Genomic DNA, 56,564 nt, shown 5'->3' with positions numbered 1-56,564 from the left:
AATGGCACTTGGCATCCACCCAGCCAATGACACGCCATACGCAGGAACACATAGTCCGAGCCGCTGCCACTCGCCCAGATCAGCAAGCGTGTCGGTTTATCCTGCTCAAGCCGCTGCCTTAGCGCTCGCCACACAGCAAAGCTGTCATCGGGATCACTCCCCATCTCGCCAAATGCCGGGTACCACACTTGCCCAATCTCCTCTCCGTAGCATTCTTGCTGGAGGGCATGCCAAAAACGCATTCGTTCATGGCCATCGTCAAGCGGTCCAAGGTCGAAGGAATCCCCCACGCAAAACACGGTGCCTGTTATGAGACGCCGCTTGATCGCTTGTTGAAGCCCCCCAGCAGCACTGGGCGATGTAACCAAATGCAAATCCATAATGCGTTCCTAACCAACCAACTTTGTCGACATCACATTAACCGCCTTTCAACTTCACCCACCACGCATCAAAGGCTTTTTGCACATTGCTGTCCCATGCAGTGAGCTGGCGCAAACTCTTAGCTGCAGCAGGAGATGGAAAAATAGCCTGGCTGCTACGTAACTCTTGCCGTACATAAGATTTGGCAGCCTCGTTAGGGTTGCCCGATCCGATTTCGTTCGTCAGCGCTGCCGAGTTTTTGCCGTCGAGCATGAAGTTGATGAACTGATGAGCCAGTTCCTGGTTCGCCGACTTGCGGTGGATCACCAGATTGTCCACACCCAATACGTTACCTTCCTGCTGATAACGGTATTCGATCTTGATATGGCGTCGCGCTGCCTTGGGGTTGGACTGAGCAATGAAGAAATCACTGGAGAAGCCCAACGCAATCCAGATATTGCCCAACGCGAGCTCTTCGCCAAAGGTCTGGTTGGCCAAAGGGCTGCTGAAGCTCATACCAGCCCAATAAGGCTTGGCCAACTCAATGCTGGCTTTGGCGGCGGTAAGCTCTGCAGGATCAGTACTGTTCGGTGAAAAACCGTTGTAAACCAGCGCCGCAGCAATTACCTCACGCGAATCGTTGATGACGAATACCCTGCCCATCAACTTTGCAAGGGATTCCGGATCAAACAGCGCTTTGTAGCTACTGGTATCGATCCCCAGCTCACGCATCTTGTCTACGTTGTAACCAAGCAAAGTCGACGTAAACGCATAAGGTACGCTGTAGCGATTGTTCGGGTCGTAGGCTGGATTGGCGAAGGCTTTCGCTACATTATTCATGCGGGTGATCTTGCTGCGATCCAGCGGCTGCAATAATCCCTTTTTCGCCAGGGAGGCAACGGCGTAATTCGATGGCACCATCACATCGAAAACCTTGCCCTTTTCAGCAACATTCTCCAGCATCTCGTCCATGGTGCCGTAGGTGGTTTGAACCACTCGACAGCTACACTGAGCTTCGAAACGCTTGATTGCTTCCTGGGACAAATAATCCCCCCAGTTATAGAGTTGCAGATCAGCAGCAAAGCAAGGGGTAAGCACAGCTGCCAACAGAACCATAGCCAAACCTCGGCGTGCAAAGAAACGCATATCAACTCCTGGTTATTATGATCACAAAGGTAAGACTATCCTGCCCTGCCACTTGGCTTTCCTCATAAAGCCGCAAAGGCTTACCCAGAGCCATGCCTGGGGCTGAGAAAGGGTCTAGCAGACGCGATGCACGTCCCCAATGTCAACAGCATCCGATAGGGCCGTGGCTATTCGCCAACATGCCTTTGCCATTTTCCCTATACCCAGCAAGACATGACAACGCTTGGAACCTGTTTCAAGTCTCGCGAACCAGGGCAAGACACGGCGAAAGCAATTGAGAAAGCAGCGTTTACAGGTAGTGAATGAGCATTCCGATGGTGTCTTCAACGCCGTATTGCTGACGCCTGCTCGTGACAGTTCTTGAACAGATTCTTAGAATAGGGGCCTATCAAGAAGGATTTCGCATGATCAGCCCGCAAGCCAAGAACCCCAGCCATGGCGTCACGCTGGAAAAGATGCTCACCACGTTGGTAGAGTTTTATGGCTGGAAGGAATTGGGCCAACGCATCGAGATTCGCTGCTTCCAAGCCGACCCGACCATCAAGTCCAGCCTGACATTTCTGCGTCGCACGCCATGGGCCCGCGAGAAAGTGGAGGGCTTGTATGGAAAATGCCTGCGCGATATGGCCAAGCAAGCCAAGAACAAACCCGATGATGTAACCAATTAAGTACGTCCAGCCTTAGAAGCTGTCCAAAGTCTGCTGCGCATCGGCAATACAGCATTGAAAACATCCTCGGAGTGCTCATTTACCACTTTTTAACTCTGCTTTCCCGGCTGTTTTCGCCTTATCTTGCCCTAGCTCGCGAGGCTGTAGACAGGTGCTTAGGTTGGATAGCTGCCCGGCAGCAATATCCCACGATCCACCTTGCGAATGTCGGTGCGGCCGCAAAATGCCATGCTCAAATCCAGCTCACGCGCGATGACTTCGAGGGTGTGTGTTACACCGGCTTCCCCCATTGCGCCCAGGCCATATAGGAAGGCACGACCTATCATCGTGCCTTTCGCCCCCAGCGCCATGGCTTTGAGCACATCCTGACCAGACCGAATACCGCTATCGAGCCATACCTCGACATCCTTACCGACCGCGTTAACAATCGCAGGCAATGCGCTGATGCTTGATGGGGCGCCATCAAGTTGTCTGCCGCCATGGTTCGAAACAATCAAAGCATCCACTCCGCAGCGGGCCGCCAGGCGGGCGTCTTCAACATCCATAATGCCTTTGAGAATAAGCTTGCCACCCCAACGCTGCTTGATCCACTCTACGTCGGCCCAACTCAGGCCAGGGTCGAACTGCTCGGCAGTCCAGACACTCAACGAGGACAAATCACCCACGCCTTTTGCATGGCCAACGATATTGCCGAAACCGTAACGCCGTGTACCCAGCATGCCCATGCACCAACGCGGCTTGGACATCAGGTTGAGGATGTTCCTCACGGTTGGTTTGGGCGGCGCGGAGAGCCCATTCTTAAGGTCTTTGTGCCGCTGCCCAAGTATCTGCAAATCCATCGTCAGCACCAAAGCGCTGCACCCAGCCGCACCAGCCCGTTCGATCAAGGCCTCGATAAAAGCACGGTCCCGCATCACATAGAGTTGAAACCAGAATGGCGCTGTTGTATGCGCCGCCACATCTTCCAGGGAACAGATACTCATGGTTGAAAGGGTGAAGGGCACGCCAAATTTCTCGGCTGCCTTTGCCGCCAATATCTCACCATCGGCATGTTGCATACCCGCTAACCCAGTAGGGGCCAGCGCCACTGGCATCGCGACATCCATGCCAACCATTTTTGTGCGTAAGTTGCGATTACGCATATCAACCGCCACCCGCTGGCGTAGTTTGATGGCCTGAAAGTCACCCTGATTCGCCCGATAGGTACTTTCTGTCCACGAGCCTGAATCGGCATAGTCATAGAACATGCGTGGCACACGTTTTTCGGCCAGGACGCGCAGGTCTTCTATACAGGTGATCATGGGCAGCTCCTTATTCAAAGGTAGGCCAGATTCTGCGGGCCCCAGGGGACAATCACAACCGAGGTAAATCCCCTAGGACAGTTGACTGGTACCGCCACCCATACGTCAGACAAACAAAAGGACGCCAAAGCGCCCTTTTGTTTGTACACAGCAAACTGTCAAACGTTTAACCGTTTTGTTGAATCCCTGCCACAACCCAACCTGCCTTGCCATCATTGTTACGGCTCAAGTGCCAAGTCTCGTCAAAGCGTTCAGCGCTGGCATCCTTGGACTCGCGAATCAAACCTTGGAAACGCACACTGGCGATATCGCGACGGCCTTCCTGCGCGTAATCAACCACTTCCGCATCAACTTGCACCACATCGGTATCGTTGGCGGCGCCTTTGCGTTCACCAAGTTGCAACTTGATTTCGGCAAACATCTCGGGCGAAGTGAACTCACGGATATCGTCAATGTCAGCTTTATCGTAAGCAGCCTGCAAACGCATGAAGTTCAGTTTGGCGACCCGGACAAAAGCATCCGCATCAAACCCAGCCGGGAACTGAGCCGGAGCGGGTGTGGTATTCACCGGCGCTGCGCTGAAGCTCGAATTCGGCGTATCGTTCACCGAACCATACGGCTGTTGCTGCTGCGAATGGAACTGGACGGGCTCGTTAACACCACCTGCAAGCTGCGCCTTAGGTGCAGCAGGCGTAGACCGCATGCGACGCATGATGAAACCGATAACTGCGAAAGCCGCCACCGCCAGCAAGGCCATCATGATGAAATTGGAAAAGCCTGCGCCCATACCGAGGTGCGAAAACAAGGCCGCCAGCCCCAAACCTGCAGCCAGGCCCGCGAGCGGGCCCATCCAGTTGCGCTTCGGCGTGGCAGGGGCCGCAGCCGGTTGGGCTTGGTTTGGCCGCTGCGGCGTAGCGTCACGCTGGGGTGCGCTGCGCTGCATACCGGAAGATTTACCACCGCCAAAACGCTTGGCTTCGGCATCCACGGCCATGAAGCTCACGCTCAGAAAGACTGCAAACAAGGTAAATAGAAGCTGTTTCATACCTGGATATCCCTTAATTTAATTAACTACTGACCGCATTCTAACGACGCGCGACTTGGTAAGACCACAAACTCACCTAGGAGTTTCTCCAGGCTTGATACTTATTTCGTAGGCGACAAGCCAGCCCGTCTGCGATACAAAACACAGTGCGCACGTCTCAGGAGAAATATATTGTCTCGCTTACTCAAGGTAGGACTTGTCGGCTACGGTTATTCCGGCCGCACATTCCATGCTCCACTCATCACGGCAACACCTGGCCTGGCATTAACAGCCGTTGCCAGCAGCCAGGTTGATCTTGTCGCTACCGACTATCCAGCGGCCCAGCTGTGTGAAACACCGGAAATCCTGTTCGCACGCGCAGACATCGACCTGGTCGTACTGGCTACGCCCAATGCCAGCCATTATCCCCTCGCCCGGGCCGCCCTGCGCGCCGGCAAGCATCTGGTTGTCGATAAACCCTTTACCTTAAATGTGGCCGAAGCAGAAGCTTTACAAGCGGCAGCAAGTCAAACCGATCGATTATTGTCCGCCTTTCACAATCGACGTTGGGATAGCGACTTCCTGCTGCTTAAACAATTGCTGGTCGATGGCGCACTGGGGCACATCACGCAGTTTGAGTCGCGCTATGACCGCTTTCGCCCCTTGGTGCGTAAACGCTGGCGCGAGTCTGCCGTACCGGGCTCAGGCAATTGGTTTGACCTCGGCCCACACCTGATTGACCAAGCGCTGCAACTATTCGGCCACCCCGAAGCCATCACCGCCGATATCCACGCCCGCCGTGATGGTGCTGAGGCTGCGGACGATGCATTCGCTGTGCTGCACTATCCTGACAAGCGCGTTGTCCTTGGGGCAAGCTGTCTCATGGCAGGCGGCTCACCACGCTTCCTGGCTGCAGGCACAGCAGGCAGCCTATTGATAAAGGGACTGGATGTGCAGGAAGACCAGCTCAAGGCGGGTATAAGGCCTGGCGAGACAGGCTGGGCGGTCGACCCGCGCCAAGCCACGCTGTTTACGGAAACCGGCCAACGTAACCTCAACCTGCCTGATGGCCAATACACTGCCTACTACACTGCCATCCGCGACGCCCTGCTGGGCCACGGTAAAAACCCGGTTCCACCAAGCGAAGCATTGGCCGTCATGCGAGTCATTGAAGCGGGTATCGCCAGCAGCACCCAAGGCGTGCGTATTCGGCTAGGCTGAATACTTGGTTCCAGTAGACGAGCACCTTATGGATAAGCCCCACTCTCCCGCTTGCGAGCGCAACCGTGAACCCATCCTGGCCATACTGCGCAAACGGTTTGCTGCCTGCCATCGCATCCTGGAAATAGGCAGTGGCACAGGCCAACACGCCATACACTTTGCCGCAGCCATGCCATATCTGACTTGGCAAACGGCAGACCGGGCCGACAACCTGCCCGGTATCCGGCTTTGGCTGGCCGAGGCAAAACTGCCCAACACACCACAACCGCTAACCTTTGATGTCAACGACGCTTGGCCTGAAATCCAATTTGATGGCGTATTCAGCGCCAATACCCTGCACATCATGCATTGGCCGGAAGTCGAAAAGTTGTTCGCGGCGTTGCCCACGCTCTTAATGCCCAATGCCACCGTGGTGATTTATGGCCCCTTCAATTACCAGGGCAAATACACCAGCACCAGCAACGCCGCATTCGATGCCTCGCTCATGGCGCGGGACCCTGGCATGGGTATTCGTGATTTTGAAGCTGTGTTTGAACTGGCGGCAGCGGCAGGCTTGGTCCTGCTGGAGGACCATGCTATGCCTGCGAACAACCGATGTCTGGTTTGGCAGTTAAAAAGGCTAGATTAATGATCTCACTTGATAAACAAATCAAAAAATAGACGTTGTAATGAGGCGCTAATGAGGATATACAACCTGACTTTACCAATAAAATTAACATCTAATTAAAACGGATAAGGTAAATATCATTTGGAAATTTTTTTATTTTTATAAAGACAATACATGTCGATTTCATTCTTAAAAAGCAGATTCAAATCGTCAGTTACAAACCCACCAAGCTTACCTCCACAATCATCAATGAACGTATCTAAATCTTTTCTAATCGCCATGACCCACGAATTATTTCCTATCGTTTTTAAGTAATTTTTATACCCTTGGTTTTCAGAAAAAGAAAAGAAGAACTGATTAGAATCAAATGCATAGCGCAAATCGACGTGCATATCACCCAGTCTTTCTGTCAAGCCTTCATAGTGGTTTTTATTGCCCGGCGACTTTATATGTTTTGCCAAAGTTTTAATGTTATGCGTTTTTATTTTCCTGAGTAACTCTGCAGGAGTATCGTTCAAACGACTAAGAATTACATCGCATTTCAATATACATTCGCACCCCATTAGCAAGTCAACAAAAGACTTTATGCGTCCCGTCTTGCTCGATAGACTTGCAGCTTCCCATAGTAAGTCAAAGCGTACAGAAAATTGGACTGCATCATTATAATAATCTCTTGCAAGCATGTGTAGGGGCGAAACAGACTGATAGTTTTCCATAGCCACCCTTATTTATATGCATAGCGTAATAACTGTTAATTCAAAGCCAAACTTACTCCGTCTGCACTGTATAATTTTACTTATTTCACACTCATGACTACAAATTAGAGACTGTATTTTAGCTCAATATATTCGCACAAATAGACATTCAGCATCATTCATCTGACTTAAGCTCTTATAATTTTGAAGATTATAGGTGAGTGCGACGGCAAAATTTCGTAAATTGCCAAAATAACCACAACTATATTCTGGACAGAAAATCTAAACTCAGCACTTCTGAACATAGCGATAAACCTACAACCATCGAAGTATAAAATGCCAACACCTTCATTTCTTCAGCCTGCATTGATTCGTCAGCAATGCCACATCAACTACAATGGTTTTACTGCGCTCAGCCTCGCTGATGAATTCCGCGCCATGGCGGACTGGTGCGCCCAGCATGACCTGAAGCGCGATAGCTACGGCAGTGGCGCGCTGATTGCCGACTTTGAAACCAAGATCGCCACCTTGCTGGGCAAACCAGCCGGTTTGTTTTTGCCCAGTGGGATCATGGCGCAACTGATTGCTGTCCAGTTGTGGTCCGACCGGACGGGTGTGCGGCGTATCGGCATGCACCCGTTATCTCATTTGCTATTGGTGGAAGAAGAAGCCTATCAAGCCCTGCTGCAACTGCATGGCGTACCCATTGGCAGCCGCCTGCGCCCGCTGCTGGCCAGCGATCTGGATACCTGTACGCAACCGTTGGCTTGCCTCATCGCAGAACTACCCGTTCGCTATGCTGGCGGCCAGCTGCCAAGCTGGGATGAATTGGAAACGCTCAAGGCAGCAGCACACGCACGCAAGATTCCACTGCATATGGACGGCGCGCGGTTGTGGGAGAGCCAACCCTTCTACGGTCGCAGTCATGCCGAGATTTGCGCCGGTTTCGATTCGGTTTATGTCTCGATGTACAAGGGCATAGGCGGCATAGCCGGTGCAGTATTGGTGGGTGAAACCGACTTTATCGAGCAAGCACGACTGTGGCGGCGGCGCTTTGGTGGCACGCTGTCCCAGCAAAGCCCCATGATTGCCTCAGCCGCCATGCATTTTGATACGCGCCTGGAACAGTTGCCCGCTTGCTACCGGCGTACAGTTGCACTGGCGGAAGGGCTTGCCGGCATCGAGGGGTTGCGCATCAACCCTGCCGTACCCCAAACCAATATGTGTCATCTGTATTTCGATGCCCCAGCTGAAGCCGTGATGCAGGCGCGCGACCAGATTGCCGCTAGCGACCGGCATTGGATCATCGACATGGTCCAACCGGCCGTCGTGCCCGGCTGGAGTTCCACCGAGCTAACCGTGGGCAATAGCCTGCTTGGCTTAGGCAACCATGAGGTAGTACCGCGTTTTGCCCGGTTGCTGGAATTGGCACGCGCCAATACCCCTGCCTGACGCCCCCATGCCTATCGCAAGTAGCCAAGGGAACGCCAGGCTGCCTGCGGTAGCGCCTAATTTTCTTTACGAAGATGAATTAGCCTCAAAGTCCAAGGCCATGCTTGCTAAAATAGCGCCCTGAAAAATCAGGACATTATCGTGAGCAATATCCCGGAAATCCGGCCCGGTCAGTCGATCGAGCTACTGAAAGAACTGCACATCCTCACGCGTGACGGCAAGCTCAACCAAGATAGCCGACGCAAGCTTAAGCAGGTCTACCATCTGGTTCAGTTCATTGAGCCATTGTTGGAAGAAGTGCTGGCCGACAAAGGTGATGTCAGCTTGGCCGACCACGGCGCAGGCAAATCCTACCTGGGCTTCATCCTCTACGACTTGGTGCTGAAAGCGCACCAAGCAGGCCGCGTCTTTGGCATTGAGTGGCGCGAAGACCTCGTGGGCAAGTCACGCGACTTGGCCCTGCGGTTGGGGTTTGATCGCATGGCCTTTTTAAATCAGTCGGTCGCCGAATCAACCAGCAATAGCGATCTGCCCGCGCAAATCGACATGGTCACCGCGCTGCACGCCTGCGATACTGCCACCGACGATGCGATTCGCTTCGGCCTGGAAAAACAAGCCCGCTTTATGGTGTTGGTGCCCTGCTGCCAAGCCGAGGTCGCAGCCGTGCTGCGCAAACACAAAAATGAATCCTTTAGAAAAACACCGCTGTCCGAAATTTGGCGGCACCCCCTCCACACCCGTGAATTCGGTAGCCAACTCACCAATGTACTGCGCTGCCTGCAGCTAGAAAGCCGTGGCTATCAGGTTACAGTGACGGAGCTGGTGGGATGGGAGCACTCGATGAAAAATGAGCTGATCATCGCCCGCTACACCAATGCACCGCGCAAAAATGCACTGGGCCGATTAGAACAAATCTTGCAGGAGCTGAACCTGGAAGACATGCAGCAACGATTTGTCTACTAATGCTTGCTAGTAGGCCTCAACACCATGAAAAAGCCGACGCTACTGCGTCGGCTTTTTGGGGCTAGCTGCTGAAAATATCAGAACTGACCAAGATAATCGCGCTTGCCAATATCTACGCCGTTATGCCGCAAGATGGCGTAAGTCGTAGTGATATGGAAAAAGAAATTCGGAAAGACATAGGTCAGCAAATACGGCTGGCCCTGGAATACGGTTTCCTTGTCACGCCGCTTCAGCGTGATGGTGCGCGCTTCACTGCCATTAATCTTCTCGGCGGGTACGCTCTGGATGAAATCAATGGTCTTGGTGATACGCGCCTGCAATTCGGCAAAGGTTGTTTCCGTATCGGGGTAACTGGGCACGTCAATGCCAGCCAACATAGCGGTACAGGTTTTAGCTGCATCCGCCGCAATTTGCACTTGGCGAGCCAGGGGGAACATGTCGGGGGCCAAGCGAGCGTTGATGAACACGCTAGGGTCGATTTTGCGTACTTCAGCACTGGCTGCGGCTTTCTCCAACACGCTGGAGAGATTACCGAGCAGACGAACAAAAACTGGGACAGAAGCTTGATACATGGAAAGCGACATGACAGTTCCTCAGTTGGTTAGGAAAATCGGAAAACCCACCCTGTAATATGGGCCTGATCAGGCTGGCCACAAGGGTGGTTCTTCCAATTTGGGCAATCTGTTCACGCCGTTCCATAATATTTCATAGGGAGCGATGCCTTTAAGCGCCTTACGCATAAATGCAAAATTGTGGGCAGCAACAAAGTCTGCAAGATGCAGACGCAGTTGAGCGTGACCTATTGCCGATCCAAACCATCAATTGCCCCGGAACGGGCGTTTGTCAAACTAACGCATTGTCTTTGAAAAACTGCCTCGCTTCATTTGATGAAGCATTTTTTAAACTATCTTTTTCTACAATAGTGTCTGCTGCATAGACAACATGACGTCCACAATCATTACCGTTGAGTAACCCTTGATGACCGAGATAAGTTGTTACAACGCTGAATTCTTTTGCAACTTTCCCTTCCAACCCATTACAACCAAGACCATCACTGCCAAGAATTAAGTCTTTTAATTTTTCCTTGCCATTATAAAAATGGTCGATAAGCCCACCTTTAGAATCTATTAACTCCGCCGAGATAATCTTTCCATTTTCTATTTTAACATCAAATAAAGTAAAATGCCCCCGCGGCCCAAAGCATCCAAGATCGTTTCCTTGCGCAACAGGTAGCAATGCTCGGACATCCCCTACTGGATAAGCGTTGCAAATATCGAGAAGTACTTTAGGAACTGAAAGAGACCCCCCTCTTTGAAATACAGAACCACTTTCAGGCAAGTCATGACATGATGAAGATACGACGTATCGAGTATTTTCTAGTGACTTACTTCGAAAATCGGGCAAGCCATTTCCGTTTCTGCTCTCGGAACACTTCCAGTCATCAGCCTGCGAAAATATACGGTCTAATGCCATATTCATTTGATGTGACGACATCTTTGATCCATAAGATCCCGTGAGGGTCTGGGCAATGCGTATAATCATGTCCACTAAATAAGCAGTAATGCCTTTACTATCACTTTCTTTTTTAGAAATTTCATTTAACGACAATACTTCTGAATCAAAAGCACTTATTGTTTCAAAATACAGATCCAATCCATTATTCGATACTGTATTCAATGCTGGATTGCTGCTGCTCATATCCAGTTTCGATTCGATCTTCATAATTTATTACTCCTGATTTAGGATAATGTCCTACATTGAGTATTTTCATTCTATCAAATCTCTACCTTATTTTTGAAATAGGGTTTCATATTTTCTACAATTAGAGATGAATTCCTAAAATCACGTAACAATCTTGGCACTTCCACCAATCTCGTTTCTAACCAGCATCCCGTAGCCTGCTGCCGCATCCTGGACATTCGTCCATCTACTCAAACAAGCCACAAGGGTGGTTCTTCCATCTGGGCGATTTGCTCGCGTAACTCCAGAATCTTCTGTTCCCAGTAGTGTGGGGTGCCAAACCAGGAAAAAGCCTGTGGAAAAGCAGGATCGCCCCACCGCCGGGCCAACCAAGCACTGTAGTGGATCAGTCGCAAGGTGCGCAGCGCTTCGATGAGATGAAGTTCGCGATGGTTGAACTCGCAAAAATCCTCATAGCCGGCCAGGATATCCGCCATCTGGCGTATCTGGTCGCTACGATCACCCGAAAGCAGCATCCACAAGTCTTGCATCGCTGGCCCCATGCGACTATCGTCGAAGTCGACAAAATGCGGGCCGGCGTCTGTCCACAGCACGTTGCTGGCGTGGCAGTCGCCATGCAGACGGATCTGCTCAACTTGGCCCGCGCGGACGAAACACGCACGTACGCCAGCCAGCGCCTGCTCGGCTACCTGCCGGTAGCTATCCCGTAAATTGGACGGAATAAAGTCGCTGTCCAGCAGCCAGGCTATAGGCTCTTCGCCGAAGGTAGCGATATCCAGCGTCGGGCGATGCACATAGGGCCGAGCACGCCCAACCGCATGTATCCGCCCCAGAAAGCGGCCTAGCCATTCCAATACGGCAGGGTCGTCCAATTCCGGTGTACGGCCACCGCGGCGGGGAAAGACCGAAAATGCGAAACCCGCGCGGTGATGCAGGGTCTGCTCATCAATGGTCAACGCACCCACTACCGGGATCTCCAGCGCGGCAAGTTCTGCTACAAAGGTGTGCTCCTCCAGAATTTGCAGGTCGCTCCAGCGCGCTGGACGATAGAACTTGGCAATAATGGGCAATTCATCATCAATGCCCACCTGGTAAACACGGTTTTCATAGCTATTGAGCGCCAACAAGCTGCCACTGGTGCGTATGCCCAGGCTGTCGATGGCATCAAGCAGGCAGTCTGGCGTCAATAATTCATAAGGCGGATGGGTAGTCATGCCGCTATTGTACGGAGCCTGCCCACCACGGCGCGGCTTTTCGTCAATCAGCCCTAGGGCTACTATCGCAACCTGGTCCTTCTAAGCAGCCCCATCGTGCCCCTACGTTCTCTACCCTTGCTTCTTGTGTTTGGCAGCCTATTGGTTGGCTGCGCCAGCACCACTTCCAGCCCAAATAACGCCCCCATCGAAATCGGCACGCCCAGCCCAATACCTCCTGCCGAAACGCCGGCAGAAGCGGTGAATGAGCCACCGATACCTGTCGATACAACAATGGTACCCACCCCGGCAGCCGAATCACCCAAATCCACTTCACCGGTTGCGACAGGCTATCGTGATGCCCAGGCAGGCCGGGCCCTGCTGAATCAATTGTTACCCGCCAAGGTCAACGACCGGCCGGGCTGGGCACAGGATATTTTCGGTGCCTTCGAGGGGCTGAAAATCCCCTACACCAAGGAATATTTCTGCGCCGCCATCGCCACGATCGAGCAGGAGTCAAGCTGGCAGGCCGACCCCGTCGTACCAGGGTTGAATCGCATGGTGTGGGAACAAATCGGCAACCGGGCTGACAAGTACGGTGTACCGTTGCCCATCGTCAAAGCGGCATTGGGCAGAGCATCAAGCAATGGTCGTAGTTACCGTGAGCGCATCGACAAACTGCGTACCGAAACCCAGATGAACCTGCTGTTTGAAGACATGGCTGCCGAGGCAGACCGGCTTGGGCTGCCACTGAATATGCAGAACCCCATTCGTACCGGCGGGCCAATGCAGGTCAGCGTGGACTTCGCCTTAGGGCACACAAAGGTCTGGCCCTACCCCTATACCTACAAGGGCAGCCTGCGCCATGAAGTCTTTACCCGTCGTGGCGGCACTTACTTCGGCGTAGCCAATCTGCTGCACTATCGTGCGCCCTATACCGACATGGCTTACCGTTTTGCCGATTACAACGCCGGGCGATTCTCCAGCCGCAATGCCGCATTCCAGGCGGCCGTAGCCAAGCTGGGTAAGACCAAGCTGGATAGGGATGGCGACTTATTGCGCTACGAGGCAGGCAAGCCCAGCAAAACCCCCAGCAGCACCTTGTTGGCGTTACGCGCATTGGCGATACGGTTGAAGGTCAGCCCCGCCGAGATTGAACGCGACCTGTTGCTGGAAAAGGAAAATGCCTTTGAACAGACGCCGCTCTATAAACGGGTGTTCGACCAGGCGGAAGCGCCTACAGGCAAGCCGCTGCCCCGGGCCATCTTCCCGCAGATTCGCCTCAGTAGCCCCAAGATTACCCGCAAGCTGACAACCGAATGGTTTGCCAAACGGGTGTATGGACGCTACCAAAACTGCTTGGCGCGAGGGAACAGCTAGACTCAATTCAATACAGCCTTAATGCCCACAGGATATCCGCCATGACCGAACCCTTGCTGATTGCCAAAACCGGCGATAAGACCCTGACCCTGTTACCTGCCCTGGCCAACCGCCATGGCTTGATTACCGGCGCGACGGGCACCGGCAAGACCGTTACTCTGCAACGGATGGCAGAGGCTTTCTCGCAAATCGGCGTGCCGGTATTCTTGGCCGATGTAAAGGGGGACCTATCGGGGATTGGCGCGGCCGGCGCCGATTCACCCAAGCTGAACGCCCGCCTAGCTGAATTGGGCCTGACACTGGATTACGCCGCCAGCCCCGCGGCCTTTTGGGATGTCTATGGCCAGGCAGGGCACCCGGTTCGCGCCACCATTTCGGACATGGGGCCACTGCTGTTGGGCCGTTTGCTCAACTTAAACGATGTGCAGGCCGGAGTATTGCAACTGGTGTTCAAGATTGCTGACGACAACAACCTGCTCCTGCTCGATCTCAAAGACCTGCGCGCCATGGTGCAGCATGTGGGAGACAATGCCAAGCAGTTCACCACCGAATACGGCAATATCTCCACCGCCAGCATTGGCGCTATCCAGCGTGGATTGCTGGGTTTGGAAAGCCAGGGAAGCGACCAGTTTTTTGGCGAGCCTATGCTCGATATCGCCGACCTGATGCAAACCGATGCCAATAGCCACGGTGTCGTCAATGTGCTGGCGGCAGACAAGCTCTACAACAATCCCAAGCTCTATGCCACCTTCCTGCTTTGGCTGCTGTCTGAGTTGTTCGAGCAACTTCCCGAAGCGGGTGACCTGGATAAACCCAAGCTGGTGTTCTTCTTCGACGAAGCCCACCTGTTGTTCAACGATGCGCCAGATGCCTTGGTGGAGAAAGTTGAACAAGTAGTACGGTTGATTCGCTCCAAAGGCGTCGGCGTCTATTTTGTCACTCAGAACCCGCTCGATATTCCCGAAGCCATCCTCGGCCAGCTGGGCAACCGGGTGCAGCATGCCCTGCGTGCCTTCACCCCGCGTGACCAGAAAGCCGTCAAGGTAGCGGCCGAAACCCTGCGCGCCAACCCGGCCTTCAATGCCGAAACTGCCATCATGGAACTGGGCGTAGGCGAAGCGTTGATTTCCTTCCTCGACGCCAAGGGCAGCCCTACGGTTGTCGAACGTGCTTTTATCACCCCACCTGCCTGCCGGCTTGGCCCGCTGACACCCGCCGAACGTGCCGCGTTAATTCAACAGTCGTTGGTATACGGCCATTACGAAAAAGCGGAAGACCGCGAGTCGGCCTACGAGAAATTGCGTGGCAATACCGTGACGGCGACATCGAGCGATACCACCACGCCGCAAACCGCCCAACCGGGAAACGAAGAGGGCGGCTTCTTTGGCGGCGCATTGGGGCAAATCCTGTTCGGCAGCACCGGCCCGCGTGGCGGCCAGCATGATGGCGTAGTACAAACCGCCGCCAAGAGCATGGCCCGCACCATGGCCAATGAAGTGGGCAGGCAGATTCTGCGCGGGGTGCTGGGGTCCATCATGGGCGCGCGCAAACGCTGACAACCGAGCCTGAAAGGTTCAAGGTTAATCCGAACCAGCAATTGCCAGGACTAAACAGTTAGAACCAGTCTAAAGTCTCGCGAGCTAAGTCAAGATAAGGCGGAAACAGCCGAGGAAGCGGCGTTTACGAATGGTAAATGAGCATTCCGAGGGTGTTTTCAACGCCATATTGCCGATGCACAGCAGACTAATTAGACAGGTTCTAAAACAGCATGCCCAGCATGGACGCCTTAATGGCAGCCTCGGTTTTGTTGGCTGAATTGAGCTTACGCATGGCGTTCACCAAATGAAATTTGACGGTGCGCCCATCAATGGCAAGGATGAGGCCGATCTCAGTGTAGGTCTTGCCGGTTGATGTCCACTTGAGCACTTCACGCTCCCGCGTGGTCAGTTCCGCCTCGCATTCCGGCATCAATTGCGGCGCTAGTTGTTGGCTCATTGCGCCATGCACCAGCCGCGTCAGCCAGGTCATACGCAGTTCCTTCTCATCTCGCTCGACCGGTGTGATGGCATCGGCAGAACGCACCAGCGACAACAAACCAATCAGGCCATATTTACCTTGGGCAGGCATGCACCAACCATGGCGCAGCTTATGCAGCCGGGCCTCTTCCCAAAATTCAGCCTGAGAGGCTGGCTGGTCGGCAGACCATAGCAATGGAGTGGTTTCCGTCAGCCCGTGCAAAACGGTCGGGTCGATATCGAAGTAGTTGTTTTCCACGTAGCGCTGAACCCAATGTTCAGGGTAATCAGACATCATGAAAAAACGCTGGTTGCTTACAGGTAGTGGCAATCGCATGCCATAAGCACAGTGTTCAAACCCAAGTTCCCGTGCAATACGTTGCATTTGGTTGAACACTTCTGTTTCGGACTTTGCGGACGCAAATTGATCGATATAGACTTCGCGCCAATCATCCATCACCTGTTACTCCAATACCGCCAGCATGCCCGTATGGGCAGTGTGAGGCGGTTGCGCATGTGCTTAGAACCTGTCTACGATCTTACTGTGCAGTCATGATCAGGGCTCATGTGCTGCTCAAAATCCTCATGTACAAAAGTACATTCCTGTTTCTGCGCTGCGCTTCACCCTGCTGACGACTGCTCGCGACAGATCGTAAACAGGTTCTTAGGATAAATACGTAGTCCCGATAACTGCCGGCAAAATGAAAGAAGAACGCGAGTGCTGCTGCATCACAGATAAGCGCCGAACTCCCGACAATGCCGAGCCCTATGGAATACCAATGCTAGCGTTAGCACCTGACGGTTTGATAAGACTCACCTTTGCCGACTTATGCAGCACGCCGATAAAGCAGCTTATGGTCTGGCAGGACACAGACTTACTGAATGAATTGAAAGACTGGGGCATCAAACCCAGCATCGCTGGATTCTGCGAGTGGGTGAGCGAAACAACCGCCCCTCAAATCAGTATCGGCTGGGCCTGGTTCCTACCAAGCACCACAGAGCGGCCGATTCTAGCGCCCGGTGGGGTCAGCAGCAATGTGATGCTCCGTACCCAAACAGGGTATGACTTGGGCTCCCAGAAGACCGCCGAATTACTGCTGGCATGGGTTACCGGCCTGGAGTGGCAAGGCCTTATCGCTCGTCACTAACTTGTCCCACGGGTGCTGCACCACACAAAACCAATGCAATAATTTACTCAAATTCTGTTATTTCACTTTGCTTATTGGGATGTTTTGTTGCACAAAACATCCACTTTGCTCCCCTACACCCCGATTTCCAGATCGTGTTCCGCGCCATAAGCCGGTCCCCGGGAACATAAAGTTGGGGCAATTCAGGGAAAAATAGGCATGTTGACAGGGGCATCCTGTCCCTCTTGGTGACGGCGCAGCCGGGCTTTCGCCCCTATTTGCGGCGCCTACCGCAAATAACGACGGCATAGTAGGGAAAAACTTCAAACCTGCCCGAAGGGGCAGCTACTGTGCGCCAGGCCAGTCACGTCTAATCAATGTCTTCGTAAGTCCAAGAATGAAAGCAACATGCTTCAGATGGTTTCGGGTACCCGGGAGGAACTTCGGGTAGAAGTAGAGGTATCGCTGGCAAAATTTCGCCATCGTGTGTTTGTTCAAGAACTAGGGTGGCCTTTACCCACCGAGAACACACAAGAGCGGGATGTCTTTGATCGTGACGACACCGTTTATGTGATTGCACGCGATGCATCGGGTGAAATCTGCGGTTGCGGCCGCCTCCTCCCCACTACACACCCTTACCTCTTGAGCGAAGTATTCCCCGAATTGGTGGGCGAGATGCCCCTCCCGCATGTAAGGGATATTTGGGAGCTGTCGCGTTTTGCGATCAGTGCGCCAAACGGGGCGCGTTTAAGCAGTACCGAGGCTTGGCAAAACACCTGCGCATTGATGGCGAACATCGTGGATACCGCCGCCAGGCAAGGCGCAGTCCGCCTGATTGCTTTTTCTGCCGTCGGCAACGAACGGCTGTTACGAAGAATGGGGGTCAACGTCCATCGGATTTCGGTGCCCCGATTAATTGATGGAAAGCCAGTGTTGGCGTTCTGGATCGAAATCGATGATCAAACCCAATCTGCACTGGGTATCAAAACCAATAAAACCCGTGAGCAAACACCCATATCGGGCCTCCCGGCCAGATTCGCCGAATGACGTAACGGGCATGCACTTGTATTGACTTCGGGCACTCGGCACCACAGCCCAAAGTAGCTTTCCGCTTTTTGTATACATACCTTTTAACTCAAGACATTGGGCCAAGATACCATCATGGAAACAACTAATGCATTAGCATTGGATTACCTCCGCTCGTTGCGCATCCGCCTTGACCGAGGCGACCGTCGCATTCTTATCGATTACCCGCTCCAGTTCACCAAGGGCACACTACAGCAGACGCAATGCGAGCTTTTCGTCGACCAACCATTGCGTGACCGGGTGGCAAACTGGACTGAACAACTCGGTGGCTTTGCCAGTTTCATCTCGCGCTACCAGGACTTCGACCCACGGATGGTTGACCAGAGCTGGCCTGCCCACTTCCCGGTGCATGTCCTCAGCGCAAAAGGCCAGATTGTTGAAGGCCGCAATATCTTCATGTTCTTCCCCGAAGTGCTGGGCCTTTCGACTGGCCAGCACAATGACTATTTTGGCCTTGAGCTGATCGACATCTGGGATGCGGTGTTTGATCAGGTAATAACACCGTGCGTACAACGCATGTTCGACGCTCAGACCCAGTTCGACTATTTCGAGTCTTTCTGTACACAACGGCGCGAACTCATTTATCTAGCATCAGTCTTCCACGAAATCGGTCATCGCGTCGGGCCATGGAAAGTCTCGCCCTGCAAGGATGAAAACATCCACTTGTCCAAGATGCAGGTAGATATCATGGGTGAGTTGAGCACTGATACATACTTAGTGAAGTTCCTACCTGAATTCCCGGAACTGGCCAGTTTCGTGCTGTACCAACGGCTGTTCTGGTTTGGCCGTATGCATTACGAGCAGGACAGCGTACATGGCGCACTCAACACCGATAACGATGCCTGGATCGGCGCTTATCTGTGGCAAATCGCCGAACGCGTTGGTTGCCTGAGCCACGATTCAACCTCCGGCCTGTGGCGTATTGCCCGGGACCGGATCGCCAGCATATTCGATGTCGTATTCGACGAACTACAAGCCATTGGCGCCCAATTGCTCAATGAACCGGATCAAATCGATGCACTACAGCGCTGGATCGACGAGCGTGTGCCAAAAGATGAGGCAGGCCAATTCATCTACCCGGACTCAATGGCACAAGCGCTGCGCCGTTGCGCCGATGTGCCTACTCGTGTCCGTATAAACCAACCCATCAAGGTATAGCGCTATGTTTGGCCTTTCTCAGTGCCTTGCCATTGTTGCCGTAGCGGTATGGGCCATCTTGCCCATACTCATTAAGCACAGTGCCTTCGATTCCAATATCGCGTTGTTCCTGGTCGTTCGCTTTACCTTATCGACCCTATTGTTGGCGTCGATTATGAGCAGCATCGTGCGCAAACTCGCTGCCTTGCGGCCGATTGAATGGCTGGCGTTTCTGCTGCTGAATGGAGTGATCTATTTCCTACAGACACTGGCGCTACAGGCAATGCCCGCCACGCTTTATATCGTGGTGTTCTCGCTCACCCCCATTCTCTGCCTGGTGACCCTTCGTATCCGTTTGAACGTCTGGGGCTGGCTATGTGTGGGTATCACGCTGTTGTCATGCATCTGGTTCGCCCAGTCCGGCCACAAAACCGGGGGCGGCAGTAATCTAAGCTGGATGGCGATGTTGGCAATGTTGGGTGGGATGGTCAGCTGGGCACTGTATAGCGCATTCATCATCCGCTTTCAGACTACCTTCAGCGACATAGAAATTGCTGGCTTGAGCAGCCTGTTCGGGCTAATGGCTGCCTTTCCTGTATGGGCACTGGCCGGCTTCAGCACAGCAGGCATCAGCTTGCCGAGTCTGGGAGGGGCCGCGCTGGTTGGGCTTATCGTCCCTATTGGCTATTACACCTATTCTTTCGCACTGCGTAAAACCCCGGTGTTTGCCGTTACTTCGCAGTATTTCGAGCCGATTTTGGCGTTGGGCGTTGCCGTGGCACTCACCGCAGAGACCATTACCGCCCAACAAGCTGTCGCTGCCCTGATCTGTATCTCGGCAGCCGCACTGGCAGAACGCGCAGGAAAGCAGCATGCGGCAGGATAGATTGGCTATTCGCATAGACAGAGACGACATCGGTTTCGCTGCGGCGCATTTCACAATCTTCTCGGCCACCGAACGCGAGGGCCTGCACGGCCACAACTTCACCGTAGGGATGGAGGTTGTCGCCAGGGGCGAAGAGAACGGCATGATCTTTGACTACCGCCTCTTGAAGTCCCGTCTGCGCGCACTCTGCGCGGAACTGGACGAGCGCATGTTGCTGCCCGCTCGCTCCGCCCATTTGCAAATCAGCCGCATCGGTAACGATATCGAATGCCGATTTGCCGATGACAAATTCACCTTTCCCTACCGTGATGTGGTGATGCTTGAACTGCCAAATATCACGCTGGAAGCATTGGCTGAATGGTTTCTTGGGCGCTTGCTGGTAACAACCGATCTGCCACGTGAGTATCTGGCCGAGATGAGTGTCAGTGTCGCGTCTTCCCGAGGCCAGCAAGCTCGTCGCCAGGCGATTTTGTCATGAGAACGGCAATTGTCACCGGCGGCAGCTCCGGTATCGGTGCAGCCATCTGCCAGCGTTTTTTGGATGAAGGTTGGCGCGTTATCAGCGTATCGCGGCGACACCCTGAATTGGCGGGCGTGCACCATGTGGCCATTGACCTGGCGCAGCCGGACTGGTGCGCATCACGATTGGAAACCTGTTTGGGAGACCATAGCGGCCCGCTGACGCTGGTGCATAACGCTGCAGCGTTTAGCCATGACAAGGCGGATGCCGTCGATGCAGCTTATCTGGAATCGGCTTTTCGCCTGATGGTCGCCAGCCCGGCAAAACTCAACCAGCTGCTGGCTCCGCGCCTTGTACCCGACTCTTCCATTCTTTATCTGGGCTCGACGCTTGCAGACATCGCCGTGCCGGGGGCTTTCTCCTACAGCGCCCTGAAGCACGCCACTATCGGCATGATGCGCGCCACGCAACAGGACTTCAGTGGCCGGTCGGTACACAGCTGCTGTATCTGCCCCGGTGTTACCGCCACGCCAATGGTGGTTGCCAACACGGCAATCGACGAAACCTTCCTGCGCGAGCGTGTCTCGTTCGGCCGTTTGGTTGAACCCACCGAAATTGCATCCCTGGCCTATTTTTGCGCGGTGTCGCCCAGCCTGAATGGCGCAGTGCTACATGCCAACCTTGGCCAGATCAATCGCTGACAGCCTAACCAAACCAATAGGAGCGCATTCATGCGTAAGAAAATCATCGTACTGGAAACCTCAGATGTCGGCGCACGCTACACCGGTCTCGCCATTCGCCAACTGGGTTTCGAGCCTTTGTTCCTGCTCAGCAGCCTGAACCAGTATCAAGCCGATACCCGACGCCAGCTGATGGAATTCGAAGTACTGGAATGCGGTAACACGAATGACTCGACCATCATCGACCAAGCCCTGGCTGATTTGCCATCCGACACCATCGAAGCCGTGGTGACGCTATTGGATTCACGCATCGCCGTGGCGCAGCAGGCGGCAACCAAGCTGGGCGTGCGCGGGTTGGACCCAGCCTTGGCACGCATCAGTGAAAAAGCCGGCGTGGCTGCACTGATACCTGAGTACAGCCCCCGGTCGATCACCATGGTGGCCGGCGACGATCTGTCGTCCGCCCTGTCCGCGCTAGCCGATGTCCACCAGCTGATCGTCAAACCATCACGCGGGGCGGGTGCGCTCGGTTATGCCGAGTTCAGCCCACAGCAAAACCATGTCGACCTGATCCAGCAACACATTACCGAACAAGCCGCAGCGCTGGGCGTAGACACATTCCTGATTCAGGAAAAACTGAACGGTAAGTTGGTCAGCCTTGAAGGCTATGTTACCGAAGGCATCTGCCATTTCCTTGGCTTTAGTCTGCGCAAGAAAATCCGCAAAACCGAGTCTGCCAATCTCTTCCCTGGCGACAGACATTTGTCGCAGACCGCCCGTGATACAGCCAAAGAAGCGGTCACAACGTTGGTTGCACGCTCTGGCTTTCGCCAAGGCTACTTCCACAGCGAATTTCTGGTCGATGAACATAGCACCCGCCTGATCGACGCCAACGTTGGCCGCATCGCCGGCGCAGCCGTCTCCGAACAAATGGCCATCGCTTTAGGCATCGACCCCGTCACGCTATTTGCCCACGTAATCGGGATCGGCTGCCTGGGTGTAACGCAACCTCTGCCGGCGCAGACACCGCAAGAAACGCTATCCATCTTCTACGGCGTGGCACGCAAGGAAAAGTTCGAAGGCATCGTTCTGCCCAAGGCTTGGAGCCTGCGCCATACCCAGCTTCTGGACGAGCAGACCGAAATCCCGGCGATGGGTGGCGATAACTGGGCATGGCTCGGGTTGGCATCAGGCACCTCGCAGCAGGTGCTTGAACAAATCGACCAAATCCAGGTGATAACTCAGCAAGGCACCACTTCGCCACATTATCTGGAAGCCGGCCAAACACTGACAGATTGGTAAGCATGTAGCTCCAGTAGAGGTAGACCATTTCGACAGTTCCTGTTTTTGGGGGCTGTCGAATACATTGGCATCCCTAAGCACCTGTCTAAAGTCTCGCGAGCTAAGGCAAGAGAAGGCGGAAACAGCCGAGGAAGCGGGGTTTAAAAGTGGTAAATGAGCATTCCGAGGGTGTTTTCAACGCCATATTGCCGACGCGCAGCAGACTTTAGACAGGTTCTAAGAACCTGTTGACGATTTTACTGCACAGCCGTGATCAGGCTCTACGCCAACAGTGGCAAAGCCTATTTCCCGCTACGCACCAAGCGCACACCCAGTGCAAATCCCTTGGTATGGCCGTCTACCTCGCCGCTGAGGAAATCGACGTAATACACCAGCGGCGACATCCCCTTGACGGTAGTGAGGCTCCAATAAGGTGCGCCCTCTCCCAAGCTCCTGATATTCGGAAACACCACCGCATTGACCGCTGGATTGCTGCATTGGTGTTCCACAATGCCATAGAGCTCTTCAACCGTTGGTACACGCCAGCCTTTGCCTAACTTCTGAGCATACTTCTTCGCCTCATCCAGCTGCATTGGCTTCACATCACCGACGCACGCTCCACCTTTCCAAGTGGCGCCCACACTGCATCGGGCCCAAGTCAGCTTTGTTTTCGGGTCGAATGCCTCCCCTTCTTTGAGCACAAAGTGAGATGTGGGGGTACTGGCAGGTTTGTTTTTATCGCAAACCGCCACGGCAATGTCCGCATGACAGCTGGCGGCAGCGATAAGACTAGCAACGTATTTTTTCATAGGAGGATTTGGGGTAAGCAGCAAGGTGACGTCCGAAAAAGGACGCACGATAAGACAGTGAATTGGTTCTATAGGCAGAGGACAGGTTACGGCCGAGGGGCCCAATAACCTGCCTCCTACCTGCGGTATCTCAAGTAAAAAATCAACCTCCCGCCTCGACAACCAGTGAAGCATCGCCTTAGTTAGAACGATTCAGGAAAGGTTCAGCCCGGCTACGCATAATCGCTCCCAACGTCACAGCAACACTTATCGCAATACTCGAAAAAGAAGGAGCAACAAATGAACAAATCGATGCTGACCGGCATTGCAATTGGTGGCGCGGCAGCGCTTTCGCTAGGCGCTGTTGCTGGCTACCAAGCCCTCAAGGGCCCGGAATACGCTGAAGTACTGCAAGTAGTCGCGGTAAAAGAAACCATCAAGACACCGGAAAAGGTTTGCCACGACATTCAAGTCACCCACAAGCGTGCGGTAAAAGATGAAAACCGGATTGCCGGTACCGTAGTGGGCGGTTTGCTGGGCGGCGTACTGGGCAATCAAGTTGGTGGCGGCAATGGTAAGAAGCTGGCCACCGTAGCAGGTGCAGCTGGCGGTGCCTACGCAGGCAACCAAGTCCAGAAGAATATGCAGGATGGCGATACCTACACCAGCACCAAGCAACGCTGCGTAACGGAAACCAAGTCGCACGAAAAAACCGTTGGTTACGACGTGCAATATCGCCTTGATGGCAAGACCGCCATGATCCGGATGGATGCACCACCCGCCAGCGACCGCATTCCGGTCAAGGATGGCCAGCTGCAACTGGCGAACGCGGCAGTGACACCCAAGTTCGCAAACTGATTAAACACTTCCCTGTAATGCTGTAGCTCCCTGTTTGGGCACCTTCGGGTGCCCACTTTTCATTTTGCCCAGGTTGGCTTGGAACCCGTGCAAACTCTCGCTAGCCAGCGCGAGGCAAGACGGAAACAACAGAGGAAGCAAAGTTTACAAAGGGTAAGTGAGTATTCGAATGGCGTTTTCAACGCCACATCGCCGACGCAAAGCAGACATTGAACAGGTTCTTACAAAGGATCGTCCGCCAACAACGCCATCAAATCACCGGCCGGCGGTAACCAGAAAGAGAAACTGGCCCCTTGCCCAGGCTGACTCTCAGCCATGATGCTGCCATGATGGCGTAGTACGATGCGCTGTGCGATGGCAAGGCCGGTGCCACTACCTGTAAACCCGCCCTGGCTATTCAGTGTTTGAAAGGGGGCGAACAAACGCTCAATTGATTCAGAATCAAACCCCCGGCCATTGTCCTGTACAACAATCTCACGCCGGCCATCGCGCTGGCGTTCCATCAGTTGGATATGAGGTGTTTCCGCCTGCTCGATGAACTGCCAGGCATTTCGTAGCAGGCAATCAAGCAGTATGCGCATGAGCCCAGGGTCGGCATGGACAATCAGCTGTGGCGGTACATCAAACCGCAGGTTTTTATAGGGCTGACGATCTTGCAAATCAGCCACGATCTCCGCTGCTAACTCAACCAGATTGACTTTACCTACCGCCAGAGGACGCAAGGAAATCTTCGATAAACTGACCAGATCATCGAGTAATCGCCCCATCCGCTCAGCAGCGCTCAGGGCTCGATCCAGATAATTACATCCTGTGTTATCGAGCACAGCGAGGTAGTCCTCGCGCAAAATGCTGCAAAAACCATGTATGGCGCGCAACGGCGCGTTCAGGTCGTGCGATACCGAATAGGTAAAGGCTTCCAGCTCTCGCATGGTGCGGCGCAATTCATCGGTACGTATCGATACCTGTGATTCCAGGCTGGCATTGAGCTGGGTTATTTCGGCTTCTCGCTGCAGGCGTTCCAACTCTGCACCGGCACGCCCGGCGAACACCTCCAACACGGTGCGTGTCTGGCTGATATCTGTATTGGGCCTATCATCCAGTACTTCGAGCAGACCCAGCACGGTGCCATCGACCGCACGTAAAGGCACACCGAAATAACTCTCGGCCTTCATATCAACCAACAGCAAATCATTAGGGAAATGTTGCTGCACACCCTCGGGATAAAATGAAACCCCGTCTTTGAGCACATTGGCACAAGGTGTACCTGCCAGCTCATATACCAAGGCTTCACCCAGTTTGCCATCCACACTCAATGCAATCGTGCGGGCATGGGTTGGCTGATCACGCGGGTAAACCTCGGCTACCAAGGCATAACGCACGCCCAGCGCACCGCCCAGGGCTATAACCAACGATTCGAAATAACGCTGGCTGACCAGATCGGACGTACCAGTTCTAATATCACCAACCAAGGCATTAAAACCTTCCGAACGGGTAATGTCCTGATTAATCCCCGTCATACGGCTTGGATTGCCCGAACTATCCCACTCTACCCAGGCACTAGCCTTGATATAGCGCCAGCCGCCCGCTACATCGCTTACCCGGAACACTGAGTCATAGGGTTTTTCACCGCGTAGGGCGGCCTCTATCTCCTTATCTACGCGCAATACATCCTCGGGATGCAATTTCACCAGCCATTTTGCGGCTGCACTTTGCGTGTCACTCGGTTCCACGCTGTAAATTTCATACATGGCTTCATTCCAGATCACTTTCTGGTGACCCAGATCCCAGACAAACACCCCCAGCCCGGCTGAATGTGCCGCCCGCAGCAAGGCGTCCGCAATCTCACCAGGATCTTGCAGATCGGTGGTAGAAGAGATGGTTAGCCGGGAAAAATCAATCAGCGACATGGGCTTGGCAACGAAGAGCACAATCCAGTCTAGGGTATGTCCTGCCGCATTTCACGCAACTTACACGTACGCATTGACAATGCGATTCAATTTACCTAATCCGAATCAGCCTGCTATAGCTGGTAATCCGCGTATAACCTATTCTTAACGCCAACTCACTATGGGCACCGCACTGCTGAAGGGATAGAAATCTTTACACTTGGGGGCCCATCCGTTTACGCCGTCACCAACCATATTACTCAGGACGAAAGACGCATACTGCCCCTATGCATTTCGCCAGGTGCCAGATGAATACTGGCAACGCCAATATTGCCGCGCTCCACACATACATACCCAGGCCAATGCGCACCGATGTCCGCCACCGATTCAGCAGCAGCGCCCGGATTCCAAACCACTGCGCTGCGCATATGGCTCGCGTCGATATGGATGCAGCGCTCGCCATCCCTTAGCAGCAATGGCCCCTCTGCACTTTCAAAACTGGCATCGATGGGCTTATCCAGCAGAATTGCCCCCTGCTGCGGGGTCGTGACATGGGCAACCTCTCGGCGCAAGCGGCCATCCAGGCCTTCGACTAGGCAGCGATGCAGATCGGTAACGGCAAAATAGCTGTGCAAGGCATAACTGAAACTGATCGGCCGGGTATCGCGGTTCTCCACCAGCAGATCAAACTGCAGTGCACTATCCAGCGTTATTGTCAACTCCATACGAAACGCAAAAGGCCATAGACTGCGGGTTTCGGCATTGTCATTTAACTCGAATACAGCCCTGCCCGGCTGCTGCTCGCACAAAGTCCATATCTGATTGCGCGCGAAGCCATGTGCCGGCAAACCGTCGGGATGCTTGCCGAACCAAGGAAAGCAAATCGGTACACCACCACGTACGGCCTTGCCCGGTTCGGTACTCGCAAGGGGCGATAGCCAGAGCAAGGGCTTGCCATGCAATTCAGCATTCAGCACCTGCGCCCCCTGCAAATTGATGCGGGCGCTCCCATGGGTGGAAACAAGTTCGATTGGAGTCATCATTGGGTTGCCACTCGGGTGAAATGTAGTTCTGACTGTAGCCCGGGCATGGGCCTGAATGCTACCGAAGAAGCGTGGCGCCCACCGTTGACCTACTTGCTATTGGTCAACCAAACCCCGCCCACAACACCCAAGCCACCCAGAAATGTAGCCAACGATAGTGACTCCCCCAGTAGTACGATGCTAGAGAGCACGGCAAACACTGGCACCAGATTGGTAAAAACGATGGTCTTAGCAGCACCCAATACCTTAATGCCATCGCTATACCAAACAAAGGCGGCTGCCGTCCCCAGCGCTCCAAGGTAAAACACGCCGCCCCATTCCGCTGGCGACAGCAACAAGGGCGAACTCAACTCCCCCCGCAGAGCAGCAGTCAGCCCCAGTAACACGCAACCAATCAATGCGGCCCAGGCCGTGGCTTGCAAGCTGCTGAAATGTTGCATTGCGTTACGCCCAATCAGCGTATAGACCACCCAGCTGATGCAACACCCCAGTATCAGTAACTCTCCCTGGCCAATGCCTTCACGCCAAAGGCTGGCAAAGTCGCCATGAGAGATCACCGTTACTGCACCCAATAAGGAACACACAACCCCGATCCAGCGGCGCGCACCCAATGCCTGTCGCAGCAATAATGCCCCGACCAACGCCACCATGATGGGATTGAGTGCAACCAATAGTGCTGCACGACTGGCAGGAATCCTCGCTAAACCGAAGAAGAAAAATACGTTGTAGGCAAACACGCCGGACAGCCCCAAAGCCAATGCCCACAGCCATTGATTACGATCAGGCATTTGCACACTCGCTGGCGAGCGCCATAAAAGGAAAAACAGGCAAAGTGTTGCCACGACAAAGCGCCAGAACGCCACCGATAATGGCGGCAGCGCTTGTGCAAGAATCCGGCCCACAATAAAGGTGCCACCCCAAATAGCCATGCTGACCAGCAGCTTGAAGTAAAGCGTACGAAGCAGTGTCTGTTCAGACATATCACACCCGACTGAAGCGATAGCAGAGATCAGCATCCTGCTGACGCCGCAGTATGCCGGCGTGCCAGAGGTGGTTGAGATGGGCGATGCACTCGGCAAGCGCAAACATGGTCTGGTAGAGATCAAACACACGGCCAAACAATACTGGCAGCAATTCAAAAGCCGTCATGGGACGTTGAATGGCCGCAATCAATGCCCCAAGGCGTTCCTGATGGTGTGCATGCAAGGCTGCGACCCGAGGCTGGATGCCCCGAAAAGGCCGGCCGTGCGAAGGCAGAACTAACGTATCCTCGGGCAGGTCAAGAAAGCGATCAAGCGAAGCCAGGAAAGGCTTGAGTGCGTCAGCATCCGGGTCGGTAGCCCACGTACCCACATTGGTGGAAATCTTGGGCAGCAACATATCGCCAGCGATCAAACACTGCTTCTCTTTGCTATAGAGCGCCATATGCTCGGGCGAATGACCATAGCCAGGAATGGTCACCCAATCTACGCCGCCCATAGCCAAGGTATCGCCTGCCAAAATACGGTTGAAGCTGACCGGCAGACTTTTAACACCAAATCGATAGCTATTGCCCCGTTCCCGATACTGGATGGCTTTGCTCGCTGGCAGGCCATGCCGGCCAAAGTGTGCATTCAACGCCACCACATCAAAGCCCGGTAATCCATGCCATGCCGCATGAGCCGAGGCAAACTCACCCAAACTGCAATAGAAAGGCGCGGTAAAACGCTGCGCCAGCCAATCTGCCAGTCCTATGTGATCTGGATGGTAATGGGTCACCACCACACGCTGTATCGGCAAGCCTGCCATCGCACCGGAGAAAAGCTGTTCCCACAACGCACGGCTGTCCTCCGCATCAAAACCGGTATCCACAACGGTCCAGCCGCGCTCTTCACGCAACAGCCACAAGTTGATGTGGTTTAAGGCGAAGGGCAGCGGCATTTTCAACCAGTGCACGCCGGGAACAACCTCAATGGTCTGCCCTGGATCGAGCAACTGGTCATGCAGGGGGTAGCTAAGACGATTCGGCATAAAGCACTTCTGAAAAAACGGTCAATGTAGGCAGGTTAAACCAATGGGGAAACCCTCACATCCATCTCAAAACATTTCAGCCCCATGCAAAAAAAGAAAAGATAAAATGCATATATTGTTTTGATATCTAAGGATATTTTTCCAAAAATTCAGGACCAACCGCAGCAATGACAGTCGGTTTTTCGACCGCTCTACAGATAAGTCCTGATTATGACAGCCCCCCCACCCTCTGCTATCTTCGCGGCACATAAAAATCATTCAAAGTTTTCTGATACCCATGCCTGATAACCGCATCTATACCATTACCGAGTTAGCGCGCGAATTCGCCCTTACCCCTCGCGCTATTCGCCATTATGAACACGAGGGCCTGCTGGCCCCCGGCCGGCAGGGACGTAACCGCGTCTTCACGCGTGCCGACCGAACCCGCCTTAAATTAATCCTGCGCGGCAAACGGCTAGGGTTTTCGTTACAGGAAACCTGCGAGTTGTTCTCGCTTTACGACGCAGCACGTGACGAACGACCGCAACTGGTAAAGCTGCTGGAGTTTCTGCGGCCCAAGCGCGAGGCACTGATGCAACAACGCGCCGATATCGATGCCATCCTTGCAGAAATGGATGACTTGGAACAAGAAGCCGAAGCCCTGCTACGCGAGTAGCAAGGGCTTTTTTCCATTGCAAAATTGACGTTTACGTAAACGTAAAATAAAGTATCGAGCAATTGCTCGGCCAAGTTGATGCCATCAACCCAATACCCGGTTCGATTGACGCGAATTCTCTGCAACCCATGTCAAACAACCAGCACAGCGGCCGAAGTACTCGCTATCAACGCCGTTTTGGAGAACCCCTAATGCACATCCCCGCTCTCAACTTTGGCTTAGGCGAAGACATCGACATGCTGCGTGAGGCCGTACAAAACTTTGTAGCCAGCGAACTGGCACCCAACGCCGCCAAGATAGACGAAGAAAACCTCTTCCCTGCCCCAATGTGGCGCAAGTTTGGCGAGATGGGCTTGTTGGGCCTTACCGTAGAGGAAGAGTACGGCGGTACCAATATGGGTTACCTCGCCCATATCGTCGCCATGGAAGAAATTTCGCGTGGATCGGCCTCTGTAGGTCTTTCCTACGGTGCGCACTCCAATCTGTGCGTGAATCAAATCGCCAAAAACGGCAACAAGGCACAAAAGCAGAAGTACCTGCCCAAACTGATTTCTGGTGAATATGTCGGTGCATTGGCTATGAGCGAACCCAATGCCGGTTCTGACGTCGTGAGCATGAAGCTGCGCGCCGATATAAAGGGCGATGCTTATGTGCTTAATGGATCGAAGATGTGGATCACCAACGGTGGCGACGCCGATGTGTCAGTGGTGTACGCCAAGACCGATGTGAACGCCGGCCCCAAGGGCATGACGGCCTTTCTGGTCGAAAAAGGCATGAAAGGCTTCAGTTGTGGCAGCAAGCTCGACAAGCTTGGCATGCGTGGTTCCAATACCTACCCCTTGTTCTTTGACGACGTGGAAGTACCGGTTGAAAATGTCCTAGGCCAAGTGGGCAAGGGCGTAAATGTGTTGATGAGTGGGCTCGACTACGAGCGCGCCGTCTTGGCTGGCGGCCCGCTGGGCATCATGGCAGCCGCGATGGATGCCGTCGTGCCTTTTGTGCATGAACGGACACAGTTTGGCCAAGCCATAGGTGAATTTGAATTGATGCAGGGCAAGCTGGCCGATATGTACGCCACCTGGAGCGCTTGCCGGGCCTACGTCTACACCGTGGGCCGGGCTCTCGACCGAGGAGAGACTACTCGCAAGGACGCCGCAGGGGCCATTCTCTATGCCGCAGAAAAAGCCACCTGGATGGCAGGTGAGGCCATTCAGACACTAGGCGGGAATGGCTATATCAACGAATATCCGGTCGCCCGCCTGTGGCGCGATGCCAAATTGTATGAAATCGGCGCCGGCACCAGCGAAATCCGCCGCATGCTGATCGGCCGCGAACTGTTCAACGAGACCAAATAAAGCGCCCTACTGTCCCAAGCCGGCAACAAAGCAAGCCCCCGCGTGCCGATAAATTGACAGCACGTCGCAAGAACAAGAGGCTCCGTCTTTGTCCTTTGAGAGGAGACACGCCATGACGCAGGTCAGTTACGTGCACGGCGCGGTCGACCAACCGCTGCTGGGCCAGACCATTGGTGACTTTTTCGACGGCGCCGCCCAACGCTGGGCCAAGCAGGAAGCCCTGGTGGTGTGCCATCAACAGATTCGCTGGTGTTACGCCGAGTTGCACGCCAAAGTCCAAGCCTGCGCAGCGCACTTGCTCGCGCTGGGTTTGGAGCCGGGCGATCGTATCGGTATTTGGGCCCCCAACTGCGCTGAGTGGGTGGTAATGCAACTGGCGACAGCCAAGGCCGGTTTGGTGCTCGTCAATATCAATCCGGCCTATCGGCTGGCTGAGCTCGAATACTCCCTCAACAAAGTGGCTTGCCGTGCCTTGGTATTGGCCCCAAAACTAAAGCACAGTGATTACCTGGGCATGATCAATGACCTTGTGCCAGACCTCACCGCCGCCCAGCCTGGAATGCTGCAAAGCGCCCGGCTACCGGCGTTAAAAATCTTAATTCGCCTGGGTGATGAACACACGCCCGGCATGCTGAATTTCAGTACGCTGCTCAAACCCGCCTCCAGCGAAGCCCTATTGTGTCTGGCCGAAGTCAGTGCGCGCATACAGTTCGACGACCCGGTAAATATCCAATTCACGTCCGGTACTACCGGCGCACCGAAAGGGGCAACGCTCAGCCACCACAATATCCTCAACAATGGGCACTTCAGCGGCGCCATCTTGAAGCTGACGCCGAACGACAAGGTGTGTGTTCCTGTCCCGGCCTACCACTGCTTTGGCATGGTATTGGGCAACCTCGCTTGTCTTACCCACGGCGCTACCATCGTCTACCCCGATGAAAGCTTCGACGCAAAGTCTGTGCTGGATACCATCGTCGCGGAAAAGTGCACTGCGTTGCACGGTGTGCCCACCATGTTCATCGCCATCCTGAACCACCCAGACTTCGCCCGGTATGACCTGACCAGCCTGCGTACCGGCATCATGGCAGGTTCACCCTGCCCTATTGCGGTGATGAAACGGGTAGTAAGCGAAATGCACATGGCCGAGGTGTCGATCGCCTACGGTATGACCGAGACCTCCCCCGCCAGCTTCCAAAGCAGTAATGATGTGCCGCTTGAACGACGTGTCACCACGGTGGGCCGCATCCATCCTCATGTCGAAGTAAAGATCATCGATACCGAGGGCCATATCGTGCCGCGCGGGAGATCGGGGGAGTTGTGTGTGCGTGGCTACAACGTCATGTTGGGTTATTGGGGCGATGACGCCAAGACCCAGGAAGCCATCGACGCCGCGGGCTGGATGCACACCGGCGACCTGGCCGTTATCGATGACGAGGGTTACTGCAATATCGTCGGCCGGATCAAAGACATGGTGATAAGGGGTGGCGAAAACCTCTATCCACGCGAGATTGAGGAATTTCTTTACCACCATCCAAAAATCCATGATGTCCAGATAGTCGGTATTCCCGACCCCAAGTACGGCGAAGAGCTTTGCGCCTGGATCATCGCCAAGGAAGGTACAACGTTAACCGATGGCGAAGTCCGCGACTTCTGTCATGGCCAGATCGCCTATTTCAAGGTGCCGCGCTATATCCACTTTGTCGCAGCCTTCCCTATGACCATCACCGGCAAGATTCAAAAATACAAGATGCGCGAAATCATGACTGAAGTCCTGGGCCTAACGGCTAACGAGACAGCATGATGTTTTTATCCTAAAACCTAACGATTCTTCGACCCAACAAGCACGCCAACCGGCGCGCCAGCCTAGATAAGAAAGTCCACCATGTCCGAATCTATCGTCATAGTTTCTGCTGCCCGCACCCCAATGGCTGGTTTGATGGGTGACTTTGCCAATCTGAACGCCGGGCAGCTTGGCGCTGTCGCCATCAAGGCGGCTGTCGAACGGGCCGGGCTATCAGCTGCCGATGTCGAAGAAGTCATCATGGGCAATGTGCTGCCGGCAGGCCAAGGTCAAGCGCCCGCTCGCCAAGCCGCCCTGGGTGCTGGTTTACCGCAAAGCACCAACTGCACCACCATCAACAAGATGTGTGGCAGCGGCATGAAAGCCATCATGTTGGCGCACGACATGCTACGCGCCGGCAATAACACCGTGATGGTGGCCGGCGGTATGGAAAGCATGAGCAACGCGCCCTACCTACTGGCAAAAGCGCGTGGCGGCTACCGGCTTGGCCATGGCGAACTCAAGGACCATATGTTTCTAGATGGCTTGGAAGATGCTTACGACAAGGGCCGTTTGATGGGTTCGTTCGCCGAGGAATGCGCCAGCAAGTACAGCTTCACCCGTGAAGCGCAGGACGAATTCGCCCTGCGCTCACTGTCCCGCGCGCAGGAGGCAATTGGAAGTGGCAAGTTCAAGGCCGAAATCGCTGCCGTCACCATTGCCGGCCGTAAAGGCGATGTCTTGATCGATACCGATGAGCAACCGGGCAAAGCCATGCCAGAGAAAATTCCCAGCCTGAAGCCCGCTTTCAAGAAAGACGGCACCGTCACCGCTGCCAATTCCAGTTCCATTTCCGATGGTGCCGCTGCATTGGTGCTGATGCGCGAATCTGACGCCAAGGCCCGAGGCCTCAAGCCGTTAGCGCGCATTGTCGGCCATGCTAGTCACGCCCATGCCCCGGCTTGGTTCACCACGGCACCCGTCAACGCCATGCAAAAGCTGTTTGAAAAAACCGGCTGGAGTTCCGACAGCGTCGACCTGTATGAAATCAATGAAGCCTTCGCCGTAGTAACTATGGCTGCCATGCATGACCTGAACCTACCTGGCGACAGGGTCAATGTCCACGGAGGCGCAACCGCACTGGGCCACCCTATCGGGGCAAGTGGCGCACGCATCGTTACCACGCTGATCTATGCATTACAACAATATGGCAAGCGCCGCGGCGTCGCCAGCCTCTGTATTGGCGGAGGGGAAGCCACCGCTTTAGCGGTGGAGTTGTGCTGAACCGGCTGGATATCAGGCGCAGATAGAATGAAAATGCCCCCTGTGCGGAGACGTCATGCCATGTTCCCAGTCCTACGTTTGTCTCTCCTATTTGTCCTGCTGCCTGCCAGTGCAACGATACGTATTGGGCTATGTGAGTGCGATTCACCCCCGCTATTGGAATTCGCACCGCAAAGCACCGAACCCGTAGGTGGCCTGATCAAGGACATCGGTGACCTGATTGCTGGCCAGATGAATGAGGAAAAAGCCTACGTGGTGTTATCACGCAAGCGGATAGACCCTGCGCTGCAAAAGGGCGAAGTCGATCTGGTCTGTTACCTGAACCCCGCATGGACTTCGGTCGCGCCCCAATTGCATTGGACAGATGATGTCGTGCCACAAACGGAAGTCGTGGTGGTGGATCGCAATCGGGCAGAAAAAGTGCGCAACATGGAAGACCTGAAAGGGATGCGGCTGGGGCTGATCCATGGCTTTCATTACCCCCAGCTCGTGCCCCTGATCGTTGTAGGCAAGATCAAGCCGGTCTATGAAAATGACCATCTCTCCAACTACAAGCTGTTGGAACAAAAGCTGGTTGATGGGGTGGTCAGCTCAGACCTACAAGTTGCCTATCACCAACGCAATACAGCTCCCGGCACGCAAGCTCAGGGGGTATCCGCACTGGTGCTGAGCGCTATGCCTACCTTTTGTGCAGTGCCCAAAGCCAGCCCGATCAAGGTCGAACGGGTAATGCAAGCCGTACAGCAACTCAAGGCACAGGGTGCGTTCGACAAACTTATCAATCGCTACCGTCAGAACGAGCACACCCCGAGTAAAACTGAAAGACCATGACGCTCTATTTTGAAGACCTGAAACCCGGACGAGTATTCAAAGCCGGCCCCATCGCAGTAGAACCTGCCGCAGTCCGTGACTTCGCCCAACAGTACGACCCCCAGGCGTTTCACCTTGATGAAGCCGCCGGCATTGCCAGCGTTTTCGGCAGCCAGGTCGCCAGTGGCTGGCAAACTGCCGCCTATACCATGCGTATGATGGCCGATAGCGAATTGGCTCGCATTGCCAACGGGCTTGTCGGCCTGCAAGTCGACAAGCTGATGTGGCATCAACCTGTCAAACCCGGCGACGTGCTCACCGCAGAGTTCGACGTCATGGGCCGCAAGCACTCCCGCTCCAAGCCCGACTTTGGCGTCGTGCAGCTGGCTTGGCGCACCTTCAATCAGCAAGGTGATTTAGTGATGAGCCTGGAATGTGCAATCTGGGTCGCCGTACGAGGCCAGTAGGCATCGCAACATCAAGACACGGCTGCCAGCACAACGCTGCTTGAAACAAATGATAAGAACGAGGAGAGAACATGATTCTCAGTGAAGAACACCAGATGATTCGCGCCAGCGTACGCGACTTCGCCAGTGAAAAACTTTGGCCGACCGCAGGCATGCGTGACGAGACCTACGCTTTTCCGCACGAAGAACTCGCCATGGCGGCAGAGCTTGGCTTGTTGGGGCTTACCGTACCGACCAAATGGAATGGCGCAGGCCTGGACTACCTGGCCGCAGCGATTGCCATCGAGGAACTGGCCGCCGGCGATGGTGCCTTTTCCACCATCGTCTCAGTACACAACTCGGTCGGTTGCGGCCCTATCCTCGCATTTGGCACCCCTGCCCAGAAAGACAACTACCTGATGAAGCTGGCTGCTGGTGAATATCTGGCAAGCTTTTGCCTGACCGAACCACAGGTAGGCTCGGAAGCGGGCGCAATCAAAACCCGCGCCGTCAAGGATGACGACAGTTATGTACTGAATGGGGCCAAACAATTCATCACCAATGGCAAGAACAGCAAATTAGCCATCGTGATTGCCGTAACCGATCCAGCCAAGGGCAAGAAAGGCTTGTCGGCCTTCATCGTGCCAACCAATACTCCTGGCTACACCGTGGCCCGAGTCGAGAAAAAGTTGGGCCAAGCCGCATCAGACACCTGCGCCATCGTGCTGGATGACTGCCGGATACCCGCCGCCAATTTGCTGGGCCAGGAAGGAGAAGGCTACAAGGTGGCTCTGGCCAGCCTTGAATCCGGCCGCATTGGTATCGCCGCCCAGGCACTGGGAATGGCACGGTCGGCCTACGAATGTGCCTTGCGCTATAGCAAGGAGCGCATCACCTTCGGCAAGCCGATTTTCGAACACCAGGCAGTCAACTTCCGTTTAGCCGATATGGCCACCCAACTGGAGGCCGCTCGTCAGCTTATTTGGCATGCCGCCTGTCTCAAAGATGCCGGCCAGCCCTGCTTGAAAGAGGCCAGCATGGCAAAACTCTTCGCCAGCGAAATGGCCGAGCGAGTCTGCTCGGATGCGATCCAAGTTCACGGGGGCTATGGTTATCTGTGCGACTTTCCGTTGGAACGCATCTACCGAGATGTGCGGGTATGCCAAATTTACGAAGGCACCAGCGATATTCAACGAATCGTCATTGGCCGCGCCATCGGCGACGAGGTATGAACAAGACCGCGTCACCCGGGCGCTAGGTTTATTCAATGTGGGCATAACAAATCCAGACCCCCACGATTCCCAAACCTATCGCAGCGCCTGAACAGACGGAAGAACCATGCAAGAGCAAATCGAACGCATCCACCCCGATCAAGCCGATGTACTGCGTGATCTAAGGCTTCGGGGGTTGGAAGAAGCACCCGAGGCTTTTGGCCCCCGGTACACCGACATTGCAGCCCGACCAAAGGAATATTGGCATCAACATGTCCTTCACTATGCCAGCAGCCAGGATTCCGCCACCTTTTTGCTGTACCGCAATGGCAAACCCGTTGGTATGGCGGGTGCGTATCTGGAAGGTAGCCGACGCGACCATGCCTACATTTGCAATATGTGGGTAGACCCCACCTACCGGCGTGGCGGGGCTGGCGGGCGGCTGGTCGATACCGCCACCCGTTGGTTGGCGGAACAAGGCGTGGAAAGAATCAACGCCTGGGTGGTGGAAACCAACACGACGGCGCTTCGTTTTTATGAAACCCTTGGTTTTGTGCGAGATAAAAATAGGCGGCAGATGCCCAGCAGCCCGGAAGCACAAGAGATCCTGCTGGTCTTCGACACCGCCTTACTATGAGATTCGAGTACATGAGGATTTAACGACACGAGCGCCCTGATCACAGCTATGCAGCAGACTTTGAACAGGCTCTCAGAGCCTGTTTACGATCTGTCGCAAACAGTCATCAGCAGGGTGAAGCGCAATTCCGATCAACCCATTGCCTCAGTATGTTTGCCAAGACGCCACCACCACCTTACTACGCCGTCATCTTTACCTCGCTACGTACCCCGCTTCAGGATGGTTATGCCGACATGTCCGACCGTATGGTCGCACTGGCAGCTCACCAGCCCGGGTTTCTGGGCGTGGAATCGGTGCGCGATGCAAATGGCCTCGGCATTACCGTTTCCTATTGGGCCAGCGAAGCCGATATCGCTGATTGGAAACACCATGCCGAACACACCCTGGCGCGCGAGCAAGGCCGAGTCGCCTGGTATGAAGGCTACGAAACCCGCGTAGCCAAAGTCGAGCGCGCGTACACCTTCAAACGCCAAGACCCCTAACCCTTTACCGTAGACCCCATCGCATGCATATATTCCACCTTGACGCCATCAGCCAGGACCGCCAGACCCATGCTTCGCCTTACCTGGAGTTTCTACGTACGCACGATATGAGCGCCGGTCTCTACCATCTGGAACCGGGTGCGCAGGATACCCAGGGCGCACACCAGGAAGACTGTCTGTATTTCGTGATTACCGGCGCCGCGGTCATGCAGGTAGGCGACGATGAGGTTCAAGTAAGCGCCGGCAGCCTGGTGCATGTACCCGCCAAGGTCGCACCGCGTTTTCGCACTGTCCATAGCGCACTCGATGTGCTGGTGGTGTTTGCGCCAGCCGAATCCGTCCCCACGGTCGAAATACGGGCTTCGGTCTAAGAACCAGTCTAAAGTCTGCTGCGCGTCGGCAATATGGCGTTGAAAACACCCTCGGAATGCTCATTTACCACTTGTAAACTCCGCTACCTCGGCTGTTTACGCCTTATCTTGCCTTAGCTCGCGAGACTTTAGAAAGGTTCTAAGAACGTATTCACGATCTGTCACGAGCAGCTGTCAGCGGGGTGAAGCGCAGCGCAGAAACCGGAATGTACTTTTGTACATGAGGATTTCGAGCAGCACATGAGCTTGATTACAGCTGCGCAGCTAGATCGGGAACAAGTTCTGATTGCCATTCCGTTCCCGCCCATCATCAGGCAGGCAAACAAGATAGCCTCTGAAAAACACTGCTTCTCAGCGAGAAAAGAAGCAAACAAATGATATCGATGCAACATGCATCAGCCCCGCAAGCAGATATGTTTTGTAAGCCATGCCGTATCGCGACGAAGATGGAGTTTTAGAGCGCCCAATAAAGCGTGACAACATGAATATCCTGCCCAGCACTATCAATCCGAAATCAGCCCAGTTCCAGACCAACTACAACGCCATGCGGGTGTTGGTGGAAGACCTGCGCACCAAAGCAGCCGCTGTGGAACAAGGCGGCGGCGATGTGGCCCGTCAACGGCATACTGCCCGTGGCAAACTGCTGCCGCGCGATCGCGTGGCGCAACTGCTTGATGTGGGTTCGCCTTTTCTGGAAATCGGCCAATTGGCGGCGCATGGCCAATACGATGACCAGGTCCCCTCGGCTGGCCTCATCACAGGCATAGGCCGGGTTTCGGGTGTGGAATGCATGATTATCGCCAACGATGCCACGGTGAAGGGCGGCACCTACTATCCGCTAACGGTGAAGAAGCACCTGCGAGCACAGGAAATCGCTTTGCAGAATCGCCTGCCCTGCATTGCCTTAGTTGATTCTGGCGGGGCCAATCTGCCCAACCAGGATGAAGTCTTCCCCGACCGGGACCACTTTGGCCGTATCTTCTACAACCAAGCCACACTGTCGGCGCAGGGTGTCCCACAGATAGCCGCCGTGATGGGCAGCTGTACGGCAGGTGGCGCCTATGTCCCCGCGATGTCCGACTATAGCGTGATGGTGAAAAACCAAGCCACCATCTTCCTGGCCGGCCCGCCACTGGTGCGCGCCGCCACTGGTGAAGTGGTGACAGCCGAGGAACTGGGGGGGGCAGACGTACACGCAAAGATTTCCGGCGTCGCCGATTACTACGCCCATAACGATGCCCATGCGCTGGACCAGGTACGCCGCATCGTCGCCAATATCAACTGGCAAAAGCCCCTGAACATCGCCCTGAAGCCTGTGGAGGCACCCCGCTATCCTGCTGAAGAACTGTACGGCATCGTCGGCGCTGATCTGAAAAAGCCCTTCGACATCCGGCAGGTTATCGCCCGGATTGTGGATGGCAGCCACTTTGATGAATTCAAGGAAACCTACGGCGCGACGCTGGTCACCGGTTTTGCCCACATTTACGGTATGCCAGTGGGCATCATTGCCAATAACGGTGTGTTGTTTTCCGAAAGCGCCCAGAAAGGCGCACACTTTATCGAGCTGTGCAGCCAACGCAGCATTCCGCTGGTCTTCCTGCAGAACATCACGGGGTTCATGGTCGGCAAGAAATACGAAGCGGAAGGCATCGCCAAGCATGGGGCCAAGATGGTAACTGCCGTGGCGACCTCGAAGGTACCCAAGTTCACCATCATCATTGGCGGCAGCTTTGGGGCGGGTAACTATGGGATGTGCGGCCGTGCCTATAGCCCCAATTTCATGTTCATGTGGCCCAATGCGCGCATTGGTGTGATGGGCGGTGAACAGGCTGCGGGCGTGCTGGCCCAGGTACGCGAAGAAGCACTCGCCAAGAAAGGTCAAATCCTTAGCGACGCCGATCGCGAAGCGATCAAGCAACCATTACGTGAGCAATTCGAGGCACAAAGCCTGCCCTACTACGCCACCAGCCGGCTATGGGACGATGGCATCATCGACCCCAAAGACACGCGCCGAGTGCTGGGCTTGGCGATTTCTGCCAGCCTGAACAAACCCATAGAGGAAACCCGCTTCGGCGTGTTCCGCATGTGATGCCGTTGAAGATTTGGGTGGATGCCGACGCGTGCCCCGGCGTCATCAAGGAAATTCTGTTCCGCGCGGCGGAACGCTGGCAAGTAACGACGACACTGGTCGCGAATCAACTGATTCGCGTGCCGCCCTCCGCCCATATTCGTAACTTGCAGGTGCCAAAGGGTTTCGACGTGGCGGATAACGAGATTGTCCTACGTGTGGTAGCAGGAGACTTGGCAATTACCGCTGATATCCCACTGGCGGCGCAAGTCATCGAAAAAGGCGGGCGGGCGCTCAACCCACGCGGCGAGTTTTATAGCCCGGAGAACATAGCCGAACGACTGCAGCTGCGTGATTTGATGGCGCAATTGCGAGACAGCGGTGTGGATACCGGTGGGCCCGCAGCACTCAGCCAGGCAGACCGACAGGCATTCGCCAAACAGTTGGATAAGTTTCTACAGGCCAACATGGCCAACCTCTAGTTCATTTCAGTAAACCAAACGCGCAGCAGACGCGTACCAATAGAGCCTTAATACGGCGGCACCACTACCAAGAAGGAGACAGATCATGAGCAAATCGCTAAGCATCGAGATCAACGCGAGCGGCATTGCCACTCTGACGCTCAACCGTATCGAGCGCCACAACGCGTTCGATGATGAGTTCATCGTCGAGATGACCAGCGCATTGGAAGGGTTGGCTACCAATCCGGCAGTGCGGGTGTTGGTTCTGGCAGCCACCGGCAAAAGCTTTTCCGCGGGGGCAGACTTGGGGTGGATGAAACGCATGGCCAGCTATGGCGAAGCCGAAAACCTGGCCGATGCACAGAAACTCGCCAAGCTGATGCACACCCTCGATAGCCTGCCTATTCCCACTATTGCCGCGGTGCAAGGGCCTGCCTATGGCGGCGGCGTGGGGCTCATCGCTTGTTGCGACATGGTATTTGCCTCGCCCGAAGCGCAGTTCTCGCTCACCGAAGTCAAGTTGGGCCTGATTCCAGCAGTCATCTCACCTTACGTCATCCGTAAGATTGGCGTGGCCCAGGCGCGCCGCTATTTCCTCTCGGCAGAACGCTTCAGTTCCACCACCGCCCAACGTATCGGCTTGGTACATGAATTGGCCCCGCAAGATGAAGTCATCGTGCTTGCTCATAGTTGGGCTACTCAACTGCTCAATAACGGCCCCATGGCCATGGCAGCCGCCAAGCGATTGGTCGCCGAGGTGGCTGATCGCCCTATTTGCAGCGAACTGAATGACTTGTGCGCAAAGCGCATCGCGGCACAACGGGTCAGCAATGAAGGCCAGGAAGGGTTGACTGCCTTTATTGAAAAACGACCACCCAACTGGGTCAAACACTAGTACGCGCAAACTACAGGCATCACCCAGCCCTCGCTGATTGGGGATGTCTGTCAGTTCAATAACTCCGTCTCGAGCACCCCTGATGTTTAAGAAAATACTCATTGCCAACCGCGGCGAGATCGCCTGCCGCGTCATTGCCACCGCCCGCAAGCTCGGCATCAAGACGGTTGCTGTCTATTCCGATGCCGATGCGGAAGCCCGACACGTGAAACTGGCAGACGAAGCCATTCGGCTTGGCCCACCCGCACCGCGTGAATCCTATTTACGCAGTGATCTGATTCTGGCGATTGCAAAGCAAACCGGTGCAGAAGCCATTCATCCCGGTTATGGCTTCCTGAGTGAAAACGCCGACTTCGCCACCGCATGTATGGAAGCCGGTGTTGTGTTCATTGGCCCACCGGCAAGCGCCATCTCGGCCATGGGTTCCAAGTCAGCCGCCAAGACCTTGATGGAAACCGCGTCTGTTCCATTGGTGCCGGGCTATCACGGCGACAAACAGGATTTGGCGCTACTGCAGCGGGAAGCCGACAAGATGGGCTACCCGGTGTTGATCAAAGCATCGGCTGGTGGAGGTGGCAAGGGCATGAAGATCGTCGAGAAATCGGCCGACTTCACCGCCCAATTAGCATCTGCCCAGCGTGAGGCGCAGTCGAGCTTTGGCGACGCGCGCGTGCTGATTGAAAAATACCTGACCAAACCGCGTCATATCGAAATCCAGGTGTTTGCCGACACGCACGGTGACGCTGTCTACCTGTTCGAACGCGACTGCTCGGTGCAGCGCCGCCATCAAAAAGTATTGGAAGAAGCTCCTGCACCGGGCATGACGACCGAGCGCCGTGTCGAAATGGGCACCGCCGCCGTCAATGCCGCCAAAGCTATTGGTTATGTGGGTGCGGGTACGGTGGAATTCATCTTCGACACGTTGACTGGCGCGTTCTACTTCATGGAAATGAACACCCGCTTGCAAGTGGAACACCCCGTTACAGAGATGATTACGGGCCAGGATTTAGTTGAATGGCAACTGCGGGTAGCCAGCGGCGAGTCGCTCCCACTTAAGCAGCACGAGCTGAAAATTCACGGTCATGCATTCGAAGCACGTGTTTATGCGGAAGACCCTGCACGCGACTTCCTACCGCAAATCGGCCACCTGCTGCATCTACGTCAGCCGGCTGAAAATGCCCATGTCCGTGTCGATACCGGTGTGGAGAGCGGCGACGAAATTTCACCGTGGTACGACCCGATGATCGCAAAGCTGATCGTTTGGGATGAAAGCCGCGAACGTGCGTTAGACCGCTTAGCCCATGCGCTGAGCGAATACGAAGTGGTGGGGCTAGATACCAACCTGGCTTTCCTACGGCAGTTGGCCAGCCACCCGGCCTTTGCGGCTTGTGAACTCGATACGGGCTTTATCGCCCGCCACCATGCTGTGCTGATCCCCCCGACGCCCCCGGTTGGCACCGACACACTGGCGATGGCTGCACTGGCTGAATTGGCGCAGGTTGAAGCGCATAACCTGACTATGCGGCAACGCTCCAGCGAGCCAGCCTCGCCTTGGTGGGAAGCCGATGGCTGGCGATTGAACCAAGACAACCGCCATGCACTGCATTTTCGCGCAGGCGACCAGGAATATGCCGTCATTGCCCACTATGCCGATACAGGCTATCTGTTGGAAATCGGTAACGAAAAGTTGGACGCCAACGGCAGCCTGCATGGCCAGCAACTGCGAACCGTAATCAACGGCCACCGCCTGCAAGCCACGGTGGTGCGTGATGGCAGCCGACTGACGGTAGTGTGTAACGGCACCAATACCGAATTAGATGCCTTCAATCCCCTATTGGTAGGCCTGCAAGCCGCCGAAGCAACAGGTGGCCTTAACGCACCGATGCCTGGCACGGTGGTAACGGTTCACGTCAAAGTAGGGGACATGGTCGAGAAAGACACCCCGCTGGTGATTCTAGAAGCCATGAAGATGGAGCACACAATCCTGGCCCCACAGGCTGGTACCGTAAAAGAGGTATTTTTCGAGAAGGGTGAGCAGGTAACGGAAGGGGCCGCATTATTGGAAATTACGCCAGCCATTGAAGCTGCGACTATTACACAATAATCGAACGCCACATAATAAATAAAAAACCGCAACGAATTAAGACATTGCGGTCTTATATTTATCTGCCCATTACTGCTGGACTGAATCAGTCCGTACCATATTTTGGCGAACGAGGACCATATAGAATCTGCCCATTACTACCTGCGGACAACAAACGCTCGCTGGTAATGCCTGCGTATTTATGCGCGTTATCCGACAGGGTATTAGCAACTTGATTAATCAGGGCCGAAATCAAAATAGATGTCAATCCATCTCCACTATTAGACGAATTGTTTTCCGTACTGGAAGAACGAGCGCTGCCAGACCATAAAACCTGCCCGGTTTTCAGGTCAACAAGCTTACCCTGGGCGGCAACCGTCACCTCGCTACTGATCAGCTTGAAGCTGGTGCCATACTCTTGGATGGTGACGTACAGCGCAGCATCAGCACCAAAAATCTCACGCAGCTTTTTTGCGGAAACACCGTGAACCTCATCCGCATTGTTTAAGCCATTTTCGCGGAACGCTTCATTGGCCAATGCCACAGGCACTACGTAATAACCTGATTCTGCCAAGGGGTGGGTCATTTGCGACAGCATGCTGTAAGTCGCCTTAACATCCGGCGAGCGATTCAGCGGTGGCAAGACCAGTATCGACTTAGGGCGGCTTTGTTTGAATGCCGAATAATCGTAAGCCTTCGGCGTGGCACAGCCCGTTGCCAATACAGCTAGCAATAGCGCAGCTCCGACTCCTTTGATGGCATCAAAAGTCATCATGTTCTTTCATTTCTTGAATTTGCTAAGCATGAAATCCATGAAAGTCGTGGATTCTGGAAACTGTGCTTTTTCGGCTTCAAGTTGCTGTCGAACCTGATCACTCTTGCCTACCTTGCCATACAACATGGCAAGGTGCGCGTGGTAGCCAGGAGGCAGCGCCTCTCCCCTGGCCTGTGCCTTTTGCATATCCCTTTCCAGCGCACTGATTTGCTCTTCAGGGCTTGATCCACCATCCTTGAGCGACTCATACACCTGTTGCTGATAGCTACCCCAGTTATACAAAGCCCTGGAATTCGAATGCGTCGCACACCCGCCAAGCATGGTGGCGCCGAAGACAATACCGGCGACCACCACGCGACTGGAAAAATTGGATTTCATGAATGAAGGCTCAGAGGATTATTGCGCAGGACGCCATGCACCCGACTCAACACCGGCGACAAGCTTGTTAACGGCTTCGCGGATGGCCAGGTCAAGCACCTTGCCGTTGAGGGTGGAGTCATAACTGGCTGTACCGCCAAAACCCACGACTTCGCGGTTCGACAAGCTGTATTCACCGGCGCCCTGCGACGAGAACACGACTTCAGACGTCTGTACATTCACGACGTTGATATTTACCTTGGCATAGGCGACTTGCGACTTACCGCGCCCCAAGATGCCGAATAGTTGCTGGTCGCCCACTTCCTTGCGGCCAAACTCAGTAACGTCACCTGTCAGCACATAGTCTGCACCCTTGATCGCTTGGGTTTTGCGTGACAAAGCGGCTTCCTGGGCAGCTTCACTCATGTTTTCGCGGTCAAGCACATTAAACCGGCCGGTTTGCTGCAAGTGGGTCATCAAAATGGTTTTGGCTTGCCCACCCAGACGGTCCACGCCATCCGAGAAGATACCGCGCATAAAATTCGAACGATTATCAAACTTGCCGATACTGATCATGCTGCGTGCACCAGTGTAAGTGGTACCGGCCGATGTCACTTTAGCGACGTCCAAACTGCGTGATTGTTCAGTGGCGCAACCAGTCAGGGCAGCTAGCAACGTAATACATAGAATAGATTTATTCATAAAAATGAAGTCCGCAAAGTTTAAAAATGCACTACTGCCGCACCCAATGAAGCACGGCAGCGCAAAAACACACCATTTACCCAAGCTGATTGCAATACGCAGAACAGAACACATTCATCATGCACACTCTGCCCAACTTTAACAGTAAAGAGTCTATCAAGCAGGTAAAAGCGGATAAATCTATAAAAACTAGATTCTTAGTTAAGAATAATTAAACAATCACACCTTACTTATACAATGTCCCATAACATTCCGGGGCTGCAGCCAAGTATGGCGATTGCAACCCCGTAAGCCCCGACAAGGGGCGTACTATAAATTACGGAACAGCCACATTTAACAAATATCTGCGGCTTACAGCACTGCAAATACCTGCCCGGTTCGTAAACCTTCCACGCTTTTACTGTATGCCAATGCCACACGACTGGCCGAAACCGCGACAAAACCACGGAAATACGGTGCATAGGATGCCATCGACTCTTCCACCACCGTTGGGCTGACGGCGTTGATGCGCAAGCCCCGTGCCAGTTCAATTGCCGTGCCGCGCACAAAGCCATCGATAGCACTGTTGATTGTGGATACACACACACCATAACGGATTGGGTCATGACTGAGTACACCACTGATTAGTGTGAAAGACCCGCCATCATTGAGGTACGGTTGCCCTGCAACGACCAGATTAACCTGTCCCATCAACTTATCCTGCAAGCCAGCCAACATATGGGTAGGCGTCAATTCCTGCACAGAAATAAACGGCGCGCCACCAGCGGCCGAGACAATGGCATCCACCTTTCCCACCTTGGCAAACAATTGCTCTACGCTCGCTAAATCGGTCATATCGGCCTGATAGTCGATCGACTTGTTTTGCAATGCCTCGCTGCTCCGCCCTACTCTCACAACTTCATGGCGTGCACTCAGTTCATTGAGCACTGCTTTGCCTATGGTGCCAGTTGCACCAAACAGAACAACTTTCATGATGCTTTCCTTTTGTTAACTTAAAATTGACAGTGCAGAGTTTACCTAGCACAAAATAGCGGATAAACCCGCTAAAACTGACTTTTGAGTTAACCACATGGAAACAATAACCCCACGTTTTCAATGGTCGATGACTTTCCTAGCTGTCATTGAGCAGGGCGGATTCAGCGCGGCGGCAAATCATCTTGGCCACTCCAAGGCTCATGTCAGCAAGCAAATCAGCCAATTGGAACGCGCCCTGGGCGCATCGCTATTGCACCGAAGCACGCGACGCATGGTCCTGACCGAGTCAGGGAAGCACTATTTGGTCTACTGCCAGCAACTTCGGGACACGCTGGACGAAGCCAGCCGCGCCGTTGGCAACCTACACAAACACATTGAAGGCTTGATTCGCCTCACCGCGCCCACCAACTTAGGCGTTAACTTTGTAGGGGACCTACTGGTAGCATTTCGTGCGCGCTACCCACAAACACAGATTGAACTCGACCTAAGCCAGCAAATGCGTGATTTGATAGGCGAGCAATACAGTCTGGCGATACGTACCGGCCAACCACAAGATGAACGACTGATTGCACGGCCGCTTGGCATCGTCCAAGAGTGGATCGTAGCGGCCCCAGCGCTGACTGATCGGTTAGGCTACCCACAAACACCGCAGGCTCTGTTGGAGCGGCCATGCGTCATCAACAGCCATTATATTGACGGCGCGAAGTGGCTATTCATGCAGGCTGATCACAACGAGTGCATTGAGATACCACGCCACTTTTGCGTTAACAATTACGCAGCGCTACGCCATTTAGCGCTGGCAGGTGCCGGCTACGTCAAGGTACCGGACTATCTGGTCGCACGGGATATCCAGCTTGGGCGGCTTCAACCCGTATTGACGACCTATACCTTGCCCCATACCCCGCTGTATTTGGTCTACCCATCGCTAAGACCCCAACCCGCCAAGGTTAGAGCGCTCATCGACTTTATCTGCGAGTGGTTTGACCAGCACTTGCCGACGAATAAATCCAACAGCGTCTAAGAACTTGTTTACGATCTGTCGCGAGCAGCTGTCAGCTGGGTGAAGCGCAGCGCAGAAACCGGAATGTACTTTTGTACATGAGGCTGCGAACTTCTTGGTGCGGAGCACCGTAGCAGTTCGGCGTCCCCCTTGCGGGGGCTATTGAGCAGCACATGAACCCTGATCACGGCTGCGTAGCAAGATCGTAAACAGGTTCTAAGGCTTGGTTTCTATTTGAATTCGTCGAGTAAAACCTACCCAGCGACACCAAGTAGATTCAAGTAAGCGGGTCGAGGTAGGCCGCAAGCATCTTCTTATCAAGCCGGCCTGCATGAGCTGCCACCTTGTTTCCCTGCGCGTCATAAATCAGGGTGAATGGCAGCGCACCGATATTGTTGCCCTCGGCACGCATCAACTCCAATGCAGTCTGCTCGCCCACCAACACCGGGTAGGCGATGCCCAGCTCCTTGACGAACTTCTGGACATCCGCAGGGTTATCGATGGCAAGCCCCACAAAACGGACCTTGTCACCCAAGGCCTTTTGAGTTTCCACGAATTCGGGCATTTCTTCGCGACAGGGTGCGCACCAAGTCGCCCAGAAATTAAGTACCATGGGCTTACCACGCCATTGCACCAACGGTTGGGACTTGCCTTGCAGGTCATTGAAACTCGCTTGCCATAGTCCTGGCGCAACGTTAGCAGCAGGGGCAGTAGCAACCGCGGTTGCCCCAATAGCAGAGGGCCCCTTCCACCACGCGACGCTCCCGCCTGCCAGCAATGCCACCGCGGCAACGATCAAATACGGACTGCTTTTTTTCATGGCTGGACTCTGGGGGAAACGCTATTGAGCCGTTGCACAAAGCGATCGGCCTCTTCAAAACCTATCAATCGCTGCCCAATCTCTTCACCCTTGGCACCGAAAAAGATCGTGCCGGGGGGACCGAAAAGCCCAAAGCGCTTGAGTAGCGCCTTGTGTTCCGGCGTATTGGCAGTGACATCAGCCTTAAGCAATACAAAATTAGCCAAGCTGCGCTGTACTGCAGCGTCTGCGAAAGTATAGCGTTCCATTTCCTGGCAGCTGACGCACCAATCCGCATAGAAATCCAGCAATACCGTCTTGCCTTTGGCGGCTGCAACGGCCGCATTTAGCTCTGCCATGCTATTGACCGGTTGAAAGGCCAGTTTATGTTCCGCCGCAACAGCAACGCCACCAACAAAGGGTTTCAATGGCTGTAGCGGATCACGCGCACCCCCCAGCAACCCCACCAGTTGAGCCATACCCACCAACGCCAATAGCACACCCAGGGCTTTGCCCAACCGTGTAATCGGTTTGACATGCGGCGACAGAGAATCGAAAGCTGACAAACCCACACCGGCGCCGATGGCCAACGCCGCCCACCCCAGCATAAAGGCCCACTCAGGCAAAACAGGACGCGCTATCCACAAAGCCACTGCCAAAAGTAGGGTGCCAAATACATTCTTGACCCCAGTCATCCATGCACCAGCCTTAGGTAGGGCATGCCCCCCAAGCACCCCTACGACCAACAGCGGCGTACCAACACCAAGCGCCAGCAGATAAAAAGCCAGCATGCCAAACAGCACATCCGCACGCGCACCAACCACGCCCAAACCGGCAGCCAATGGCGGCCCCATACAAGCGCCAACAATTAATGAGGACAGTGCCCCCATCAAAAAGACGGAAGCCAATCGGCCGCCACCCAGGCGGTTCGATGCATCGTTGACCCGGCTTTGCAGCGCACTGGGCAGCTGGAGGTTGAACAAACCGAACATGGACAGCGCCAGGAAGACAAATACCAATGCAAGCGCGGCGATAACCCAAAGGTTTTGTAATGTTGCGACCAGAAACGAACCTGTCAGTGCGGCTACAGCCCCCACAGCGGCATACACCACCGCAATCCCTTGTACATAGGCCATGGCCAACGTAAAACCACGCCACTTACCTACCTGCTGGCCTTGCCCAACAATAAGCGAAGAGATGATCGGGATCAGCGGATACATACACACTGTCGCTGCCATCCCCAGCCCGGCAAGGTAAAAAGCCAGCAGCAACGCCCAACCATCCAAACCGGCGAATGGCCCTTGGACGGGTATCGCGGTTGCCGCCAGAGGGCGCGCGGTTTGTTCAAATGCTTCCACGACAGTTGGCGAAGGAGGCGCTATAGGTTCGGGAGAAGTAACTGGTTCTGCTGGTAAAGACTCAGAAGGCGATGCGACAGGGGCGGGTGTCAATTTGGGAGCAGAGACAGGGGCTACGGCATGGACTGCCGGCACCTGCCTGGTTGGCGTGGTGGCTTCATTCGGTGCACCAAACAATTTATCCAAGACATCCGGTTCAGAAGCGGCTCCGCCCCCAGCAAGCGATAACTCTACGGTCTCTGGCGGATAACACACACCAGCATCGGCACAACCTTGCGAGACCAGTTTAAGTTTTGCATTGGCCGGCCAAGGCTTATCCGTATTTAGCGGTACTTCCAAGACATGCCGATAGGTCTCAACCTCACCGAAATACTCATCATGCTTCTTCTTCCCAGGCGGTAATTCGCCCTTCACATCGCCATCTGGCAAAAGGGTAAACTTGATCCGGTCCCGATACAGGTAGTAACCCTCGGCAATCCGAAACTTCAGCGTGGCGGTTTTTTCCCCTGTTTTAGCAAGTGAGGGCTTGAAAGCCTGGTCTCCCGGCAGCAACTCATCTGTCGTTGCCCCCAAGGCATAACTGGTGAGGAACCCAACGAGCAGAAAATGGACAAACCGTTTCATACCCTTGCCCTCGTGCAACCCAGGGACTTTGGCGACAATTGGCAGACGCCGATCATAGGCAGCAGATGTTGGGTCTGGCCTATGCATGGCTGAGGCTGGTGACGGGGCGTGACGGTTTTAATCGACATCAAGATCTCGTGAGCGGTTTCGGATTAACCCTGCAGGTATCACAACAAAGCATCAGGGCGGGATAAGCGCGTACAACCACGCATTACACCGCCCGGCCTTTCGCAACAACGCCAATGGGCGGGTTGCACAATACGACTAATTGGGAATCAGTTTCAAGCATGTTCATTCGACTATTACCCTTGCTAGGGGTTTCCTTGCTGGCGCTGCCCGTGCTGGAATTATTTGCCTCGATCTGGCTGGCAGACGAAATTGGCTGGTGGTTAGCTTTCTGGCTATTCGCCAGCGCCCTAGTAGGCCTGGGCATCTTGAAGAGTTGGCGGGCCACCACCGCCTGGGCTTTGCTCGATAGTGTCAGGGCAGGAGAACTACCTCTCGGCCGGTTATTCTGGGTAGCGCGCACACTGGTTGCGGCTTTGTTGTTTATCTTTCCCGGCCCTATCAGCGATGTCATCGGCCTAATGTTGATATTGCCGTGGCCTGGTGGGAAAACGATTCGATTCGGGCAGGGTAGCGCCCCTACCACGCCAGATGATATCTACGAGGGCGAATTCACACGTGTTGACGAGAGTGCGCGCCCTTTGCCTCATGAAGCTAGAAAATAACCGCTTCACCACCTTTCAGGTCGCGCCCCATTCGCTGCTGTCGCCGCGAATGGGGCATGGTAATCAGGCGATCACAATGTATTGAAAGACCCCTTGCTCTATCGGGGCCAGCGCAAATTGAAGCATCATCTGCAAGATCAGCAGTAACACCATCGGGCTGAGGTCTATGCCGCCAATGGTCGGTATCAGTTTGCGCAACGGACTCAAAAATGGCCGGCTGATGGCATCCAGCATCGGCGAAAGCGGATTATAGGGACTCACCCAACTGAGGACCGCCTGCACAAGCACAGTGGCAAATAGCAGGTATAGCGACAGCCGCATCAATTCGACCAGCGATAACATCACCAATCCAATCGCCGCTACCGGCGTCAGCAAGTTGATGGGCCAAGGCGAAAGCAGCAATAGTACGAAATGCATCAGCAACGCACTTAACCAAGCCAACAACAGCGTAGCCGTATCGTATCCTCCTATGCTACCCACCCATTTACGCAGCGGCAGAACCGCAAAATTGGTGAGCTTGACCGTAAACTGTGCCAACGGGTGCCCAAAGGGTGCACGCGCCAATTGCAGGTAAAAGCGCAACAACAAGTTCAGGATTAAAAAGCTGACGAGATTACGGACCAGAAAACTGAGTGCTTCGGCGAACATGATTTATCCAACAATGGCGGCAAGCGCGAGCTGCCGGATGATGATTGAGCGCTTAATTCTAGATGGGGCTAAACGATGAAACGACCGGGTTCATGCACTACTCAACGTCCTCTCAAGTACACGCTGTTTTTTACACTGTACTTACAACGGCCACAGCGGGTGTGCTGAGATAAGAATGTATCAGACCGCTCCCTCGCGAGATCGGTTCATGCCATGGCCAGAGTTGCCCACTCTGCGCGATTTCAGGTAATCGAGATGAAAATAATGCACGCTCAGAACGTCAATCCAGCAATCGTGCCGCCACTTTATAGCTGACCAGTCGCTACTGCTACCAAATTACCGATGTAGGCAGACGCCATCAAGCTCGGCCCAGTTCATCTGCCAGTTCGGCAGCACGGCTCTCTGCAGCCTGCGCAGCCATTACAATCGCCGCCTGTACGCCTTTCTCCCCCATCAGCATCAATGCCGCCTCCGTAGTTCCGCCTTTGGACGTCACCTTCTCACGCAAAGTCGCTGCCGAGTCGGTACTGGCTTGCGCCAGCTTAATCGCACCATCAAAAGTGGCATAGGCCAGCTGACGCGCAGTTGCAGCATCAAACCCGAGTTGAATGGCCGCATCAGTCAACGATTCCATGAAAAAGAACACATAAGCGGGGCCAGAACCGGAAATGGCGGTAATTGCATCCAACCTGGCTTCGTCCTCAACCCACACAACAGTGCCGGTTGAAGACAAAATACGGTCGGCACTAGTGCGATCAGCTTCTGTGGCATGCGGGCCAAGCCAAGCGCCACTGATACCGGCTCTGACCAATGCAGGGGTATTGGGCATGACCCGGATCAGCCGCGCAGATCGGTTCAACCAGCGGTCTAAGTCCGCCATACGAATACCCGCAGCAATACTTATCACCAACCGGCCAGCAAGCTCTGCAGCACGCTGCTGCGCCACCGCAGCCAATTGCTGCGGCTTGGTCGCCAACACGACCACATCGGCAACAGGCAAAGGGCTATCGGCGGAAAATGTATGAACTCCGAAGTTACTTGTCAGCTGCTGCCTGGCCACTTCGGAAGGGTCTACGACGCTGATGTTACTGGGGGATAAGCCTTGCTGCAGCAGCCCGCCCAACATCGCCGTGGCCATATTGCCGCCACCAATAAATAGAATGTTCATGCGGACTCGCTCACCGCCGCGAAGGCAATCTCAGGGCGGCGTTTTTGTAAAAGGTGCAGCAGAATGTTGCAGTACAACTTATCCAACTCTCGCTGACCACTAAATGGGATTGGTAGGCTGCCACCGCTGTAATCAATCTTGAGCACAGCCAAGCGTCCTTTATCCATGCGATAAGCCAATGCGTGAATATCGGCGATGGGCAACTCTACAGGTGCCGGCACCCCCCATCCCTGCATGGCAAGGCGAATTCTCACGGCATTTACCTCAACGGCAGTACGCCAAAACCAGGCACGGAAATACCAGCCAATCAACACCGCCCCACCCAATGCCACCAACGCCATAATCAAGGTAGGCGCTGTGCGTGTAACTGCAGCCTGTAGAAAAAGCAGGCATATCAAGATACCACTGACACCAACAGCGATCATGCCTACCGTTCTATCGGTTGCATCCGTCGGCAAACGCGCCCAGGCCGAAGCCAGCTCAAGCCTATCCTGCTGCTCTCCTTCTTCCACACGCACACAGCGAGCAAGGGCAGCCAGGCTGGCATTAGGGTTAGTACTGTCCACAACAATCCTTTTCGTTCTACGTACCTGTTCACAATCTTACTGCGCGCAGCCGTGACAGTGCTCATGTGCTACTCCGGCGCTCTGTGCCAAGAAGTTCGCAGCTTTATGTACCCGCGCACATTCTGGTTTCCGCGCTGCGATTCACCCTGCTGGCACCTGCTCGTGGCAGATCGTAAACCGGCTCTAAGTATTCAATGTCGCGCACCGAACAATGCAGTCCCGACTCTGACGATGCTAGCACCCTCGGCAATAGCCACTTCCAAATCCGCCGACATACCCATAGAGAGCGTATCAAGTACAAGCCCTTGTTGATTCAGTTGCGCCAGCAAGCTGCGAAGACTCGCAAATTGGCTAGCCAGAAGTGCTGAATCTTGACTAGGCTCAGGTATACACATAAGCCCGCGTAGGCTTAATCGAGGTAAGCCGGCAATCGCATGCGCCAACTCGATTGCCTCGTGGGGTTGGCAGCCCGATTTACTTGCCTCACCAGAAACATTGACCTGAACACAAATATTCAGGAGGCCCAATGCATCAGGACGTTGTTCCGACAAACGCTGTGCAATCTTCAAACGGTCGACGCCGTGCACCCAATGTGCGACTTCAGCTACTAAACGCGTTTTGTTGCTCTGCAAAGGGCCAATAAAGTGCCATTCTATAAGAGGCAAATCAGTTAGTTGGGCTGCTTTTTCTATTAGCTCCTGTACATAATTTTCGCCAAAGGCTCGCTGGCCCGAGGCATAACAGGAGCGGACTGCATCAGCGGGAAATGTTTTACTGACAGCCAACAATCGACAGGTATTCGACGAACGGCCCGCTGATTGCAAGGCCTTCGCAATACGGGAGAGGACAGACTGTCTAGCTTTATCGATTTCAGACATCCATAATGCTCACGGAATATTGCCCCAAAACCCACTGTGGGCGCGGCTTTAAACAGGGAATTATAAATGGAAATCTCCGAACTCCTCGCCTTCTCGGTCAAGAACAAGGCATCGGACTTGCACCTTTCCTCCGGACTCCCACCCATGATCCGGGTGCACGGCGATGTGCGCCGAATTAATTTACCGCCAATGGAGCACAGTGACGTACACGACATGGTGTACGACATCATGAACGACGGTCAGCGCAAAACCTATGAAGAAACACTGGAATGCGACTTCTCGTTCGAGATTCCAAATCTAGCTCGCTTCCGGGTAAATGCCTTCGTACAAAACCGGGGGGCCGGTGCGGTATTCCGTACCATTCCATCCAAGGTGCTGACGCTGGAAGAACTGAATGCGCCAAAGGTATTCAAAGAAATCGCCGAAACACCACGCGGCATCGTGCTGGTGACTGGCCCAACGGGTTCTGGTAAATCCACGACGCTGGCCGCGATGGTCAATTACATCAACGAAAACGACTATGGGCATATCCTCACCGTTGAGGACCCAATCGAATTCGTGCACGAATCCAAAAAGTGCTTGGTGAATCAACGGGAAGTGGGTCCACATACCCTGAGCTTTGCCAATTCGCTACGCGCTGCGCTACGTGAAGATCCTGATGTCATTCTGGTCGGCGAAATGCGTGACTTGGAGACCATTCGATTGGCGCTATCGGCGGCTGAAACGGGTCACTTGGTATTTGGCACGCTCCATACCTCCTCCGCCGCAAAAACCATCGACCGTATCGTCGACGTATTCCCTGCGGCAGAAAAAGAAATGGTGCGCTCTATGTTGTCCGAGTCACTACGTGCAGTTATCTCGCAAACCTTGTTGAAAACCAAAGACGGTAATAGCCGGGTAGCGGCTCACGAAATCATGATTGGCATTCCTGCCATCCGTAACCTGATCCGTGAAAACAAAATCGCCCAGATGTATTCAACAATCCAGACTGGTCAGCAACACGGAATGCAGACGCTCGATCAGTGTTTATCCGAATTGGTTCGTCGCAATCTGATAACGAATCAGGAAGCCCGTGGTAAAGCCATGAATCCGGATAATTTCAAGTAAGGTGCCATAGGCGCAGCGCTGGAGAAAAACATGGAAAAAGAACAAGCCACCAAATTTATGCACGATCTGCTGCGCTTGATGCGGCAGAAGAACGCTTCTGACTTATTTATCACCGTCGATTTTCCACCTGCCATGAAGATCGATGGCAAGCTCACGCCTGTATCGAATCAAGCTTTGAATAGCCAGCATACAAAAGAGCTTGCACGTGCAGTAATGAACGATCGCCAATCAGAAGAATTCGAAGCCACGAAGGAATGTAACTTCGCTATCAGCCCTGGTGGCATAGGACGCTTCCGTTGCAATGCCTTCCAGCAACAAGGTCGAATCGGACTGGTACTGCGTACCATTACAACAGAGATTCCAAAATTTGACGAACTCGGCCTCCCGCCAGTCCTAAAAGATGTAGCACTAGCCAAGCGTGGCTTGGTCATCTTCGTAGGCGGAACCGGTTCGGGTAAGTCAACATCATTGGCAGCAATGATCGGCTTTCGCAACGAGAATACCTACGGCCACATCATCACCATCGAAGACCCGGTGGAATACGTACATGAGCACAAAAACTGCATCGTCACGCAACGTGAAATCGGCGTAGATACTGATAACTGGCATAACGCGCTACGCAATACCCTGCGTCAAGCACCAGATGTAATTTTGATCGGTGAGATCCGCGATCGCGAGACAATGGATTACGCCATCGCTTTCGCCGAAACCGGCCATCTATGTATGGCTACCTTACACGCCAACTCTGCCAATCAGGCGCTAGACCGTATCATTAACTTCTTTCCGGAAGAACGGCGGGCCCAACTCTTGATGGATTTGTCACTGAACCTAAAAGCGTTTGTATCGCAACGGCTCATTCCGTTAAGAACAGGTAAAGGACGAGCAGCAGCAGTAGAAGTCATGCTGAACTCCCCATTGATTTCAGATCTGATCTTCAAAGGCGATGTCCATGAAATCAAAGAAATCATGAGCAAAAGCCGTGAGTTGGGAATGCAAACCTTCGACCAGTCTCTATTTGATCTATACGAGGAAGGCAAGATTAGCTACGAGGATGGTCTTCGTAATGCCGACTCGGTCAATGACCTTCGGTTGAAGATTAAGCTGCAATCTAAAGAATCGAAGGGACGTGATGCACTTGCTGGTCTGGACCACCTCGATATCGTCTAACTAGCGCGGCCTAGCACCGCCAAGACCCTATGCCGCATTCATCGCGAGTGCGGCACTTTCCTGTTGTGCTCCCCCAAAGCAAAAGCCCCGGTCTCTGTTGAGACCGGGGCTTCACTGTAAGGCGCCTGGCAGTGACCTACTTTCACACGGGAACCCGCACTATCATCGGCGCGGTGTCGTTTCACTGTCCTGTTCGAGATGGG

General features: G+C 54.2%; 56 protein-coding genes, 1 rRNA gene and 1 pseudogene (1 of these 58 running past the window's edge). 33 read left to right on the top strand and 25 right to left on the bottom strand.

Annotated features, from left to right (window positions below; translation table 11 throughout):
• Positions 1-380 carry the 5' portion of a DUF3658 domain-containing protein gene (locus tag CSQ89_RS01690; RefSeq protein WP_099404461.1) on the bottom strand. The gene continues 427 nt to the left of window position 1, outside the view, so only the first 380 of its 807 coding nucleotides appear in the window; its start codon is at positions 378-380; its stop codon lies off the left edge, out of view.
• A 37-nt stretch (positions 381-417) separates the two neighbouring features.
• On the bottom strand, positions 418-1,506 hold the full coding sequence (locus CSQ89_RS01685) for a polyamine ABC transporter substrate-binding protein (protein WP_199065129.1): 1,089 nt from the start codon (positions 1,504-1,506) through the stop codon (positions 418-420).
• Positions 1,507-1,910: 404 nt separating this feature from the next.
• On the opposite strand from CSQ89_RS01685, the gene CSQ89_RS01680 reads away from it, so the two are divergent.
• Positions 1,911-2,174 carry a VF530 family DNA-binding protein gene (locus tag CSQ89_RS01680; protein WP_099404460.1) on the top strand — a complete coding sequence of 88 codons (264 nt, stop codon included), beginning with the start codon at positions 1,911-1,913 and terminating at the stop codon, positions 2,172-2,174.
• A 155-nt stretch (positions 2,175-2,329) separates the two neighbouring features.
• On the opposite strand, the gene CSQ89_RS01675 is transcribed toward CSQ89_RS01680, so the two are convergent.
• On the bottom strand, positions 2,330-3,475 hold the full coding sequence (locus CSQ89_RS01675; protein WP_099404459.1) for an alpha-hydroxy acid oxidase: 1,146 nt from the start codon (positions 3,473-3,475) through the stop codon (positions 2,330-2,332).
• A 166-nt stretch (positions 3,476-3,641) separates the two neighbouring features.
• Entirely contained in the window at positions 3,642-4,520 is an 879-nt protein-coding gene (locus CSQ89_RS01670) for a Tim44 domain-containing protein (RefSeq protein ID WP_099404458.1), read from the bottom strand.
• 171 nt (positions 4,521-4,691) lie between these two features.
• Between CSQ89_RS01670 and CSQ89_RS01665 the strand changes: the two genes are divergently transcribed.
• Together CSQ89_RS01665 and CSQ89_RS01660 are read left to right on the top strand one after the other, a co-directional pair.
• Complete coding sequence (locus CSQ89_RS01665) at positions 4,692-5,720, top strand: oxidoreductase (RefSeq protein WP_099404457.1); 1,029 nt, start codon at positions 4,692-4,694, stop codon at positions 5,718-5,720.
• A gap of 28 nt (positions 5,721-5,748) precedes the next feature.
• Positions 5,749-6,348 carry a DUF938 domain-containing protein gene (locus tag CSQ89_RS01660; RefSeq protein ID WP_099404456.1) on the top strand — a complete coding sequence of 200 codons (600 nt, stop codon included), beginning with the start codon at positions 5,749-5,751 and terminating at the stop codon, positions 6,346-6,348.
• 116 nt (positions 6,349-6,464) lie between these two features.
• Here CSQ89_RS01660 and CSQ89_RS01655 read toward each other — a convergent pair whose 3' ends face one another.
• Entirely contained in the window at positions 6,465-7,043 is a 579-nt protein-coding gene (locus CSQ89_RS01655) for a hypothetical protein (RefSeq protein ID WP_139022765.1), read from the bottom strand.
• A 315-nt stretch (positions 7,044-7,358) separates the two neighbouring features.
• On the opposite strand from CSQ89_RS01655, the gene CSQ89_RS01650 reads away from it, so the two are divergent.
• Together CSQ89_RS01650 and CSQ89_RS01645 are read left to right on the top strand one after the other, a co-directional pair.
• Entirely contained in the window at positions 7,359-8,474 is a 1,116-nt protein-coding gene (locus CSQ89_RS01650) for a threonine aldolase family protein (RefSeq protein ID WP_099404454.1), read from the top strand.
• Between the two features lie 141 nt (positions 8,475-8,615).
• Positions 8,616-9,437, top strand: a complete 822-nt coding sequence (locus CSQ89_RS01645) for a class I SAM-dependent methyltransferase (RefSeq protein WP_099404453.1) — start codon at positions 8,616-8,618, stop codon at positions 9,435-9,437.
• A 77-nt stretch (positions 9,438-9,514) separates the two neighbouring features.
• Here the strand turns inward: CSQ89_RS01645 and CSQ89_RS01640 are convergent, their stop codons facing one another.
• The 3 genes from CSQ89_RS01640 to CSQ89_RS01630 all read right to left on the bottom strand — a co-directional run bounded on the left by CSQ89_RS01640 (position 9,515) and on the right by CSQ89_RS01630 (position 12,352).
• Entirely contained in the window at positions 9,515-10,021 is a 507-nt protein-coding gene (locus tag CSQ89_RS01640) for a DUF1993 domain-containing protein (protein ID WP_099404452.1), read from the bottom strand.
• A 259-nt stretch (positions 10,022-10,280) separates the two neighbouring features.
• Positions 10,281-11,159 carry a hypothetical protein gene (locus CSQ89_RS01635; RefSeq protein WP_099404451.1) on the bottom strand — a complete coding sequence of 293 codons (879 nt, stop codon included), beginning with the start codon at positions 11,157-11,159 and terminating at the stop codon, positions 10,281-10,283.
• Between the two features lie 209 nt (positions 11,160-11,368).
• Positions 11,369-12,352 carry a serine/threonine protein kinase gene (locus CSQ89_RS01630; RefSeq protein ID WP_099404450.1) on the bottom strand — a complete coding sequence of 328 codons (984 nt, stop codon included), beginning with the start codon at positions 12,350-12,352 and terminating at the stop codon, positions 11,369-11,371.
• 96 nt (positions 12,353-12,448) lie between these two features.
• Here CSQ89_RS01630 and CSQ89_RS01625 point away from each other — a divergent pair, with 96 nt between their 5' ends.
• Together CSQ89_RS01625 and CSQ89_RS01620 are read left to right on the top strand one after the other, a co-directional pair.
• Entirely contained in the window at positions 12,449-13,711 is a 1,263-nt protein-coding gene (locus tag CSQ89_RS01625) for a DUF1615 family protein (RefSeq protein ID WP_099404449.1), read from the top strand.
• 41 nt (positions 13,712-13,752) lie between these two features.
• Positions 13,753-15,267: a helicase HerA-like domain-containing protein gene (locus CSQ89_RS01620; protein WP_099404448.1), complete on the top strand. Its 1,515-nt coding sequence runs from the start codon at positions 13,753-13,755 to the stop codon at positions 15,265-15,267.
• A gap of 202 nt (positions 15,268-15,469) precedes the next feature.
• On the opposite strand, the gene CSQ89_RS01615 is transcribed toward CSQ89_RS01620, so the two are convergent.
• Positions 15,470-16,183, bottom strand: coding sequence for a LuxR family transcriptional regulator (locus tag CSQ89_RS01615; RefSeq protein ID WP_099404447.1), 714 nt, complete (start codon positions 16,181-16,183; stop codon positions 15,470-15,472).
• Between the two features lie 322 nt (positions 16,184-16,505).
• On the opposite strand from CSQ89_RS01615, the gene CSQ89_RS01610 reads away from it, so the two are divergent.
• The 7 genes from CSQ89_RS01610 (at position 16,506) to CSQ89_RS01580 (ending at position 22,404) form a co-directional block, all read left to right on the top strand.
• Complete coding sequence (locus tag CSQ89_RS01610; RefSeq protein WP_158228862.1) at positions 16,506-16,874, top strand: DUF4902 domain-containing protein; 369 nt, start codon at positions 16,506-16,508, stop codon at positions 16,872-16,874.
• A 387-nt stretch (positions 16,875-17,261) separates the two neighbouring features.
• A complete protein-coding gene (locus CSQ89_RS01605; RefSeq protein WP_099404445.1) occupies positions 17,262-17,900 on the top strand; it encodes an acyl-homoserine-lactone synthase in 639 nt (212 codons plus the stop codon).
• A gap of 114 nt (positions 17,901-18,014) precedes the next feature.
• Complete coding sequence (locus CSQ89_RS01600) at positions 18,015-19,097, top strand: hypothetical protein (protein WP_099404444.1); 1,083 nt, start codon at positions 18,015-18,017, stop codon at positions 19,095-19,097.
• Positions 19,098-19,101: 4 nt separating this feature from the next.
• Positions 19,102-19,962: a DMT family transporter gene (locus CSQ89_RS01595; RefSeq protein WP_099404443.1), complete on the top strand. Its 861-nt coding sequence runs from the start codon at positions 19,102-19,104 to the stop codon at positions 19,960-19,962.
• The gene (locus CSQ89_RS01590) at positions 19,949-20,440 is read left to right on the top strand and encodes a 6-pyruvoyl trahydropterin synthase family protein (protein ID WP_099404442.1); all 492 of its coding nucleotides are present in this window, start codon (positions 19,949-19,951) and stop codon (positions 20,438-20,440) included. The genes CSQ89_RS01595 and CSQ89_RS01590 overlap by 14 nt, the downstream gene beginning before the upstream one ends.
• Complete coding sequence (locus CSQ89_RS01585) at positions 20,437-21,123, top strand: SDR family NAD(P)-dependent oxidoreductase (RefSeq protein ID WP_099404441.1); 687 nt, start codon at positions 20,437-20,439, stop codon at positions 21,121-21,123. Before CSQ89_RS01590 ends, CSQ89_RS01585 begins: the two co-directional genes overlap by 4 nt.
• 30 nt (positions 21,124-21,153) lie before the next feature.
• A complete protein-coding gene (locus CSQ89_RS01580; protein ID WP_099404440.1) occupies positions 21,154-22,404 on the top strand; it encodes an ATP-grasp domain-containing protein in 1,251 nt (416 codons plus the stop codon).
• Positions 22,405-22,685: 281 nt separating this feature from the next.
• Here the strand turns inward: CSQ89_RS01580 and CSQ89_RS01575 are convergent, their stop codons facing one another.
• Positions 22,686-23,192, bottom strand: a complete 507-nt coding sequence (locus CSQ89_RS01575) for an Lcl C-terminal domain-containing protein (protein ID WP_158228861.1) — start codon at positions 23,190-23,192, stop codon at positions 22,686-22,688.
• Between the two features lie 279 nt (positions 23,193-23,471).
• Here CSQ89_RS01575 and CSQ89_RS01570 point away from each other — a divergent pair, with 279 nt between their 5' ends.
• The gene (locus tag CSQ89_RS01570) at positions 23,472-24,029 is read left to right on the top strand and encodes a glycine zipper 2TM domain-containing protein (RefSeq protein WP_099404438.1); all 558 of its coding nucleotides are present in this window, start codon (positions 23,472-23,474) and stop codon (positions 24,027-24,029) included.
• Between the two features lie 221 nt (positions 24,030-24,250).
• Here the strand turns inward: CSQ89_RS01570 and CSQ89_RS01565 are convergent, their stop codons facing one another.
• From CSQ89_RS01565 to CSQ89_RS01550, 4 genes and pseudogenes are all read right to left on the bottom strand, one after another.
• Positions 24,251-25,936, bottom strand: a complete 1,686-nt coding sequence (locus CSQ89_RS01565; RefSeq protein ID WP_099404437.1) for a sensor histidine kinase — start codon at positions 25,934-25,936, stop codon at positions 24,251-24,253.
• Positions 25,937-26,244: 308 nt separating this feature from the next.
• Positions 26,245-26,955: pseudogene (locus tag CSQ89_RS01560) on the bottom strand (D-hexose-6-phosphate mutarotase); the annotation flags it as partial.
• A 92-nt stretch (positions 26,956-27,047) separates the two neighbouring features.
• Positions 27,048-27,938 carry a DMT family transporter gene (locus CSQ89_RS01555; RefSeq protein ID WP_158228860.1) on the bottom strand — a complete coding sequence of 297 codons (891 nt, stop codon included), beginning with the start codon at positions 27,936-27,938 and terminating at the stop codon, positions 27,048-27,050.
• A gap of 1 nt (position 27,939) precedes the next feature.
• Positions 27,940-28,968 carry an MBL fold metallo-hydrolase gene (locus CSQ89_RS01550; protein WP_099404434.1) on the bottom strand — a complete coding sequence of 343 codons (1,029 nt, stop codon included), beginning with the start codon at positions 28,966-28,968 and terminating at the stop codon, positions 27,940-27,942.
• A 277-nt stretch (positions 28,969-29,245) separates the two neighbouring features.
• On the opposite strand from CSQ89_RS01550, the gene CSQ89_RS01545 reads away from it, so the two are divergent.
• The 14 genes from CSQ89_RS01545 to CSQ89_RS01480 all read left to right on the top strand — a co-directional run bounded on the left by CSQ89_RS01545 (position 29,246) and on the right by CSQ89_RS01480 (position 43,527).
• The gene (locus tag CSQ89_RS01545; RefSeq protein WP_099404433.1) at positions 29,246-29,623 is read left to right on the top strand and encodes a MerR family transcriptional regulator; all 378 of its coding nucleotides are present in this window, start codon (positions 29,246-29,248) and stop codon (positions 29,621-29,623) included.
• A gap of 191 nt (positions 29,624-29,814) precedes the next feature.
• The gene (locus CSQ89_RS01540; RefSeq protein ID WP_099404432.1) at positions 29,815-30,978 is read left to right on the top strand and encodes an isovaleryl-CoA dehydrogenase; all 1,164 of its coding nucleotides are present in this window, start codon (positions 29,815-29,817) and stop codon (positions 30,976-30,978) included.
• 112 nt (positions 30,979-31,090) lie between these two features.
• Positions 31,091-32,779: an AMP-binding protein gene (locus CSQ89_RS01535; RefSeq protein WP_099404431.1), complete on the top strand. Its 1,689-nt coding sequence runs from the start codon at positions 31,091-31,093 to the stop codon at positions 32,777-32,779.
• Positions 32,780-32,860: 81 nt separating this feature from the next.
• Positions 32,861-34,042, top strand: coding sequence for an acetyl-CoA C-acyltransferase (locus tag CSQ89_RS01530; RefSeq protein WP_099404430.1), 1,182 nt, complete (start codon positions 32,861-32,863; stop codon positions 34,040-34,042).
• Between the two features lie 60 nt (positions 34,043-34,102).
• A complete protein-coding gene (locus CSQ89_RS01525; protein WP_158228859.1) occupies positions 34,103-34,873 on the top strand; it encodes a substrate-binding periplasmic protein in 771 nt (256 codons plus the stop codon).
• Entirely contained in the window at positions 34,870-35,319 is a 450-nt protein-coding gene (locus tag CSQ89_RS01520) for a MaoC/PaaZ C-terminal domain-containing protein (protein ID WP_099404428.1), read from the top strand. The genes CSQ89_RS01525 and CSQ89_RS01520 overlap by 4 nt, the downstream gene beginning before the upstream one ends.
• Positions 35,320-35,390: 71 nt before the next feature.
• Complete coding sequence (locus CSQ89_RS01515) at positions 35,391-36,530, top strand: acyl-CoA dehydrogenase family protein (protein WP_099404427.1); 1,140 nt, start codon at positions 35,391-35,393, stop codon at positions 36,528-36,530.
• A gap of 106 nt (positions 36,531-36,636) precedes the next feature.
• Positions 36,637-37,146, top strand: coding sequence for a GNAT family N-acetyltransferase (locus tag CSQ89_RS01510; protein WP_099404426.1), 510 nt, complete (start codon positions 36,637-36,639; stop codon positions 37,144-37,146).
• A 149-nt stretch (positions 37,147-37,295) separates the two neighbouring features.
• Positions 37,296-37,628: an antibiotic biosynthesis monooxygenase family protein gene (locus CSQ89_RS01505; protein WP_099404425.1), complete on the top strand. Its 333-nt coding sequence runs from the start codon at positions 37,296-37,298 to the stop codon at positions 37,626-37,628.
• A 23-nt stretch (positions 37,629-37,651) separates the two neighbouring features.
• Positions 37,652-37,999 (top strand): cupin domain-containing protein, encoded by a 348-nt coding sequence (locus CSQ89_RS01500; protein WP_099404424.1) that lies wholly within the window; start codon positions 37,652-37,654, stop codon positions 37,997-37,999.
• A gap of 481 nt (positions 38,000-38,480) precedes the next feature.
• Positions 38,481-40,088, top strand: coding sequence for a carboxyl transferase domain-containing protein (locus tag CSQ89_RS01495; protein WP_099404423.1), 1,608 nt, complete (start codon positions 38,481-38,483; stop codon positions 40,086-40,088).
• Positions 40,088-40,549, top strand: a complete 462-nt coding sequence (locus CSQ89_RS01490; RefSeq protein ID WP_308418104.1) for a YaiI/YqxD family protein — start codon at positions 40,088-40,090, stop codon at positions 40,547-40,549. The genes CSQ89_RS01495 and CSQ89_RS01490 overlap by 1 nt, the downstream gene beginning before the upstream one ends.
• A gap of 85 nt (positions 40,550-40,634) precedes the next feature.
• A complete protein-coding gene (locus CSQ89_RS01485) occupies positions 40,635-41,423 on the top strand; it encodes an enoyl-CoA hydratase/isomerase family protein (RefSeq protein ID WP_099404422.1) in 789 nt (262 codons plus the stop codon).
• Positions 41,424-41,505: 82 nt separating this feature from the next.
• Positions 41,506-43,527, top strand: a complete 2,022-nt coding sequence (locus CSQ89_RS01480) for an acetyl/propionyl/methylcrotonyl-CoA carboxylase subunit alpha (protein ID WP_099404421.1) — start codon at positions 41,506-41,508, stop codon at positions 43,525-43,527.
• 85 nt (positions 43,528-43,612) lie between these two features.
• Here the strand turns inward: CSQ89_RS01480 and CSQ89_RS01475 are convergent, their stop codons facing one another.
• From CSQ89_RS01475 to CSQ89_RS01460, 4 genes are all read right to left on the bottom strand, one after another.
• Complete coding sequence (locus CSQ89_RS01475) at positions 43,613-44,281, bottom strand: DUF799 domain-containing protein (protein ID WP_308418102.1); 669 nt, start codon at positions 44,279-44,281, stop codon at positions 43,613-43,615.
• Between the two features lie 6 nt (positions 44,282-44,287).
• Positions 44,288-44,659 carry a DUF4810 domain-containing protein gene (locus CSQ89_RS01470; protein ID WP_099404420.1) on the bottom strand — a complete coding sequence of 124 codons (372 nt, stop codon included), beginning with the start codon at positions 44,657-44,659 and terminating at the stop codon, positions 44,288-44,290.
• A gap of 18 nt (positions 44,660-44,677) precedes the next feature.
• Positions 44,678-45,340, bottom strand: coding sequence for a CsgG/HfaB family protein (locus CSQ89_RS01465; RefSeq protein WP_099404471.1), 663 nt, complete (start codon positions 45,338-45,340; stop codon positions 44,678-44,680).
• Between the two features lie 351 nt (positions 45,341-45,691).
• Positions 45,692-46,312, bottom strand: coding sequence for a short chain dehydrogenase (locus CSQ89_RS01460; protein WP_099404419.1), 621 nt, complete (start codon positions 46,310-46,312; stop codon positions 45,692-45,694).
• Between the two features lie 97 nt (positions 46,313-46,409).
• On the opposite strand from CSQ89_RS01460, the gene CSQ89_RS01455 reads away from it, so the two are divergent.
• Entirely contained in the window at positions 46,410-47,336 is a 927-nt protein-coding gene (locus CSQ89_RS01455) for a LysR family transcriptional regulator (RefSeq protein WP_099404418.1), read from the top strand.
• Between the two features lie 256 nt (positions 47,337-47,592).
• Here CSQ89_RS01455 and CSQ89_RS01450 read toward each other — a convergent pair whose 3' ends face one another.
• Together CSQ89_RS01450 and dsbD are read right to left on the bottom strand one after the other, a co-directional pair.
• Positions 47,593-48,135: a TlpA family protein disulfide reductase gene (locus CSQ89_RS01450; protein WP_099404417.1), complete on the bottom strand. Its 543-nt coding sequence runs from the start codon at positions 48,133-48,135 to the stop codon at positions 47,593-47,595.
• Positions 48,132-50,183: a protein-disulfide reductase DsbD gene (gene dsbD / locus CSQ89_RS01445; protein ID WP_099404416.1), complete on the bottom strand. Its 2,052-nt coding sequence runs from the start codon at positions 50,181-50,183 to the stop codon at positions 48,132-48,134. Before dsbD ends, CSQ89_RS01450 begins: the two co-directional genes overlap by 4 nt.
• 200 nt (positions 50,184-50,383) lie before the next feature.
• Between dsbD and CSQ89_RS01440 the strand changes: the two genes are divergently transcribed.
• Positions 50,384-50,827, top strand: coding sequence for an FxsA family protein (locus CSQ89_RS01440; protein WP_158228858.1), 444 nt, complete (start codon positions 50,384-50,386; stop codon positions 50,825-50,827).
• A 63-nt stretch (positions 50,828-50,890) separates the two neighbouring features.
• Here CSQ89_RS01440 and CSQ89_RS01435 read toward each other — a convergent pair whose 3' ends face one another.
• The 4 genes from CSQ89_RS01435 to CSQ89_RS01420 all read right to left on the bottom strand — a co-directional run bounded on the left by CSQ89_RS01435 (position 50,891) and on the right by CSQ89_RS01420 (position 54,087).
• Entirely contained in the window at positions 50,891-51,475 is a 585-nt protein-coding gene (locus tag CSQ89_RS01435) for a YggT family protein (RefSeq protein ID WP_099404414.1), read from the bottom strand.
• A gap of 358 nt (positions 51,476-51,833) precedes the next feature.
• A complete protein-coding gene (proC, locus tag CSQ89_RS01430; RefSeq protein WP_099404413.1) occupies positions 51,834-52,643 on the bottom strand; it encodes a pyrroline-5-carboxylate reductase in 810 nt (269 codons plus the stop codon).
• Positions 52,640-53,209: a hypothetical protein gene (locus CSQ89_RS01425; protein WP_099404412.1), complete on the bottom strand. Its 570-nt coding sequence runs from the start codon at positions 53,207-53,209 to the stop codon at positions 52,640-52,642. Before CSQ89_RS01425 ends, proC begins: the two co-directional genes overlap by 4 nt.
• A 191-nt stretch (positions 53,210-53,400) precedes the next feature.
• Positions 53,401-54,087, bottom strand: coding sequence for a YggS family pyridoxal phosphate-dependent enzyme (locus CSQ89_RS01420; protein WP_099404411.1), 687 nt, complete (start codon positions 54,085-54,087; stop codon positions 53,401-53,403).
• A gap of 66 nt (positions 54,088-54,153) precedes the next feature.
• Here CSQ89_RS01420 and CSQ89_RS01415 point away from each other — a divergent pair, with 66 nt between their 5' ends.
• Together CSQ89_RS01415 and CSQ89_RS01410 are read left to right on the top strand one after the other, a co-directional pair.
• Positions 54,154-55,194: a type IV pilus twitching motility protein PilT gene (locus CSQ89_RS01415; protein WP_099404410.1), complete on the top strand. Its 1,041-nt coding sequence runs from the start codon at positions 54,154-54,156 to the stop codon at positions 55,192-55,194.
• A 30-nt stretch (positions 55,195-55,224) separates the two neighbouring features.
• Positions 55,225-56,361: a PilT/PilU family type 4a pilus ATPase gene (locus CSQ89_RS01410; protein WP_099404409.1), complete on the top strand. Its 1,137-nt coding sequence runs from the start codon at positions 55,225-55,227 to the stop codon at positions 56,359-56,361.
• A 123-nt stretch (positions 56,362-56,484) separates the two neighbouring features.
• Here CSQ89_RS01410 and rrf read toward each other — a convergent pair.
• Positions 56,485-56,564: ribosomal RNA gene (gene rrf / locus CSQ89_RS23985) — 5S ribosomal RNA — on the bottom strand; the annotation flags it as partial.

The sequence above is a fragment of the Chitinimonas sp. BJB300 genome (genome assembly GCF_002735695.1).
Taxonomy (GTDB): domain Bacteria; phylum Pseudomonadota; class Gammaproteobacteria; order Burkholderiales; family Chitinimonadaceae; genus Chitinimonas.
The sequence above is the reverse complement of the archived record's forward strand: the minus strand, read 5'-3'. Positions and strand labels throughout refer to the sequence as shown.

What these genes read in the sequence shown, in the direction of transcription:
- CSQ89_RS01685 (WP_199065129.1), bottom strand. Translation starts at nt 1,506, where the DNA reads ATGCGTTTCTTTGCACGCCGAGGTTTGGCTATGGTTCTGTTGGCAGCT.
- CSQ89_RS01680 (WP_099404460.1), top strand. Translation starts at nt 1,911, where the DNA reads ATGATCAGCCCGCAAGCCAAGAACCCCAGCCATGGCGTCACGCTGGAA.
- CSQ89_RS01675 (WP_099404459.1), bottom strand. Translation starts at nt 3,475, where the DNA reads ATGATCACCTGTATAGAAGACCTGCGCGTCCTGGCCGAAAAACGTGTG.
- CSQ89_RS01670 (WP_099404458.1), bottom strand. Translation starts at nt 4,520, where the DNA reads ATGAAACAGCTTCTATTTACCTTGTTTGCAGTCTTTCTGAGCGTGAGC.
- CSQ89_RS01660 (WP_099404456.1), top strand. Translation starts at nt 5,749, where the DNA reads ATGGATAAGCCCCACTCTCCCGCTTGCGAGCGCAACCGTGAACCCATC.
- CSQ89_RS01655 (WP_139022765.1), bottom strand. Translation starts at nt 7,043, where the DNA reads ATGGAAAACTATCAGTCTGTTTCGCCCCTACACATGCTTGCAAGAGAT.
- CSQ89_RS01650 (WP_099404454.1), top strand. Translation starts at nt 7,359, where the DNA reads ATGCCAACACCTTCATTTCTTCAGCCTGCATTGATTCGTCAGCAATGC.
- CSQ89_RS01640 (WP_099404452.1), bottom strand. Translation starts at nt 10,021, where the DNA reads ATGTCGCTTTCCATGTATCAAGCTTCTGTCCCAGTTTTTGTTCGTCTG.
- CSQ89_RS01635 (WP_099404451.1), bottom strand. Translation starts at nt 11,159, where the DNA reads ATGAAGATCGAATCGAAACTGGATATGAGCAGCAGCAATCCAGCATTG.
- CSQ89_RS01630 (WP_099404450.1), bottom strand. Translation starts at nt 12,352, where the DNA reads ATGACTACCCATCCGCCTTATGAATTATTGACGCCAGACTGCCTGCTT.
- CSQ89_RS01620 (WP_099404448.1), top strand. Translation starts at nt 13,753, where the DNA reads ATGACCGAACCCTTGCTGATTGCCAAAACCGGCGATAAGACCCTGACC.
- CSQ89_RS01615 (WP_099404447.1), bottom strand. Translation starts at nt 16,183, where the DNA reads ATGGATGATTGGCGCGAAGTCTATATCGATCAATTTGCGTCCGCAAAG.
- CSQ89_RS01610 (WP_158228862.1), top strand. Translation starts at nt 16,506, where the DNA reads ATGCTAGCGTTAGCACCTGACGGTTTGATAAGACTCACCTTTGCCGAC.
- CSQ89_RS01605 (WP_099404445.1), top strand. Translation starts at nt 17,262, where the DNA reads ATGCTTCAGATGGTTTCGGGTACCCGGGAGGAACTTCGGGTAGAAGTA.
- CSQ89_RS01600 (WP_099404444.1), top strand. Translation starts at nt 18,015, where the DNA reads ATGGAAACAACTAATGCATTAGCATTGGATTACCTCCGCTCGTTGCGC.
- CSQ89_RS01595 (WP_099404443.1), top strand. Translation starts at nt 19,102, where the DNA reads ATGTTTGGCCTTTCTCAGTGCCTTGCCATTGTTGCCGTAGCGGTATGG.
- CSQ89_RS01590 (WP_099404442.1), top strand. Translation starts at nt 19,949, where the DNA reads ATGCGGCAGGATAGATTGGCTATTCGCATAGACAGAGACGACATCGGT.
- CSQ89_RS01585 (WP_099404441.1), top strand. Translation starts at nt 20,437, where the DNA reads ATGAGAACGGCAATTGTCACCGGCGGCAGCTCCGGTATCGGTGCAGCC.
- CSQ89_RS01580 (WP_099404440.1), top strand. Translation starts at nt 21,154, where the DNA reads ATGCGTAAGAAAATCATCGTACTGGAAACCTCAGATGTCGGCGCACGC.
- CSQ89_RS01575 (WP_158228861.1), bottom strand. Translation starts at nt 23,192, where the DNA reads ATGAAAAAATACGTTGCTAGTCTTATCGCTGCCGCCAGCTGTCATGCG.
- CSQ89_RS01570 (WP_099404438.1), top strand. Translation starts at nt 23,472, where the DNA reads ATGAACAAATCGATGCTGACCGGCATTGCAATTGGTGGCGCGGCAGCG.
- CSQ89_RS01565 (WP_099404437.1), bottom strand. Translation starts at nt 25,936, where the DNA reads ATGTCGCTGATTGATTTTTCCCGGCTAACCATCTCTTCTACCACCGAT.
- CSQ89_RS01555 (WP_158228860.1), bottom strand. Translation starts at nt 27,938, where the DNA reads ATGTCTGAACAGACACTGCTTCGTACGCTTTACTTCAAGCTGCTGGTC.
- CSQ89_RS01550 (WP_099404434.1), bottom strand. Translation starts at nt 28,968, where the DNA reads ATGCCGAATCGTCTTAGCTACCCCCTGCATGACCAGTTGCTCGATCCA.
- CSQ89_RS01545 (WP_099404433.1), top strand. Translation starts at nt 29,246, where the DNA reads ATGCCTGATAACCGCATCTATACCATTACCGAGTTAGCGCGCGAATTC.
- CSQ89_RS01540 (WP_099404432.1), top strand. Translation starts at nt 29,815, where the DNA reads ATGCACATCCCCGCTCTCAACTTTGGCTTAGGCGAAGACATCGACATG.
- CSQ89_RS01535 (WP_099404431.1), top strand. Translation starts at nt 31,091, where the DNA reads ATGACGCAGGTCAGTTACGTGCACGGCGCGGTCGACCAACCGCTGCTG.
- CSQ89_RS01530 (WP_099404430.1), top strand. Translation starts at nt 32,861, where the DNA reads ATGTCCGAATCTATCGTCATAGTTTCTGCTGCCCGCACCCCAATGGCT.
- CSQ89_RS01525 (WP_158228859.1), top strand. Translation starts at nt 34,103, where the DNA reads ATGTTCCCAGTCCTACGTTTGTCTCTCCTATTTGTCCTGCTGCCTGCC.
- CSQ89_RS01520 (WP_099404428.1), top strand. Translation starts at nt 34,870, where the DNA reads ATGACGCTCTATTTTGAAGACCTGAAACCCGGACGAGTATTCAAAGCC.
- CSQ89_RS01515 (WP_099404427.1), top strand. Translation starts at nt 35,391, where the DNA reads ATGATTCTCAGTGAAGAACACCAGATGATTCGCGCCAGCGTACGCGAC.
- CSQ89_RS01510 (WP_099404426.1), top strand. Translation starts at nt 36,637, where the DNA reads ATGCAAGAGCAAATCGAACGCATCCACCCCGATCAAGCCGATGTACTG.
- CSQ89_RS01505 (WP_099404425.1), top strand. Translation starts at nt 37,296, where the DNA reads ATGTTTGCCAAGACGCCACCACCACCTTACTACGCCGTCATCTTTACC.
- CSQ89_RS01500 (WP_099404424.1), top strand. Translation starts at nt 37,652, where the DNA reads ATGCATATATTCCACCTTGACGCCATCAGCCAGGACCGCCAGACCCAT.
- CSQ89_RS01495 (WP_099404423.1), top strand. Translation starts at nt 38,481, where the DNA reads ATGAATATCCTGCCCAGCACTATCAATCCGAAATCAGCCCAGTTCCAG.
- CSQ89_RS01490 (WP_308418104.1), top strand. Translation starts at nt 40,088, where the DNA reads ATGCCGTTGAAGATTTGGGTGGATGCCGACGCGTGCCCCGGCGTCATC.
- CSQ89_RS01485 (WP_099404422.1), top strand. Translation starts at nt 40,635, where the DNA reads ATGAGCAAATCGCTAAGCATCGAGATCAACGCGAGCGGCATTGCCACT.
- CSQ89_RS01480 (WP_099404421.1), top strand. Translation starts at nt 41,506, where the DNA reads ATGTTTAAGAAAATACTCATTGCCAACCGCGGCGAGATCGCCTGCCGC.
- CSQ89_RS01475 (WP_308418102.1), bottom strand. Translation starts at nt 44,281, where the DNA reads ATGATGACTTTTGATGCCATCAAAGGAGTCGGAGCTGCGCTATTGCTA.
- CSQ89_RS01470 (WP_099404420.1), bottom strand. Translation starts at nt 44,659, where the DNA reads ATGAAATCCAATTTTTCCAGTCGCGTGGTGGTCGCCGGTATTGTCTTC.
- CSQ89_RS01465 (WP_099404471.1), bottom strand. Translation starts at nt 45,340, where the DNA reads ATGAATAAATCTATTCTATGTATTACGTTGCTAGCTGCCCTGACTGGT.
- CSQ89_RS01460 (WP_099404419.1), bottom strand. Translation starts at nt 46,312, where the DNA reads ATGAAAGTTGTTCTGTTTGGTGCAACTGGCACCATAGGCAAAGCAGTG.
- CSQ89_RS01455 (WP_099404418.1), top strand. Translation starts at nt 46,410, where the DNA reads ATGGAAACAATAACCCCACGTTTTCAATGGTCGATGACTTTCCTAGCT.
- CSQ89_RS01450 (WP_099404417.1), bottom strand. Translation starts at nt 48,135, where the DNA reads ATGAAAAAAAGCAGTCCGTATTTGATCGTTGCCGCGGTGGCATTGCTG.
- dsbD (WP_099404416.1), bottom strand. Translation starts at nt 50,183, where the DNA reads ATGCATAGGCCAGACCCAACATCTGCTGCCTATGATCGGCGTCTGCCA.
- CSQ89_RS01440 (WP_158228858.1), top strand. Translation starts at nt 50,384, where the DNA reads ATGTTCATTCGACTATTACCCTTGCTAGGGGTTTCCTTGCTGGCGCTG.
- CSQ89_RS01435 (WP_099404414.1), bottom strand. Translation starts at nt 51,475, where the DNA reads ATGTTCGCCGAAGCACTCAGTTTTCTGGTCCGTAATCTCGTCAGCTTT.
- proC (WP_099404413.1), bottom strand. Translation starts at nt 52,643, where the DNA reads ATGAACATTCTATTTATTGGTGGCGGCAATATGGCCACGGCGATGTTG.
- CSQ89_RS01420 (WP_099404411.1), bottom strand. Translation starts at nt 54,087, where the DNA reads ATGTCTGAAATCGATAAAGCTAGACAGTCTGTCCTCTCCCGTATTGCG.
- CSQ89_RS01415 (WP_099404410.1), top strand. Translation starts at nt 54,154, where the DNA reads ATGGAAATCTCCGAACTCCTCGCCTTCTCGGTCAAGAACAAGGCATCG.
- CSQ89_RS01410 (WP_099404409.1), top strand. Translation starts at nt 55,225, where the DNA reads ATGGAAAAAGAACAAGCCACCAAATTTATGCACGATCTGCTGCGCTTG.